We start from the raw sequence: 55,999 nt of genomic DNA on the forward strand, positions 1-55,999 counted from the left end.
GCCTTGCTGGCGTGGAGGAAGTCGAGAGCTTGAGCGATACGCATAAAAAATCCGAAACCAATCAACAGGTTTCGGATTTTCACACATCAGAAGGATCGGTCAATGGATCCTTAACTGATCGGCATTATCCCGTTCGGGAGCTTTTTGGTATCAGGTCGCGCTGGAGATTACTCTTCCAGACTGATCCCGATGTTGGAGACGCCATCCTGAGCGGCAAACACCTTGATCGCCAGGATACGATCGCTATCGCGTTCGTGGGCCACCCGCTTGAGCAGCTCAACCTGGAATTCCAGCTCGGCCTCCATGTACTCGTGTTCGTAGAGCTCCTCTTCGGTCAGGTCTCGCTCTTCCAATAGCTCGATAAAACCGGCAACCGTGCCGACCGAAGCGTGGCTGGCATCAAAGGCCTCTTCACCGATCCGGCAGATCACAGAGCTGTAAGCGCAACCCAGTGCGACGCAAGCATCCAGCGCAGGATAGGCGCCGTAGGATTCAAACTTGCGGGGATCCGGAATATGGGTTTCGAACTCTTCCAGAATGGCCCCCAGATTGACCCGGGATCCCTTGACGGTGAGGTAGGCCCACAGCTGATCCAGCGAGTGCCGGAAGGCGCCTGCATTGCCAAAGCCGGAGGCCTGACAGAACAGGGCATAGTTGGGGTACATGCGCTCTGCCAGCGCCAGGGTGTAGACGGTCTGTTGCCAAGGCTGTAGCTCGGCCAGTCGCTTATAAAACTTGTCACCAAACACTGGAGTCGGATCCTTTGCAAAATGTGGGGCAGATTGTAGCCCACGAGGGGCGCGGCGAAAACGAAAAAGCGCCCTGGTCAGCTATGTTGCGATATGAAGTCAGGTAAGATGGGGCGAGAGCGGCATCTTGTTGCGCCGCAAATTCTGATAAGGAACAAGAGTATGAGCCAACGTACCCTTCTTTTGCTCAGCCAGGATAATGCTCACTACGAACGGCTGCTCAAGGCTGCCAACCTTCCCCATCTGCGTATTCTGCAGGCCAACAATCAGCTCGATGCCGAAAAACTGATTGGTGAGGCTCACATTCTGATGGCAGAGCCAGCCCGCGCCAAACCGCTGCTGCCCAAGGCCAGCAAGCTGAGCTGGTTGCAGTCCACCTACGCCGGAGTCGATGTACTGCTCGATCCCGACAGTCGCCGCGACTATCAGCTCACCAATGTGCGCGGTATCTTCGGCCCGTTGATGAGCGAATATGTTTTTGGCCATCTGCTCAGCCTGATGCGCCAAATGCCCGTTTATCGGGAACAGCAAAAACAACGCCTGTGGCAAAGCCACCCCTATCAGGGACTCAAAGGCCGCACGATGTTAATCCTGGGTACCGGCAGCATTGGCCAGCATATTGCCCACACCGGCAAACATTTTGGCATGAAGGTACTGGGCATCAGCCGTAGCGGCCGGGAGCGTGCCGGTTTTGATCAGGTTTATCAACTGCCTGCGCTCAACAAGATGCTGGCCCAAGCCGATGTCATTGTCAGCGTGCTGCCAGCCACCCGCGATACCCGCCATCTGTTCAATACCGCCCGCTTCGAACACTTCAAACCCGGTGCCATCCTGTTCAACGTCGGTCGTGGCAGCGCAGTTCACTCAGGCGATCTGCTCACCGCCCTGCGTACCGGCAAGCTGGCGATGGCAGTGCTGGATGTGTTTGAGCAAGAGCCCCTACCCGCCGACAGCCCGCTGTGGGGCCAGCCCAACCTCATCGTCACCCCCCACAACAGTGGTTACAGTTTTCCAGAGGATGTCGCCCAGATTTTTATTCGCAATTACATCCGCTTTATCGATGGGCAACCGCTGGATAGCAAAATCGACTTCGACAAAGGTTACTGACCCTGCCGGTTGCTACCCATGTAAAAAGGCCCCGCCAGTCTGGCGGGGCCTTTTTACATCAGGATGGCTTACTCAGCATCAGCCAGCTGCCAGCTCCTTGCGATAACTCTTCACTTTAGCGAGGAACTGACGACGCTCCTTGCCACTCAAGGGCTCAGCCATCGGCAGTTTGGCGGTCATGGCATTGACCGGGCGGTTGTTGATCCGCAGCTCATAGTGCAGGTGCGCACCGGTAGAACGGCCAGTGTTACCGGAGAGGCCAATCTTGTCGCCCATCTTCACCCGTTGCCCCGGCTTGACCAGCAGCTTGCTCAGATGCAGATAGCGGGTCGCCAAGGTACGGCCATGCTTGATAACAACATAGGTACCCGCCAGCGGGTGTCTGGTCGCCTTCTGGACGACACCATCACCGGTAGCCAATACCGGCGTACCCACCGGCAAGGCAAAGTCAGTCCCTTCATGAGGACGAATAGCACCGGTCACCGGATGTTTACGCGCCGGGTTGAAGTTGGAGCTGATCCGGTAACGGCTATGGGTCGGATAACGGCGGAAACCGCGCTCCAGACTGTTGCCCTGAGCATCGTAATAGTTACCGTCTTCCGAGAGCCACGCCGAGGTACTCTGGCCCTGGCTGATCACTTCCACCCCCAACAGCTGGCTATTGCCAGTGCTCTTTCCTTCTACCGTCTCCTGACGCACCAGTACCTTGAACGTGTCACCCTTTTGCAAATCTTTGGCAAAATTCATCCGCCACTGAAACAGGTTGGCAATTTTCTGGATATGGTTGGCCGGAATGCCTGCATTGCGGGCACTGACATAGAAGCTACCGTTGATCACCCCGTTGTAACGCTGCGGTTGCCACTCCACCTTCTCGTTGATCATGGTGGAGCTATACGCCTCGCCCCCACGTTCCATCACCAGGGTCTGCTTGATATTCAGGCGGATCTTCAGTTGCTGCAGGATATTGTCCTGATCAATCAACAGCTCGATATTCTGTCCCGGCTTGAGCCGCGCCAAATGGTTCTTGTTGTCTGCATCCAGCACCTTGTAGAGGGTGGTGGTAGAGAGCCCGAGGTTGTTGAAGATAGCGGTCAGGTTTTCGCCATTACGCACCCGATAATCCTGCCACTGGGGAGTGGCATCGACCGGGATATCGTCATCCGGCGCACTCTGATCCACCAGCTCATGATCGGGGATTTCGTTAAAGTCGGTGTTGTTTTCATTGGTTGCCGTACCGGCGGTATCAATGGGCAACTCAAGACGCAGCGGCCGCTCCAGGATGTCACCTGGCGCTGGCAATAATGCCACTGCCGACAGCGTCATGGCTGTCAGCATCAGCATCGCATAAAAATGTTTGCGGGGAACCGGGGGTTCCCAATTGGTAGCCTGCACTACCAAGGGACGGAGACGTTTCATCCGCTATCCTGTATTTAGATCTAAAGAGTGTGAGTCGCGCGATCTGTTGTGACAAAACCGCATAAAACTGTTCTTTGGACAAAAACAAACACAGATAGTTCATCACAATCTGCATGAACTTCACATTTTATGCATAACCTGTCCTGATGGGCAGAAATGATCGTCTTTTTTAACCATTTTTTCCTATTTTTAAGAACCGGGTCGGATTCGACTCTGAATAGAAACCCAAAATGTTGCGATATCTTTTCCATGGAGTGGATATGACGTTATCAAAACTGTTGAGCCGGATAATTCTCGTACTGTTCTTGATCGGTGCCGTGCTGCTGTTTGCTCTGGAGGCCACGACCATCCGCCAGTCGATCCTCGATCAGATGTCCGCCAACCTGGAGACGGCAATTACCGCGCTGGGGCTGGTCTTGCAGGGCACCTTGCTCAATGACGACAAAGTGCTGGCTGAAACTATCGTCAACGCCATGTTTGATGGCGGTTTCGTCAGCTCGGTCACCCTGATCGACCCCGATGGCCAATTACTGTTTCAGAAAGTATTCCACGCTACCCAGCAGAATGTCCCAAGCTGGCTCCCCTCTGTTATCGGCATGCCCCCCGTCAAGATTGAGCAAGAGTTGACCGATGGTTGGCGCATGCTGGGCACCCTCACTCTGGAAGGACATAGCGGCTACGCCTATCAGCATTTGTGGAATGCCATCAGCCGCACAGGTCTGGCGCTGCTGGCAGGACTCGTCGTGTTTACCCTGATCATCTCCCTGGTTTGCAAACGCCTGCTGCAACCGCTGGAACAGATCAACCTGCAGTTGATCCGGGTCCGCAAACATCAGTTCAACAGCGCCCTGCCAACCCCCTGGCTACAAGACCTCAAAGAGGTGTCGCTCTCCATCAATCAACTAGTATCCGAACGCAAACGGGATCTGTTGCAACAACGGCTCAAAATTACCCAACTGGGAAAACAGCTACCCCCGCCGACTTCACAACCACTGCAAGGGCTGGACCCATTGCCAGAAGGCGGGCAACTACAAACTTTTGCTTCTACCCAGGGGGATATTGCGCTCTATCAGCGTTTTTTACCCGGTCAGACTCTCTCTGCCAACACGGACCTGACGATCATCCAAGCTACATTGCAGCAGTGGCAGCAACTGCACGTAGAGGGTATCTCCCTGCCACTCTCGCTGCTCAATCACCCGCAATGGACCGAGATTGCCCCTTTGCTGACCCAGGGCCGTGGCAAAACGCTAGATTGGCGTTGGGATGTTGTCTCCTTCCCCTCCCACGGCCAGCCTGCATTAGCCGCGCTGCAGGAGCAGGGCTGTGAACTCGCGTTCAGTGCCATTCCCCTGAACGCAGACACGCTTAATCTGCTCGACCCGCTCAATCCCATTTTTATCAGCTGCCAGCTGACCGATGCGCCGCTCTATTGGAACCTGCTCTCCCAGACCATGCATGCCGCCGGTTATACCCTGCTGGCAGAAGCGGGCGAGTGCAACGACAGAGACCTGCTGCGAAACTGGGGTATTGATGGTTATGCCAAGGAGGCTCAAGCATGAAAAAGCTCGCCATGTTATTGCCTCTGCTTTGGCAACCCGGCCTGATGGCCGAATCCATTACGATTGGCACCGGGGGTGAACAGGGTATTTATCACCAGATAACCAAAGAGTTTTGCCGCCTGGCCCATGAGGCCGATGAGCAACTAAAATGCGCACTGCAGGGAACATCAGGTTCAATAGAAAACCTGCAGCGACTTAAGAGCGGCGAGTCTTCCTACGCCATGGTGCAGTCCGATTGGCTGTATCAAGCCAGCAAGGGCTTGGGCCCGTTTGCCACACAGCCACAACCCGAGCTGCGCGCCCTATTTGCTACTCATGCCGAACCATTCACCATAGTGATCCGTGCCGACGGGGATATCACATCACTGGAGCAGCTTAAACTGGTACCTATCGATATGGGGCTGAAGGGATCTGGCACACGCCAGACCGCACTGGCCCTGTTCAATCAACTGGGAGCACAAGAGCAGGATCTCGATTTGAAGAGCATGGCCAATCAATCCGATGCACTTTGCAGCAAACAGATTGACGCGTTTGCGCTGGTGATGGGGCACCCGAACCGGATCGTGCTCGACACCGCCAAACGCTGCGCCGTCCGCTTCCTCCCCATCGAAGGGGCCATCCGGGATCAGTTGCTCAAGGGGGTCAAATACTACCAACGCAGTCAGGTGCCCGCCCGCATCTACCCTGGCAATCTGAAAGCGACCCCCACCTTTGCCATTGCCGCCACCCTGGTGACCAATGCCACCATGCCGGAAGAGTCTGTCTATCGGCTCACCAAGGCCATGCTGACCCAGCAGACCAAGTTCAATGAGCAGACGTACGGTTACGCCAATATGTTTCACCGGGCACGCAATAAAACCGGCCCGGTGCTGAGCATTGAACAGCATCCGGGCGCGGCCAAATATTTCGAGGAGTTGAAAGCGGCAGGCAAGCTATAGCTGACGACGGGGAGAGCGCAGTTGCTCGCTGGAGAAACGAGTCTTCATCGATGTCCACTGCGCTAGCCTATCGGCACTCCCTGCCAGCGTACCTTCCCGGCGCGACTTCATGATCCAGATGCTTTTGGCATCGAAGCTGTATACGGGTATCAGATCGGTACGCTTGCTACCCGGCAGGATCCGGCTGTTGATGTTGTCGAGCACCAGCGGATCAGCCTTGGGTGTGGGGAAGTAGAGCGTCACCATGTGGAACTGGTTGTAGCGCACCGCCTTGACGTAGGCCAGCCGCAGCTTCTTCTCGTCCACCCCCAGCTCCATCAGGGTGTAGTACTTGGAGATGCTGTAATCCTCGCAATCCCCGCCCCGGGCACCGATAAACTCCAGCGGATTGGCCCAATAATCCTCGTCCCCCCACAGCTTGGGATCCTCGCTGTAGGTCAGATTGTTGAAGTAATTGTTCACCAGCTCGACCTTCTGCTGGTCGGTAGTGCCCGCTCTGGGGGTCAACAGGCGAGAGAATGCCTCGGCCCGCTGAATGGCGCGGCCACCATACACCTCCTGCAGCTTGGCCCGCAGATCCGGACTGGCAATGTACTCAGAAAGACGCGATGCCTGCACGCTGGCGCCACATAGAGCCAAAGTGCAGGCCGGGATCAACAACCATTTCATAGCAGACACTCCATGTCAGATGCTGGAGGTCAGTATAGTCCGTCCGGATGAGAGCCTCGGCCAGCGATCAACGGCATTGGGCGAATGCGTCAGCCAGTTGCTGCATGAATTGGGGATAACCATCCGGGCCAAGCGGCACCTGTTCACCTACTTCATCCAGTAGCAACACTTTTGCACCGGTATTACGCGCCACCGATTCGATCACAGCCGGTGAGAATTGCGGCTCGGCATAGATGCAGCTCGCCTGCTTCTCTTCCAGTGCCTTGCGAATATCCACCAGGGTCTTGGCGCCGGGGCGACGCTCCGGGCTCACGGTGAAGTGACCTTTTGAACTCATGCCGTAGTGGCGTTCCCAGTAGCCATACGCCTCGTGGAATACAAAGTACCCCTTCTGGTTCACCGCCTTCATCTGTCCGGCGATCACCTTGTCCTTGGCATCAACCTTGGCATCAAATGCCGCGAGGTTGGCGTCATAGCGAGCCTGATTGGCAGGATCCAGCTTGCCCAATTCGCTTGCGATCGCCTTGGCAATCACCTTGGCCTGCGTCGGGCCAAGCCAGATGTGGGGATCGACCCCTTCGTGATGATGTCCCTCATGCCCATCATCATGATCGTGATCACCGTGCTCGTGAGCGCCATGATCGTGATCATCATGGTTATGGGAGTCGTGACTATCTTGAGTCGCGTAGTTGAATAGTGGCATCCCCTCAACCTGAGTCAGGGTCAGTGCATGGGGATGATTGGCCAGCGGCTTGGCCATGAAGCCTTCCAGCTCGGGACCGACCCACACCACCAGACCAGCACTGTTGATGCTGCGAATATCGGACGGACGCAGGGAAAAATCGTGGGGAGAGGCACCGGTCGGCAGCAATACCTTGGGCTTGCTCACCCCGTCAGTGATCGCCGCTGCGATGAAGCCAAGGGGCTTGATGGTGGTCAGTACCTCCAGGGCACGGACAGGCAAACTCACCGCCAGCAAGGCAGTGAAAAGCGCAATAATTCTCATTGATGAATCTCGTCAGGGGGTGAGTATGTGATAATATAACAGCTGCTTTTTGTTATATTATAACTCTCACTGGCTGTAAACCCCGGAGTTGTCATGAGCCAATTGGTGGAGCTGAAAGAGGTCTCTCTCTCGTTTGATGGGCGCTCTGTGCTCGACAAGGTCTCCTTTACCCTCAATAAAGGCAAAATCACCACCCTGGTCGGCCCCAATGGGGCGGGCAAGAGCACCTTGAGCAAGCTGGTGCTGGGCCTGCTTACGCCGGATTCGGGCAAGATCACCCGCAGCCGCGATCTGCGGGTCGGCTATGTGCCTCAGCGCCTCTATCTGGATCCCACCCTGCCGCTGACAGTGCGTCGCTTCCTGCAACTGGGCAAGAACAGCCGCCTCTCCATCGAGGAGGCGCTGGCCCGGGTGGGCGCAGAGGGATTGCTGGAGAACCGGATGCAAAAACTCTCCGGCGGTGAGATGCAGCGTGTGCTGCTGGCTCGCGCTCTGCTGGTGAAACCCGAGCTGCTGGTGCTGGACGAACCGGTGCAAGGGGTGGATATCACCGGCCAGATCGAGCTCTACGCCCTGATCGGCCAGCTCGCCGCCGAATTCAATTGCGCCGTGCTGATGGTCTCCCACGATTTGCATCTGGTGATGGCCAGCACCCACGAGGTGATCTGCCTGAATCGCCACGTCTGTTGTCATGGCGAGCCGGAAAGCGTGGCCCGCCATCCCGAATTTGCCCGTCTGTTCGGGCGCCCGGAACAGGAGGTGCTGGCGGTCTATACCCATCATCACCACTGCGACGGCGAACACCATCATCATGAACCGCAGGCCCCCGTCATCCGCCTGCCCTCTCGCAACAACGCTCACAGCAAATAGCGCAAGCAACAGGACATTCAAGTGGACAGCTTTCTGTTATACGCCCTCGCGGCCGGCCTCGGCATCGCCCTGCTGGCCGGCCCCCTCGGCAGCTTCGTGGTATGGCGCAAGATGGCCTATTTTGGCGACACCCTCTCCCACGCCTGTCTGTTCGGCATCGCGCTGGGCATACTGCTGCAGGTCGATCTCACCCTGGCGGTGGTGGTCTGCTGCCTCGCCATGGCAATGCTGCTGGTGATCATGAGCCGCAACCAGCAGGTGGCGACCGATACCCTGCTCGGCATTCTGGCCCACAGCGCCCTGTCGCTCGGTCTGGTCACCTTGAGTTTTATGGATAACGTGCGGGTGGATCTGATGGCCTACCTGTTCGGCGACCTGCTCTCGGTGCAACCCATGGATCTGGTCTGGATCTATGGCGGTGGCGCGCTGGTGCTGCTCACCCTGTGGCGGTTGTGGGATCCCCTGCTCTCCATGACCATCTCGGAAGAGCTGGCACGGGTGGAAGGGATCCGGGTCGATGTACTGCGCTGCGTGCTGATGCTGCTGATTGGGCTGGTGATCGCCGTGGCGATGAAGTTTGTCGGGGCGCTGATCATTACCTCCCTGCTGATCATCCCTGCCGCCACCGCCCGCCGCTTCAGCCAGACGCCGGAGCAGATGGCCGGCTTTGCCGCGCTGATCGGCTGTCTCGCCGTGCTCGGCGGGCTGACCCTCTCCTGGTATCAGGACACCCCGGCAGGCCCCTCGGTGGTAGTCTGTGCCACCAGCCTCTTTGTACTGAGCCAGTTCAAAAAAGCCTGATAACCCGAGCCATTACAACGGCATGCTCTGGCGTGTCTCCATCATCAGCCACTGGCGCAACCGGCTGATGGCGGGCTCATGAGCGCGGGATCGCTTGCAGGTAAAGTAGAAGGCATCCCCCGTCTCCAGTTGGTGTACCGGCAAGGCCACCAGCTGGGGATCATCGGGCCGCAGCATGTAGTCATTCACAAATGCCACTCCCTGATCCCAGGCCGCCGCCTCCATCGCCAACAGCACATGGCTGAAGTGGTGCATCCGCGCCTCGTCCGGAATCACCAGCCCGCCCGCCTTGGCCCAGCGCTGCCAATCCTCGCCCCGCGCCTTGTAGATGGACTGCACCGACAGCAACGGCAACTGCCAGATGGCCTCGGGCCACTCCCCACTCACCTGCTGCAACAGGCGGCGACTGCAGACCGGAAAGAGCCGCTCCTGATAGATAAGATCGTGGCAATAACCGCGCCCATGTGGCGACACCGTGATAAAACAGTCCGCTACCCGATCAGAAAGCTCGGGGTCTTCTGCCACCATCTCCAGACTCAAATCCAGCTCGGGATAGAGTTGGCGCAACCCGGCCAACCGCGGGATCAGCCACTTCACCGCGAATGAGCTGTAGACCGCGAGGCGCAGCCGCATCTCGCCGCCACCGCGCAGCTGTTCGCTGCTCTGGGCAATCTGGCTGAGCCCGGCGGCAATTCCCTCGAAGTAACTCTCCCCCTGCGGCGTCAGCGAGAGCAGCCGCCCCTGACGCAGCAGCAAGCGCTCACCCAGAAAATCCTCCAGCAGGCGGATCTGGTGGCTGACCGCACTCTGGCTGACGTTCAATTCAAGGGCGGCGCGGGAAAAACTGAGCAGCCGGGCGACCACCTCAAAATATTGCACGGCACGCAGGGGAGGCAGCTTCATTATCTAAATATCTCATGAGTGGTCATTTTTTATCATTTTACTGGATAACGGCCCTCGCGCTACCCTCCCCTCATCTGAAGTGGGAGGTGGTATGAATGCAGTAGGGATCGGCATCCTTTATCTGGTGCTCGGCAACATGGTGGCGGTCTTTTCCGATGCACTGGTCAAGGTACTGGAGCCGGATCAGCCCGTCTTCCAGTTTGTCTTTTTTCGCCAGCTCTCGGCCGCCATTCTGCTGATGCCCTGGCTGCTCTGGTCATGGCGCCGCAACCCGCCGGTAGCCATCAAGTGGCACCTGCTGCGGGCCCATATCTGGGCGGTTGGCGTCTGTCTGATGGTGGTCGCCCTCACCCGCTTGCCGCTTGCCACCGCCAATGCCTTGTTCTATGCCGCGCCTTTGATGATGGTGCCGCTGGCGGTGTGGATGTCAGGGGAAGCGATCTCCCGCCAAAAGGTACTGACGGCACTGCTCGGCTTTATCGGGGTGCTGATCGTGCTGCGCCCGACCGAAGTGAACTGGGCCGCGCTGGCGGCGCTCGGGGTGGCGCTGTCGATGGCGCTCAACAATCTGCTGATCAAGCGGATCCCGCTCAAACAGCCCATCGCCCAGACCCTGTTTTTCACCAACGTGCTGAGCATGCCCTTCATTCTGGCGCTGGCACTGTGGGAAGGGGGCGACTGGCAGTGGCAGATGTGGTGGCCCGCCTTCGGCTCGTCGGCGCTGATCATGGTCTATGCAGGCCTGTGCGTGGTGGCCTATCGCCAGGCCGAGGCGAGCAAGATCGCTTCGGCGGAGTACACCGGCCTATTGATGGCGGTGGCCATCGGGGTGTGGCTGTTTGACGAGCAGCCGGGCCTGCCGCTGCTGCTGGGGTGCCTCTGCATCATCTTGCCGCTGGTCGCCATGGCCCGCAGCAAACCCAAACCGCTGGCTGAACCGGCTGTTTAAGCGCTCAGGGTCGCTCCAGCAAAGGGGCGACCCTTTGCTGCAGATGGGGGACTATCTCCTGCTCGAACCAGGGATTCTTCCTGAGCCAGAGGGTGTTGCGCGGGGATGGGTGCGGCAACGGCAGCCAGCCGGGGCCATAGTCGGCCCAGCTGCGCACCGTCTCGGTCAGTGATCCCTTGGCCCCATCGCGCAGATAGTAGGCTTGCGAATATTGGCCGATCAGCAGGGTCAGTTCGATGTTGGGCAACAGCATCAGTACCTTGTCGTGCCAGGTGGGCGCGCACTCGGGTCTGGGTGGCAGATCGCCGGATTTTCCCCTGCCGGGATAGCAGAGCCCCATCGGCATGATGGCGATGCGGGATTCGTCGTAGAAGGTGGTTTTATCGACCCCGAGCCACTGCCGCAGCCTGTCACCGGAGGGGTCATCCCACGGGATACCGCTGGCATGAACCCGGGTGCCGGGCGCCTGACCGATGATCAGCAGGCGGGCACTCTCGGCCCCGCGGATCACCGGACGAGGCCCCAGCGGCAGGTGATCCTCGCACAGACGGCAAGCCCTGATTTGCTCAAACAACTTATCGATTCGCTGCATGACGTTGATAGTACCAGCATTTCCCTGTTTTCCCTCTTGTGGAAACAAGACGCGCCCCCTACTATCGCCATGGGTGTTTAATTTAATAAACGGATAATAATGAAAAACTGGCTAGGTACCGGCACCGCAACCCTCTCCTTCATCCTGTGGGGGATGCTGCCGCTCTATTATCAATTCATGCCCGAGGTCAACATGTGGGAGCTGATCTCCCACCGGGTGCTCTGGTCTGTGGTGCTGCTGGGCGCCCTGTTTCTGCTGCTTGGCCACCAAGTGCCGTGGGCACGGTTGCGCAGTGAGCCGCGCCAGCTCGGCCTCATTCTGCTGGCGGGCCCCGTGATGTCCATCAGCTGGTGCATGTTCACCTGGTGCCTCACTACCGGGCAGGTGCTGACCACCAGCCTCGCCTTCTTTATGACCCCGCTGTTCAATATCGTATTCGCCGTCATCTTCCTCAAAGAGCGACTCACCCCGCAAAAGCATCTGGCGGTCGCCCTGGCGCTGGCGGGTCTCGCCTACATGCTCTTCTGCTACGGCCAGCTCCCCTGGTTCTCCCTCATCATGGGGGCCAACTTCGCCTGCTATGGCCTTATCAAGAAGAAGATCCACTACGACACCGGCACCAGCCTCTATCTGGAAGCCATGGTGCAACTGCCCGTCGCGCTGATCATCATCGGCACGCTGGCGTGGCACGGGGAAGGGGCATTCGTGAACGGGGATCTGGCTGACAAGCTGCTGCTGATGGGCAGTGCGCCCGCCACCCTGCTGCCGGTGGGGCTGTTCTGCTACGCAGTGGCGAGAACCCGGATGAGCACTGTGGGACTGCTGCAATATATCGAGCCCAGCCTCGCCTTCCTGCTCGCCATCTACTGGTTTGGCGAAGCCCCAGACCCCATCAAGACGGTCGGCTTTGCCTTCGTCTGGTCGGGTCTGCTGGTGAGCCTGCTACCGTTGCACCGGCTCAAACGCCGTCCTCAGGGCGTACCGCGATAGGACTCCAGCACCTTGTGCCAACGGGGATCCCTGTCCATCTGCTCGGCAATGTTGTTGAGGCGGGTATGGAGATCGGCGCGGGATTTGGGAATCAAAATATGGCGGGTGTAGCTGGATTGGGGAAAGGGCGAGATAAACAGCTTGCCCCGATAGTGGCTTGAGTCGATATAAAAGCCCAGTGCCGAGCCGCTCACCAGGGTCACATCGATGCGCCCGCGTACCAGCAGCTCGAGATTGGTCTTCACCTTTTTGGCATCGTGGCGCACCAGCTTGCCCCGGCTGGCCGCATCGTCGATGCCCTGATAGCGATAGCCCTCCACCCCGCCAAACACCAGCCCATTGAGGGAGTCGGGCCCGCGATAGGTAACCGGATTGTCGATGCTCGAGATCAGCTCGTTGGTGTCGCGCATCACCGGGAAGGTCCAGAGATAACGCTCCCGCTGGGGATCCCCCACCCAGGCGGGATTGACCCAGACCACCAGACCGTTGAAGGCGGGATCCGACATCTCCAGCGCCAACCGGGCACGATTGACTAGCCAAAGCTCGATCCTGGGTTCACCCCCCAGCTTTTCATTGAGATACTTGACCAGCTCACTGCTCAGCCCTGCATCCACGCCGGTATTGAAGGGCGGATGCTGATGGTAATCGTAGAGACGGATCGTCTCCCCCTGAGCCGGGACCGACAACAGTAACCATAACCAGAACCAGACTCTCATCGCACCTCCTTGAGCTGCCTCTGAGTTTGGCACATAGAGAGTTCGAATGAGAGAACCCGCGACCACCACACCAGTGCCGCTACCATCAGAGCCTTCACGCTGGTCTGTCTATATGGTGCGTACCGCCACTGGCCTGCTCTATACCGGGATCAGCACGGATCCACTGCGCCGCCTGCGCCAGCATCAGAGTGGCAAGGGCTCCCGCGCCCTGCGCGGCAAGGGGCCACTGACGCTGGAATGGCAGCAGGAAGTCGGCGAGAAAGGGGCGGCCCTGCGCATCGAATACCGCCTCAAGCAGCAGCCGAAATCCTTCAAGGAGCAGCTGATCCACAGCCCGGAGCTCTGGCAGAACTGGAGCCCACAGTGGTTAGCTGCCCCCGCCAAAACCTGAGCCTGACAGGCAAAAAAAGGCCACTCAATGAGTGGCCGGAAAGGGGAAATCAGGGAGCATCACACAACGTATTGCACAACTACAGGTCAGTTACAGGTAGGTATTGGAACGCTTGCTGCGGTTGCTGATAAGCCAGCAAACCGCCAGCGCCAGCAGCAACCAGGGGGCCAGCTTGATGATCAGAGCAAGCATGCCGCCCAGTGCCCCAAGCAGCACAAACAGGCCGCTCACCAGCAACATGGCTACCAGGGTAAAACCGGTCAGTGCCATGACCAGCAGCACCACCAGCAATATGAAAAATTCCAGCATAACTTGCTCCTTATCAGTACCTTGTCTGCCGACTGGTCAACCCCTCGGTCAATCCAGCCAGCGCTTCAATTCATAACGGGGCGGCATCACCAGCACCGCCAGCAGATAGGCGGCCAGTGCCAGCGGCGGCATCAGGATCAGGGCGAGCAGTGCCACCACCCGCACCGTGACTCTGGAGACCCCCAACCGCTTGGCAATACCGGCACAGACCCCGGTCAACTTGCGATGCACCAGATCCTTGGGCCAGGGGCTCATGGTTACACCTCCGCCTTCTGGCCTTTGAGGCGAGCCAGCTCGCGCTCGATCTCGTCATTGAGCTCCAGCTCGCGGAACTGTGCCTCCAGCGAGGGATTCTGCCCCAGCGTGGCCGCCTCCAGCTGGGCTTCCAGCTGGGCTTCCAGCTGATCGACCCTGCCCTGAAAGCCGTCAAAGCGGGCCATCAGCTCATGCATCCGCTGGTTGTCCACCTGGGCGCGGGCACGAATGCGGCTGTGGGCCGTCTGCTCGCGCAGGGTCAGCAGTTTTTGCTTCTCGCGGGCCTCGGTCAGCTTGGCCGCCAGTCGCTCGCTGTCGGCGGTGAGCTGGGCCAGCACCTCGGCCACCCGGGCCTTGTCCTGCTCCAGCTGCTCACATTTCCTGGCCTCAGCCAACTTTTCGGTGAGAGCGGCACGGGCCAGATCCTCACGCCCTTTCTGGATGGCGAGCTCGGCCTTGGCCGACCACTCCAGGATCTGCGCCTGCAACGCCTGCTGGTGACGCTCCAGCTGTTTCTGTTCGGCAATCACCCGGGCGGCCTGGGTACGCATCTCGACCTGCACCTGTTCCATCTCTTCGATCATCAGGCGCAGCATCTTTTCCGGCTCTTCACTCTTGTCGAGCAGGCTGTGCAGGTTGGCATTAATCACGTCGGTCAGGCGGCTGAATACGCTCATGGTCTGGCTCCTTATTGCTGGGATGGCTATCTCTTCCCATTGCATTACAAGAGCCGTGCCAAGAAAAATTATTGTTGTTTTACATATAGATGGAATTTTACGGGGAAATTCAAGAAGGGTTTATTGGTGAAAATAGCCAACCAAGTGGTAATTTTCACCAACAAAAAAGGGAGCTTGTGGCTCCCTTGTCGATTCATTTTCGATATCTATCAGGCTGCGCGGCTGTGGCCCAGCTTGCTGTCCAGTTCGGCCAGCTTGGCCTCCATCTGGTCTCGACAAATCGTAGAGAGTTCACGGATCCCGGCTGCGCCGTGCTCCTTGCTGCACAGTGGCGGCAACACCTCGACCAGTACCTCGCCGTTGTCCCAACGATTGAGATCGATCTGCCCAAAATAACTGGAGCAGACGATGGGCACCACCGGCACTTCAGCCTGCACCGCGGTATGGAAGGCGCCGACCTTGAACGGCAACAGACCACGCCCCTGAGAACGAGTGCCCTCAGGGAACATCCAGATTGAGGTGCCACGCTCCTTGATGCGGTTCACCACCTGACCAATGGTGCCGATGGCACGGGAGCGGTTGGAGCGGTCGATCAGCACGTTGCCAGAGAGCCAGAAGATGAGGCCGAAGAAGGGCAGCCAGAGCAGGCTCTTCTTGCCCACCGCCACCACTCCGGGCATGACGGCACCAGTCACAGTAAAGATATCGAAATTACTCTGATGGTTGCACACGTATACCGATGGCCCCACCGATTTGGCTTCCTCGGCCACGGTCACCTTGATCCGCACCCCGATCAGCGGGCAGACCGCGTGATACATGCGAGCGAAGACATAGACATTGTTGGGATGGCGCGGACGAACCAGACAGAGCAGCAGGCCGAACAGGAACCAGAAAATGAGCAGCAGACCAAGCAGCAGCACACGGGCAATTTTGAGCATCGAACACCTCGAGTTTTAACTCGGCGCAGTATACTGATCCCCCTTTTAGCGAACAAGCGTTCGCCAAACAGAACCGACCACCCTCTCCGTCGCGCCACCCACTGCGCTGCTCATAAATACGCCGCTGACTTGCCCCATCCGCCATTGGTCGTTAGGATGGCACCCTCTTGATAGACGGGGCGAGTATGATTCAGCGACAACGTGTGGCAAAAAATCTCCTGCTGCTGATCTGCCTGCTGCTGCTCAATTGTGCGGCCCAGCCGCTGGCCCGGCTGGCCCTGCTCGATCACGCCCTCAACTGTCAGGCACTGTCCGTTCAAAGCACGGCGACAGATCAGGGGGATGCCAAACCGGCCAGCCCGCAACCCACCAGCTGCCAGCTCAACGGCAAGTGGCTGAGCGCCGCCACCCTGCTCTGCGTCGAACAACTCTTCTTTGCCGTGGCCGTGCTGATCGCCCTGCTGGTCCCCCTTTGGCGCTACACACCGCCACTGCCCCCACCCAGAGTCATCTCGCCGCCTGAGCGGCGTCTGCACCTCACCCTCTGCGTCTGGCGGGAATGAGTTCGGCTGCGTTCTTTCGTTAGCTATCACTCATTTTTGCGAGACTAAAAAGATGTCGAATCTCTTCAAGGCGGCCCTGCTACTGGGCGGTCTGCTGTGGCAATCCATGGGATTGGCCAGCGACACGGGCTGGCTCACCAGCCCACAGAATGATCACGCCAGGGTACGGCTGCAGGCCGACCGCAGCACGGCAGATCAGACCCGCATCCTGCTCGATGTCGAGCTGGAGTCGGGCTGGAAGACCTACTGGCACAGCCCGGGCGAAGGGGGCATAGCGCCCCAGATCCTGTGGCATGAGCCCATAGCGGCGCTGCAGTGGCACTGGCCGGTGCCGCGCCACTTCGAGGTAGCCGGGCTCAGCACCCAGGGTTATCAGGGGGATGTGACCTTCCCCCTCAGCCTCAGTTATCCGGCAGAGCAGGCGCTCACCGGCACCTTGCGCCTCTCCACCTGCAGCAATGTCTGCATCCTGACCGACTACCCCTTCACCCTGGCGGTGGATGGCGCCGCCCCGGCCAACTTCGACTTTGTCTGGGCGAAGGCGATGAGCACCCTGCCCCAGCCGCTGCCCGCCGAGACCCGGATCGAGCTCGGCTATCAGCACAACCAGCTGCAACTGCGCGCCGAGCGGGCAGAGGGCTGGCAATCACCAGCGCTCTTTATCGATGCGCTGGAAGGAGCCGAATTTGGCAAACCTGCGCTTGAGGTCGAGGGCAACACCCTGATCGCCCGGGTGCCGGTGAGCGACGGCTGGCAGGGGGATGCGCCGGATCTGCGCGGCCAATCCCTCGGCCTGCTGCTCACCAGTGGCGAACAGGCGTGGCAGGGCAAGGGGACGATCGGCGCGCCGCTCGTGCTGCCCGGCCAGAGTCATTCGCTGTTCTGGTTACTGGGGGCGGCGCTGCTCGGCGGCCTGATCCTCAACATGATGCCCTGCGTGCTGCCGGTGCTGGCGCTCAAGCTGGGATCTGTGCTGCAACATCAAGAGCGTGAACAGGGTGCCGTACGCAGGCAGTTCCTCGCTGCCAGCGCCGGGATCATCGCCTCCTTCTGGGTGCTGGCGGCCATGAGCAGCCTGCTGCGCGCCCCCGGCTTCGGAATGAGTGGGGCAGTCGGCTGGGGCATCCAGTTCCAGAGCGCCGGTTTTATCGGCTTTATGGTGCTGGTCACCCTGCTGTTTTGCGCCAACCTGCTGGGGCTGTTCGAGATCCGTCTGCCCAGCGCTCTCAGCACTCGCCTCGCCACCAGCGGCAGCAACGGCCTCGGCGGTCACTTCCTGCAGGGGAGCTTCGCCACTCTGCTGGCGACGCCCTGCTCGGCCCCCTTCCTCGGCACGGCAGTGGCCTTTGCGCTGGCGGCACCGCTCGGCCAGCTCTGGCTGATCTTCACCGCCCTCGGAATTGGCATGAGCCTGCCCTGGCTGCTGGTGGCGGCCCTGCCACGGCTCGCCCTCTGGCTTCCGAAACCGGGGCGCTGGATGAACCATCTGCGCATCCTGCTCGGCCTGATGATGCTGGGCTCCAGCCTCTGGCTCACCAGCCTGCTCGCCAACCATCTCGGCAGCTATGCCACCGGCTGGCTGATGGTTGCCATGGTGCTGGGGCTGATCCTCGCCATCGTCTGGCGTTACGGCATGCGTGGCTTCACGCTGGCGATCGCCCTCGCCGCCCTGATTGGCAGCGCCCTGCTGCTGAGCGGCGCCTTTAGCGCACAGGGCACGGCCAGCGTCGACAAGGTGGTCTGGCAGCCGCTCTCTGAACACGCCATCACAGATGCGCTGGCCCAAAACAAGCGGGTCTTTATTGATGTCACCGCCGACTGGTGCGTCACCTGCAAGGCCAACAAATACAACGTGTTGCTGCGCGATGAGGTGCAACAGGCCCTCTCGGCCCCCGATGTGGTGGCCCTGCGCGGCGACTGGAGCAAACCGAACGACACCATCGCCGCCTTCCTGCGCCAGCGTGGCGCGGCGGCAGTCCCCTTCAACCAGATTTATGGCCCTGAGTTGCCGCAGGGGGTCACGCTGTCGCCCCTGCTCGACAAGGACGAGCTGCTGACCACATTGCACAAGGCTGGCCTGCTTCAGGCTGGCACCACCCGATTTTAAGGAGTACCCATGAAACCGACTCTGAGCGCCCTGACCCTGCTAGCCTCCCTTTCCGCAGCCCTGCTGGCTCCGGCCCTGCACGCCGCCCCCTTCACCCCGGAGCAGGAGGCGCGCATCAAGGAGCTGATCCGCGAGACCCTGATCGCCAACCCCAAGATCCTCGACGAAGCGGCCGAATCCTGGGAGAAGCAGAACGCGGCAGCCCAGGAGGCGCAGCTTGGCAACTTCATCAAGGGCAACAAGGATGTGCTGTTCAACAGCGCCACCAGCCCGCGCCTCGGCGCCAAAAATCCCAAGCTGACGCTGGTGCTGTTTACCGACTACAACTGCCCCTACTGCAAGCAGTTCGATCCCCAGCTGACCAAGCTGCTCAAGGCCTACCCCAACGATCTGGGGCTGGTGATCAAGCTGTTGCCGTTCAAGGGGCAGACCTCCGCCAAGGCGGCCCAATACAGCCTGACCCTGTGGCAGCAGGATCCCGCCCGCTTCCTCGCCCTGCATGACAAGCTGATGAGCAAGCAGGGGATGCTGACCGAGGCAGACATCAACAAGGCGCTGGCAGCCACCGGCAATGTGGCCCTCAAACCGGAAGGCAAGGCGACCGAAGAGCTGCGCAATAGCCTGCGTATCAGCACACTCTTGGGGGTACAGGGCACCCCGGCGACCCTGATCGGCAACCAGCTGGTGCCGGGCGCCATCCCCTATGAGGAGCTGGAGCAGCTGGTGCAGGCCGAACTTGCCAAACAGGGGTAAGGGATGGCCACCCATCCTCAACCCCGCTGGCGACGCTGGGGCAAGGAGGCGCTCTGGCTGCTGCTGATAGCGCTGGTCATCTCGACGCTGCTGGATCTGTGGCGCAGCCCGACCCTGCCAGAGGGGGCGATGAGCGCCCCCGTCACCTTGCAGGATGGCAGCAACACGGATCTCGCCACCCTGAGTCAGGGCAAGCCGCTGCTGGTCTACTACTGGGCCAGCTGGTGCGGTGTCTGCCGTTTCACCACCCCGACCGTGCAGCAGCTCTGGCAAGAGGGTAACAACGTGCTGACGGTGGCGCTGCGCTCCGGCAATTCTGAACAGTTAGGCAAGGGGATGAGCAAGAAGGGGCTCACCTTTGCGACCCACAACGACGAGTCGGGAGCGCTGGCCGCCCAGTGGCAGGTGGGAGTGACCCCGACTTTCCTCGTTATCAAGGATGGCAAGCTGATGAGCAGCACCACCGGCTGGAGCTCGAAATGGGGTTTGCAGCTGCGGCTCTGGTGGGCGTCGCTCTAGCCACGCAGCATCGTTGCCTTCAACAGGGCCATCCCACCGGATGGCCCTTTTTTATGCCGACATTTTTATGCCGACATCAGGCGGGGAGCTGCATCCCGCGTAGCTGTTCCAACAAGGCGACCACCGCCGCCGAGCGCAACGCATCGGGGGCGTAACAGAGCCCCACCCGCCGCTTGAAGGAAGATGCCGCCAGCTCAGCCACCGTACAACCGGGCGGACAGAGTGAACGGGGCAACCAAGCGATCCCCGCCCCGGCGGCCACCATAGTTGCCGCCAGTCGCAACGACCCCGCCCGCCGTGGGTAGAGCGGCGCCTGATTCCCGAGGATGGCGATCAGCCGCAGGTGGGAGTCGTGGCGCGGGCAGGTAACCCAGGGCTCGTCCGCCAGCTCAGCCGGGGTGAGCGTCCCCTTGCCCGCCAGCGGGTGATCCGGCGGCAGCACCAGCACAAACTCCTCCTCCAGCAGGGGGATAAAGAGCTCGTCACCGCAACGCAGGGATTCGCAGCCCAGCCGCACATCGCCACAGCAGCCCTCCTCCAGGGTCAGCAGGATCTCCTCGTGGGCGAGCGCCCCTTGCACCAGCGCCCCCACCACACTATCGCCAAGGTCTGCCTCAATCCCCACCGTCACCTCGAGGCAGGGAGAGGTTTCACGAAACTCGCGGGCGAGGGAGTCGGTGTCGGCAATCAGCCGCTTGGCGCGGGGATAGAGCCGGTGCGCCGCTTCGGTGCCCTCGACCCCGCGCGCCTGCCGAACAAACAGGTTCACCCCCAGCTCATCCTCCAGCGTCTTGATGGTGGTCGAGAGGGTGGGCTGGGTGATGAAGAGGCGGGTGGCCGCTGCCGTGATGTTGCGCTCCTCGAAGACAGCCACAAACGCACGCAGGGTTCGCACATCCATAGAATTCACCTATATCAGACAGTCATAAAAGCCATTTTTCACGGCGACATGGGGGCAATATAGTGGTTCACCTGCCACAAGGCATCCCAATTTTCTATATCAGTGTCTATCAACACAGCCAGGAGCCATCATGCGCCATCTCTCTGTCATCGGCCTCGGGGCCATGGGCTCCGCCCTCGCCACCACTTTGCTCAAGGCGGGCCATCCGGTCACCGTCTGGAATCGCAGCGCCGCCAAGGCCGCCCCGCTGCAAGCGTTGGGTGCGACATTAGCCCCCTCGGTTGGCGCGGCCATCGCTGCAAGCGACATTACCCTGATCTGCGTCGATAACTACGCCGTCAGCCAGCAGTTGCTGGACGAAGCGAGCGACGCCGTAGCGGGCAAGCTGCTGGTGCAGCTCTCCACCGGCAGCCCGCAGGGGGCCAGAGCACTGGAGAGCTGGAGCCACGCTCGCGCCGCCCGTTATCTTGATGGCGCCATCCTCTGCTTCCCGGATCAGATCGGCACCACTGACTCCAGCATCATCTGCTCGGGTGCCAGCACCGCTTTTGCCGAGGCCGAGCCGGTGCTGCGGCTGCTCGCCCCCACCCTCGACCATGTGGCCGAGGCGGTGGGCGCCGCTGCGGCGCAAGATTGTGCCGTCGCAGCCTACTTTGCCGGTGGTCTGCTCGGTGCCCTGCACGGCGCGCTGATCTGCGAGGCGGAAGGACTGCCGGTAGCCAAGGTGTGCGCCCAGTTCAGCGAACTGTCGCCGATCTTGGGGGGCGATGTGGCCCACCTTGGCAAGACGCTGGCGAGCGGCGATTTCGCTCACCCCTACGCCAGCCTGAAAACCTGGAGCGCCGCCATCAGCCGCCTCGCCGGTCATGCCACCGACGCCGGGATCGACAGCCGCTTCCCGCGCTTTGCCGCCGATCTGTTTGAGGAGGGGGTGGCGCAAGGCTTTGGCCAGCAGGAGGTCTCCGCCCTGATCAAGGTGCTGCGGGCGCGCAATGGAGCGGCACAATGAACGAGCTGACCCACCAACCGCAAATTGCGCTGGTCACCGGCGCCGCTGGCGGGATTGGCCGCCAGCTCTGTATCGGGCTGGCCGAGGCGGGCTATCGGGTGATCGCCACCGATCTGGCCCCTCACTCGTTTGACCATCCCGAGATCCACTTTCACCCCCTCGATCTGCGGGACGAGCAGGCCATCGCGCGGCTCTTTGAAGAGGTGCGCACGCAGCATGGCGGCATCCATCTGCTGATCAACAACGGCGCCATCAGCAAGTTCCACACCCGCTTCGAGGATCTGAGTGCAGCGCAGTTCGATCAGGTGATGACGGTCAATGTGCGCGGCGCCATGCTCTGCGCCCGCGCCTTCGTGCAGGCCAATCGCGGCTTGCCCTATGGCCGCATCATCAATATTGCCTCCACCCGCTGGCAGCAGAATGAACCGGGTTGGGATGCCTACGGCGCCTCCAAGGGGGCGCTGGTGGCCCTCACCCAGTCCCTCGCCAACTCGCTGGCCGACCACCCCATCACGGTCAATGCCATCAGTCCTGGCTGGATCCAGGCGGAGGATTACCACACCCTGACCGAGGCGGATCACCGCCAGCACCCGAGCGGCCGGGTCGGTCGCCCTGACGACATCACCCGCGCCTGCCTCTTTCTGGCGGATCCCCAGAACGATTTCATCAACGGCGCCAATCTGGTGGTCGATGGCGGGATGAGCAAGAAGATGATCTACCACACCTCCGCCTCCTTCTGGGAGCAGTAACCACGGCGGCGGCACCGCGGCTGCCGCCCCCATTCCACCTCCCGATTACCCCCTGCCCATTTTTTCATCGCCTACCGATAGATGGCCCTTGTACTGTCGTGGCCGACTGGCAACAATAGCCCTGCAACTGCCCCTCTTCACTCCGCCCCTTAACTCGTCGCTCAATTCATCGCTTTAGGGGGGCGTTTCCGTTAAAATGACGGGTTTTTACCGTGCCTGGGTTTCCAATCCCCACCCTCAGGCACCCGCAGTGTGAATCCTATGATGCCAGTGATGCAGGATCTGCCATGAACAACTACTTTCGGGTACTGGGCGTCAAGTCCAATGCCAACGAAAACGACATCAAAAAAGCCTATCGCCGGCTGTCGAACCAGTACCATCCCGATAAGCTGTTAGGGGTGAGCGAAGAAGAACGAGAACTGGCAGCAAGCAAGCTGCACCAGGTAAAGCAAGCCTATGAAGTGCTGTCAGACCCGCAACGACGGGCCGCTTTTATCAAAGATTTCAACAACGTCATCGTGACCGATCCCGCTGCTGCCATGCAGGATATGTGGGACCAGTTCTACCCCTGATGCACCAGCCAAAAGAGTGACTATGCAAAAAAAATGGGACCAGGCGCGGATTAAAGCGCTGATGAGTGATGCCAGCGAAAACATTGAATCCTATCGGGATCAAGATCAGCCCAAGGCACTTGAGCAGTTCACCGGCAAGATGAAGACCCTGCTGCTGGCCGATATGAGCATGCTGGAGTTCATGCCGGAATACCTGCCGCTGGCCCTCTATGGTCGGGTGCAATTTGCGCCCCAGGCAAGGCAGCAGTGGGTCACCTGGCTCACCAGCGGCGTACAACCCTCATGGGACGAGTTCAAGGTATCGGTGGCGTTCAACAATGCCGACCTGCCGCTGGTCAAGGCTGTTCGCGCCCAGAGCGAAGATCAGCTGATCGAAGCCTGCGCCGTGCTGTTCCAGCTCGACAACCCGCTGCCGCGCGGCGGCCGCCGTGCCGATGACGACTACGAGTTGCGTGACGACGAAGATGAAGACGGGGAAGATGCCGACGCCGACTATAACGGTGATAGTGACGACGACGGCGATCAGGATATGCACGACGAAGTACGTTTCTAATTGGGGCAACGCATGAACAACAGTCTGATAGAAATTACCGCCATCGAGATCAAGGAGCTGGCCGTGATCGAGCCGAAACAGGCCAGCGAAAGGTTCGAACTGATCGCCCAAACCATGTCTGATGACCAGCTGGCAGAAGTGATTGAGCAGATTGATATCGTCACCCTGACCCAGATCAATGGCCAGCATGACATGTCATTCCCGTCGATCATCTGTGAACTGATGACCCCGGAGCGGATCCGCGACATCGTCTGCCAGCAGCCGCTCTACTGGGAAGAGGCGATCAAGAACAACGCCGACGAGCTGCAACAGCATACCTTCGACTTCCTCAACTACCTGATCCGCACCCAGGACAGCGAAGCCAAGCAGACTGAAATTCTGGAGTGCATCGCCGACGATCCGGCCGGTCTTTTCTATCTCTCCATCCCCTTTATCGAGTTCTACCGCGGTGAGCGCATCGACGATGAAGAGGGCTCTCACGACGTGCTGCACGCCGAAGAGGAAGATCTGGAAGAGGCGCTCTCCTACAGCGATCGCCAGCAGAGTGAAAATGCTCACGACTACTCACTCGATGATCCGCGCAGCCTGTTGATGCTGATCCGCGAGCTGACCCCTGAGGTGGAGAAGGCGATCAAGGCACTGCTGCGCAATGAACACTCCAGCTGGGAAGGGATCATCAGCAAGTTCGCCAGCGAGCTGGTGATGCAAGCCAAAGAGAAGAACAAGGTCGAGGACGAGTACGCCGAAGTCGACGACATGTTCAGCTTTCTGGATTAAGGGACCCCGTCATGCAACTGGTTATACGCGATGTCAATCAGGGCCCATTCCTCACGCAGGTACTGCGCTTTGGCCGCGAAAACGAACGCTTGAGCGATCAGCAACTGGCCGCCATCAAGGGCAAGGCCGGACTGATGAGCCTGAAGTTTGCCGACAAGTACTACAACAAGTACAAGATGCACCTGCTGGAGCAGGCCGCCCACGACGTGATCGGGGTAGTGAGCCTGGGCCTGCTGGAGCTCTCCCAGCGCGACACCGCCAAAGCGCTCGCCTTGCTGCAGGCGCCGGAAGGGCCCATCAAGCCGTTCCAGAAGGGCTGGTCGATGCTGATCTCGGTCAGCACCGGCGGCAACAGCCTCTATGGGGAGGTGGATGCCCGTCTGCTGGACAAGATCTCCAGCCCCCCCGATGTGGAGGAGTGGCAAGGGTGGCAGGAGTACGAAAAAGCCCAGGTGGAGCATAACAAGGTCCGGCTGATGAGCCTGATTGATCAGCACTTCTTCGCCTGTGAAAACGACCACCCGACCATGGAAGACAAGCTGGCCGAAGCGCTGCTCTATCGCATTCTGTGCGGCAATGGCAGCGGCGCGGCCCCACTGAAGGTGAAGCAGGATCTCAAGCGCAAACTGGCGCGGGAAATCGTGCTGCAAGAGGAGTGGTACGACACCGACTATCTGGCCACCCAGCTGACCTTGCTGCTGGCGGAGCTGCCAAGCGAGCTGATCGCCGGTCTGCGTCAGGAGCTCAGCAAGGGGTTTGTCGCCAACCTGCTGCACACCCTCGGCTTTGTGCGCCAGTACCAGCTGCTGCAAAAAGAGCACGCCTCGCCGGAGAAGCTCGACAACGTCGAGATGCGCGCTGGTCTGCGCCATCCGCTGCTCGGCTGGCCGCTCTACCACGACTTCTAAGGCGCGTTTCGCCGCCCGTTCAGTCGTTTCCCAACGCCCGGCCTGCCGGGCGTTGTTATATCCGGCGACAAATACATCCCCTCACCCTGCCCCTCTCCCAAGGGGAGAGGGGACAAATACCTGCCAGCTTCAAACCAGCAAGTAGGGTGCAATAAGCGCAGCGCATTGCACCTGTAGCATTTGCCCCTATCGCATTGCACCGACAACGCTGGCGGTACAATTCACCTTGTTTATTGCCCCTACGGCTACCGCCCCTCTCCTCCAATATTTATTCACGCAACTCACCAAGGTGAATAAATAGCCAACTCACTTACTGTCATACCGTAGCGACTAGGCAGGGTAAAAATCGGATATGGATCGCGCAACCGAGCCAACCATAGCGCCAGATGGCCAACAAGATCACATATAACCCGTAACTACCGAGCAGGTAACAAGGCGATAGCGACAGCAGGAAGCGCATAAAAAGGCGAAATAGATCAATAAAAAGCAATTAATCGCGCCTGATTAAATTTAAGATCTGGCAATTTAATCGCGCTGAACGCTAAATGACAAACCTGTCTTTAAAGCAGTATGGAAGCGCCAAAGGCTAGCCGGTCACTGACTGGCACACTCTCAGGATGAGTTGTGATTTTCTCTTCTCACAGGAGACAAACCGTGAGCGCTTCAGCACCACACCCTCATCACGCCGCCATCCCACCCGGCTCTGGCGCCCTGTTCTTTATCCAGACCTTCGCCACCCTGGGTTTTGCCGTGCTCTACTCCACCCTGGTGCTCTACGCCACCAAACGACTCGGCTTTAGCGAATCCCAGGCCAACGCCATGATGGGGATCTTCGGAGCCTTCAACTACGGCCTGCACCTGTTTGGCGGCTACCTCGGCGGACGTTACCTCAGCAACCGCAACCTGTTCGTGATGGGGATGGTCTTGCAGGTGATCGGCTGCTACCTCATCGCCGAGATGGGGATCACCGGCCTCTACTGGGGGCTCGCCATGTTCCTCACCGGCAGCGGCCTCAACGTCACCTGCCTCAACATGATGCTGACCCAGCGCTTCGCCCCGGACGATCACCGCCGCGAGAGCGCCTTCTTGTGGAACTACGCCGGGATGAATCTGGGCTTCTTTATGGGCTTCTCGGTGGCGGGCTACTTCCAGCTCACCGAGGATTACCGCACCCTGTTCCTGTTCGCCACCCTCGGCAACGTGCTGGCTATCATCGCCACCCTGTTCTTCTGGCCCATTCTGGCGGATATCAACACCCCGCTGCGCCATATCAAGGGACGCGGCTTCTACCTGCGGATGCTCGGTGGCCTCGCCATTCTGGCGTTGCTGGTGCCCGCCCTGCGCCTGCTGCTGACCCACGCCAGCTTTAGCGGCAGCTTCGTGCTGATGCTGGGGGCCGTGGTGCTGGTACTGCTCTGCGTGATGACCGCCCGCCACCCGGATGCCGCCGAGCGCAGCCGCATGGTGGCCTATCTGATCCTCGCCCTCGGCTCGCTGATCTTCTGGTCGCTCTACCAGCTGGCCCCCATGGGGCTGATGCTCTTCTCCGAGCACAACATCAACCTCAACGTGTTCGGGCTGCGGGTCGCCCCCCAGTGGATCCAGAACATCAACACCAGCGTCATCGTCATCGGCGGCCCGCTGATGGCACTGCTGTTCAAGCGGCTGCGCGAGCAGGGCTGGAACATCGACATCCCCTCCCAGTTTGCCGCCTCCCTGTTCTGCATGGGACTGGGGATGCTGGTGCTGCCGATCGGCATCCATCTGGCGGGCGCCGACGGGCTGGTCGCCTTCAAGTGGATCGCCATCAGCTATGTGTTGCAGAGTCTGGGTGAGCTGCTGATCTCCCCCATCGGCTACGCCATGATTGGCAAGCTGGCCCCCGCCAGCCTGCAAGGCTTGATGATGGGCTGCTGGATGATGGTGACCGGCGTTGCCTCGGTGCTGGCGGGGTATGTCTCCGGCGCCATGCCGCAAAATATCGGCAGCACCCCGGTCGCCACCAACCCGGGTTACAGCTCGGTATTCAATATGCTGGGCTGGGGCTCGCTGGCAGGGGGCGTGGTATTGCTACTGCTGGTGCCCCGCCTGCGCCAGTTGATTGCCGCCAAAATTGCCCCGCCACCGGCAGGGGCTGCCATCCCCGTCTGATGGGGTTCGGGCCAGCCATTTTATTGGCACCTGCCAGCGTGAACGGTTGAATCAGCAACGCGGCTGATAATGCAAAGGGCCCCGCAATCATGGATGGCGGGGCCCTCTATTTTTGCGGGATTGATGGCCCGCGTCCGGTTGGCAAATCCCTGTTCAGGCTGCGCTAATCAGCGCAAATCGCCTTATCCAGCAAGGCAATCCGGTTACCTTCAGAGTCCTGAAACTCGGCCACCTTGATGGCTTCACCCACCAGAGTCACGGGATAAAGCAACTTGGCGCCTGCCAACAGCGCATCCGCCATCACCTGCTCAATATTGTTCACCGTCAGATAAATCCGCGTGCCATCCAGACTCGGAACATAACTCTCCCCTCTGGCCAAGGCACCAGAACAGCCTTTCGCGCCATCAATAAACGGGAATAGCGCCATTTCATTGCCATCGATCTGCGCTCGTTCGAACTCGATTTCAAAAACGGCAGCGTAGAAGGCGATTGCTCGCTGCATATCCGTTACCGGAATCTCAAAATGCATCCCAATATTTACCATCGAACCCCTTCCTTGTTAGTTAGCGATAGCGCCATGCAGGCGAAATCATGCTCCCATTATTGCCATGAAGCCATCCATCAGATCCACGCAAACGGGTCAAAAGACCAGATGGTGCGCTGAGAAGCGCAAGCTCGCAGGGACAAGTACATGCCAACCTTTAGCCGTAGCTGTCACGCCATTCCAAAATCGCTGCGATCTGGGCTCCCTTCTCCCACTTTTTGCCATAAACAAGACCTCGCGGGGTCAATCACGGTGCAATTCACCTTGTTCATTGCACCCTACGGTTACCTCCCCTCACCCTAGCCCTCTCCCAAAGGGAGAGGGGACAAGTATCTGCCAACCTCGGGCCGTGGTGGTCATGCCATTACCCGGCGGTAATTCCAGTGCCCCCTTCTCCTACTCTTTGCCATAAACAAGGGGAGAAAGGTCGGGGATGAGGAGATCAAGCCATCACAGCGGAAGCCATCGACAAGCAGCAGCGCGTCAAATAACACAGAGGCAAGTAGGGTCGATTAGCGAAGCGTAATCGGCCGCACCGGTTATCCGGTCGCGAGCAAGTAAAAGAGAAAGGACGTAGGGTGCAATAAGCGAAGCGCATTACACCGGCAACCTCGCGGGGTCAATCACGGTGCAATTCACCTTGTTCATTGCACCCTACGGTTACCTCCCCTCACCCTAGCCCTCTCCCAACGGGAGAGGGAACAAGTACCTGCCAACCTTTGGCCGTAGCTGTCACTCCATTTAAAAATTGCCGCAATCTGGTCTCCCTTCTCCCCTCGCGGGAGAAGGGTCGGGGATGAGGGGGCCGCAAAATAAAATCACCGACCACATTGAGGCAATAGGTTTTCGCGATCGTCTGATTACACTTCGCTAATCAGGTCTACGTCCATAATTCACCCTTGCATACGGTAAACATAGACCCAGATCACGACAAATAACTATTTAAGTCTGATAATGTCACTCTACATACATTTATCAATAAAGCACTATAAGGATAAGATAATGAAGCTTTCTGCCTTGCTTATTTCGAACTTTAAAGGGATTAGTGAAGAGATAAAAATTCTTATTGATAATATAGTTGTGCTCGTTGGTCCAAATAATAGCTGTAAGTCAACAATTCTTGATGCTTATGAGGCTTATGTATCAATGGGAAGTTCACTCACTCTAGATTTTTTCCACTGTCGTGATGCTACACGACCAATCATAATTACTGGTATATTCAATGACGTTACTCAAGATGATTTAGATACTCTAGGTCAAGAATGGTATATAGAAAACGATCCTGAATTTGGTAACTGTGCGAAGTTCCAGATTAGATGGGAAACACCAGATGAAAATGGAGTGAAATTCAGCTTTAGTAATAAGACCAATGACTGGAAAAAAGGTGGTGCCGGTGGTTGGAATACTTTGCTTCAAAGCAGACTACCAATACCTATTCGATTAAACCCTAATGATGACTACGATGCCCTTGAAAAGGTAGTTAAAGATTTAGCATCGAAAAATGCAGCCAAGCAGCTAAAAGATGACAAGAGCAAAGTTGCAGGTATTATTTCCGAAATCGAAAAACTAGCAAAAGAAGTAGACAAAGAAATATCAGGAAGTATTGGACAGCTAAGCCTGAAAATTGAAACCGAACTAAATAAACTTTTCCACGGGGCAACAGTAACCTTTGAAACAGGCGTAGGTAAATTTAAGGCTGAGGAGGCGATCAAGGATGGCAGCAAGTTTTTCATTAGAACAAGCAATCATCCAGCATCACTAGAACATCAAGGAACAGGAATAAAGAGAGCCTTTCTTTGGTCAGCTATAAATGCTCTTTGTAGTGAAGGCATGTATAAAAAAGGAACAAAAATAGTACAAAATGAGGTTCCAAAAGTATTATTAATTGATGAGCCAGAAATAAACCTACATCCATCTATAATTAGGGCGGCTAGAAAAGCTATTTATGCATTGGCCGACATGGCGGGGTGGCAAGTCATCTGTACTACACACTCCCCTGTATTTATTGACTTGACGCAGAATCATACAACCTTAATAAAGGTATCTAACACTCAAAAAGGTGTTTTTTATTTTCAAACAGATAAAGCCAAATTTAATAAAGATGAACGAGACAATTTAAAAATGTTGAATCGCTGCTGTCCAACAGTTAATGAGTTCTTTTTCTATGAAAACTCCATACTTGTTGAAGGTGATACAGAATATTTGGCCTATCAATACATTATAGAAAAAAGTGGGTTAGAGAGTAATTACTGCGTCATAAACTGTAGAGGGAAAGCCAATATCCCCACATTTATTAAAATCTTCAATCAATTTAATGCAAATGCTATAGCTGTACATGACCTAGATACCAAGCTGAGAAAAGACAATATAGCCAATGCCATGTGGACAATCAATTTAAACATTCGAACATTGGCCGACTCAACGAATGGCAGAGTGAAAACTGTTGTGCATAACCCTGACTTCGAGGGCTTTTACTTAAACGAATCCCCATCAAAAGATAAACCATATAACTTATTTACCCATCTTACATCTGATGACTTTGAAACAGATGAAAAATATAAAAAACTAAGAGAGTCCCTTACTGACATAATTAGTGGAACTCATGAAGGATTATATACAACTCATGCAGAGCTAGATGCTATGGCATAATACCCTTAAAATCCAGATAACTAACCACTCATAAAAAATATAATTTTCATCTAATAAGAAGGGCGCTTTCGCGCCCTTCTATATTCATTACCCTTCCTGACTTTCCTCCGCGACCGGTTCGGCACCGGCGGCGGGTTCAATCTCAATACGATCGACCCGCTGCAAACCGCGGGGCAGCTTGGCGCCACGGCGGCCGCGCTCGCCGCGGTAGTAGTCGAGATCAGATGGCTTAAGAGTGAGCTTGCGCTTGCCGGCAAACAGGGTGACATATTGCCCCTGCGGGATAATGGCGGCCATCACCATAAACTCTTCCCGCGCCTTCACACGAGCCGACGGTATGCTGATCAACTTGTTGCCCTTGCCCTTGCCGAGTACCGGCAGGGTGTTGAGCGGGAACAGCAGCATGCGACCTTCATTGGAGATGGCCATGCAGAGATCGGTCTCTGGCGAGCCAATCTTCTGGGGTGCCATCACCTGACCCCCTTCCGGCACTGTGAGCAGCGCCTTGCCGTTCTTGTTCTTGCCGATGAGGTCGTCATAGGTGCAGACAAAGCCGTAACCGGCATCGCTCGCGATCAGATACGGTTCACCCTCATTGCCCATCACCAGATGGCGCATCTCTTCCCCTGCCCCCAGCGCAAAGCGGCCGGTGAGCGGTTCGCCCTGACTACGGGCAGATGGCAAGGTGTGGGATTCGAGGGCGTAGGTTCGACCCAAAGTAGAGAGAAACACCGCCTGCTGGTTGCTGCGACCACAGGCGTGGGCCAGATAGTTATCCCCCGCCTTGTAGGAGAGGCCCGCCACATCGACATCGTGGCCCTTGGCGGCGCGCACCCAGCCCGCGCCCGAGAGGATCACGGTGACCGGTTCGCTCGGCACCAACTCTTTCTCGGTCAGCGCCACGGCGGTGGCACGCTCCACCAGCGGGGTGCGGCGATCGTCGCCGTACTTCTCGGCATCCGCCAGCAGCTCTTTCTTGAGCAGGGTATTGAGGCGGCGCTCGGAGCCCAGGATCAGTTGCAGTTTGTCCCGTTCAATCGCCAGTTCATCCTGCTCGGCGCGCAGTTTGAACTCTTCGAGCTTGGCCAGATGGCGCAGTTTGATCTCGAGGATCGCTTCGGCCTGGGTCTCGCTGATATTGAAGCGCTCCACCATCACCTTGCCCGGCTCATCCTCGGTACGGATGATTTCGATCACCTCGTCGATATTGAGGTAGGCCACCAGCAAGCCTTCGAGGATGTGCAGGCGCGCCAGCACCTTGTCGAGGCGATACTGCAGACGGCGCCGCACGGTCTCGCGACGGAAGATGATCCACTCGGAGAGGATCATCTTGAGGGTCTTCACCTGCGGCCGGTTGTCGAGGCCGAGGATGTTGAGGTTAACCCGGTAGTTCTTCTCCAGATCCGTGGTGGCGAACAGGTGGGCCATCAGCCCCTCCACATCCACCCGGTTGGAGCGGGGGATGATCACCAGACGGGTCGGGTTTTCGTGGTCCGATTCATCGCGCAGATCACTGACCATTGGCAGCTTTTTGGCCACCATCTGGGCGGCGATCTGCTCCATGATCTTGGCGCCGGAGGCCTGATGGGGCAGCGCCGTGATGACGATGTCGCCATCCTCCTCGCTCCAGACCGCCCGCTGCTTGATGGAGCCCTTGCCGGTCTCGTAGATTTTACGAATATCGCCCTGGGGGGTGATGATCTCGGCATTGGTCGGGTAGTCCGGCCCCTTGATGTGCGCCATCAGCGCATCCAGCCCCGCATCGGGGTTGTCGAGCAGTTCGGCACAGGCGTAGGCCACTTCCCGCGCGTTGTGGGGCGGAATATCGGTCGCCATGCCCACCGCGATGCCGGTAATGCCGTTGAGCAGGATATGGGGCAGGCGGGCGGGCAGCACCACCGGCTCTTTCATGGTGCCGTCAAAGTTCGGCGTCCACTCCACAGTGCCCTGACCCAGCTCGGAGAGCAGCAACTCGGAGAAGCGCGACAGCCGCGCCTCGGTATAACGCATGGCGGCGAAGGATTTGGGATCGTCCGGCGCACCCCAGTTGCCCTGACCGTCCACCAGCGGGTAGCGGTAAGAGAATGGCTGAGCCATCAGCACCATGGCTTCATAACAGGCGCTGTCGCCGTGAGGGTGGTATTTACCCAGCACGTCACCCACGGTACGGGCGGACTTCTTGTGCTTGGAGAGGGCCGACAGGCCCAGCTCGCTCATGGCGTAGATGATGCGCCGCTGCACCGGTTTGAGACCATCGCCTATATGCGGCAAGGCCCGATCCATGATGACGTACATGGAGTAGTTCAAGTAAGCCTGTTCGGTAAAGGTGCGCATTGGCTGGCGCTCGACCCCGTCCAGACTGAGCTCGATAGCATCACTCATATGTTTTTCTCTTGCTATGGTGCGCCCTCACAGGACGCGCCTGAAATGCAGGTCGGCAGGTGGCCGACTGTTTGAAAGCAGGGACGATAGCGTCACCCCTCCCCCTCATCCCCAGCCCTTCTCCCGCGAGGGGAGAAGGGGGCAGAACGGCGTTCTGCGGATAAAGGGCGGATAACCTGCCAGCCACAGCTCCCCTGAACGGGGAGCGGATAGCCGTGGTTGCGGCCATCGGGTAACCACCTGCGCTAAATGATGGCAAGGTTACCCTTCTCTTCCAGCCACTCACGGCGATCGCTGGAGCGTTTTTTGGCCAGCAGCATGTCCATCAGTTGCAGGGTCTCTTCCCCTTGCTCATCCATGGTGAGCTGCACCAGACGGCGGGTGTTGGGATCCATGGTGGTTTCCCGCAGCTGTTTCGGGTTCATCTCACCCAGACCCTTGAATCGGGTCACCATCACCTTGCCTTTCTTCTTCTCGGCCTCGACCCGCTGCAGCACGCCGTTCTTCTCGTCCTCGTCGAGGGCGTAGTAGACCTCTTTACCGATATCGATCCGGTAGAGCGGCGGCATGGCGACATAGACGTGGCCCTTGTTGACCAGGGTGCGGAAGTGCCTCACAAACAGGGCGCAGAGCAGGGTGGCGATGTGCAGACCGTCCGAGTCCGCATCCGCGAGGATGCACACCTTGCCGTAGCGCAGGCCGCTGAGATCTTCGGAGTCGGGATCGAGCCCGATGGCCACCGAGATATCATGTACCTCTTGGGAGGCGAGCACCTGACCGGCCTCCACTTCCCAGGTGTTCAGGATCTTGCCGCGCAGGGGCATGATGGCCTGAAACTCGCGATCCCGCGCCTGCTTGGCACTGCCGCCCGCGGAGTCACCCTCCACCAGGAACAGTTCGCCCTGCATGGGGTCGGCACAGTTACAGTCGGTCAGTTTGCCGGGCAGCGCCGGGCCCTGGGTAATCTTCTTGCGCACCACTGTCTTTGCGGCGCGCAGTCGGCGCTGGGCGCTGCTGATGCAGATCTCGGCGATCTGCTCCGCCAGCTCGGTGTTGCTGTTGAGGTAGAGGCTGAAAGCATCCTTCACCACGCCGGAGACAAAGGCAGAACTCTGGCGCGACGAGAGCCGCTCCTTGGTCTGACCGGCGAACTGCGGATCCTGCATCTTGACGGAGAGGATGTAGGCGCAGCGATCCCAGATATCTTCCGGGGTCAGCTTGACCCCGCGCGGCAGCAGGTTGCGGAACTCGCAGAACTCGCGCATGGCGTCGAGCAGGCCCTGACGCAGACCGTTGACGTGAGTACCACCCTGGGCGGTGGGGATCAGGTTGACATAGGATTCGGCGAGGCATTCCCCCCCTTCCGGCAGCCAGCAGAGCGCCCAGTCCACGGCGGACTGTTCGGTGCTGAAGGCGCCGATAAAGGGCTGCTCCGGCAGGCAGGTGAACTGCTTGACCGCATCGACCAGATAATCCTTGAGTCCATCTTCGTAGCACCACTCCAGCTTGATGCCGGTGTTCTTGTCGAGGAACTTGATGGTGAGGCCGGGGCAGAGTACCGCTTTCGCTTTCAGCAGGTGCTCCAGCTTGGTGACCGAGAAGCGGGGCGAGTCAAAGTAGCTCGCCTGCGGCCAGAAGCGCACCCGGGTACCGGTGTTGCGGCGCCCGCAAGTGCCGGTGATGGTCAGCTCCTGCACCTTGTCGCCACGCTCAAAGGCGATGTCATAGACCTGACCGTCGCGACGCACCGTCACCTCGACCCGATCGGAAAGGGCGTTCACCACAGAGATGCCCACCCCGTGCAGACCGCCGGAGAACTGATAGTTCTTGTTGGAGAATTTGCCGCCCGCGTGCAGCTTGCAGAGGATCAGCTCCACACCGCACACCCCTTCCTCCGGGTGGATATCGACCGGCATGCCACGGCCGTCATCGATCACCTCGAGGGACTGGTCTTCAAACAGGGTCACCTCCAGGGTACGAGCATGACCCGCCAGCGCCTCGTCGACGCTGTTGTCGATGACCTCCTGACCGAGGTGATTGGGCCGGGTGGTGTCGGTATACATGCCGGGGCGACGGCGCACCGGTTCAAGGCCATTGAGGACCTCAATGGCATCCGCATTGTATTGAGTAGACATGGAGGGCCTTGCGAATTGACGTTTGGAGGGAATCTTAACTGCTAGGCGGGGGCAGAACAAACTCCCCGCGCCGAAAGCTTGATCTGGAGAGGGACAGCGCGAGGCTGCCCCGCATTGCTACAACCCGAGAAAGCGGATGATCTGGGCGGGATAGCGCTCGAACGCCACAAAGGCGTGGTTGCCACCGCACTCCAGCGACAGGCGAGCGAAGCGATACTCTTCCAGCGCCTTGCGATAGTCGAGCACCTCATCTTCTTGCTGTTGCAGGATCCAGAGCCGCTCTGGTGCCGAGACAGGCACTGCCAACCCCCGCAGCTCATCGATGTGCGCTGGCAGCAGCTGGTACTGCTCGTTGGTATAGGGGTTGGTCTGGGGGCCAATATAGTCACACAGTAACTCATGCGGGCGTACTGCCGGATTGATCAGCGCCGCGCGGCAACCGTATTGCTCGCTCACCCGGGTCGCCATAAAGCCGCCGAGGGAGCTACCCACGGCACCGAGCTTGAACCCGCGATCATAACGGGTCGCAAGATCAGCGAGGGTCTGCTCGATGGCCGCCCAAGCCGCCGCTGGGGTATTGGGCTGGGCCGGGATGATCACCTCGATGTCAGGCCGGTTGGCTGCCACCCAGGCGGCCATCTGCTGCGCCTTGGCGGAGCCCGGAGAGGAGTTGAAACCATGCAGATAAAGGAGAACCGACTTCATGCAACCCTCCTCAATAACCGGTGGCATTGGGGTCGGGCACAAACTGCCCCACCGGCAGACGCCACACCTCGCTGGCCACCCGCCCATCCGGATAGAGGGTGAGATAGCGCCAACCGGGGCCCGACTCGTCCAGCGCAAAGCCATCGCAGAGGGGCTTGAACTGGATGCAGGTGGAGGGGCTGGCAATCAGCCGCACCCCGTGGTGCACCTCGTCAAACTCCTGATGGACGTGGCCGAACAGGATGGTTTTTTGCTGCGGGTGACGGGCCAGCACGGCAAACAGGTCATCGGCATTCTTGAGATTGTGCTGATCCAACCAGGCGCAGCCAACCGGCACCGCCTGATGGTGCAGGGTGATAAGGGCGTGGCGATCGGGATATTGGCGCAGCGCGCGGTCGAGGGCCGCCAACTGGTGATCACCTAGCACGCCGTGGGGTTTGCCGCGCACCTGGGTATCGAGCAGGATCACCTGCCAGTGATCCCCCACCAGCTGCTTGGCTTCGCTGATCCCGGCGGCATGGAGGTATTCGGTCATCAGCGGGCTGTCGTCGTGGTTGCCGGGCAACCAGTAGATAGGGCGGCTAAGGGGCGCCATCATGGAGGCAAAACGCTGATAGGATTCCGGACTGTGATCCTGCGACAGATCGCCGGTAGCCAGGATCACGTCATAAGGATGCGGGTTGGCTTGCACCTGTTCCAGCACGGCGGCCAGACTCTCTGCGGTGCGCACAGCCAATAGCCGTCCCTCTTGACTGGCAAAGAGGTGGGTATCGGTAATTTGCAACAGGCGCAGACTACCGTCCTGCGCCTGGGGGAGATCTGTTTCCAAAATCACGCTTCTTGTTATTTGTTCAACTGGAGATATTGATCGGGCTGGTACCATGTCTGAGACAAAATTTTAGCCATTCGGCCAGAAACAGATTTACCTGCTCCTTTTCATCCCGCTGGTGCATCTTTTTATTGGGATAATCATAACTTGGTTGCAAGCGGGAAATCTGTTGCGCTGCACACACTTCCGCCATCCGCACGTCATGATACAAACGAATCTCGATTTGAGCCTGCAGGTATTCGGGCAATTCGGGATTGTGCTGGCTCAGGATCACCTGACTGGTGAAACGGCTCTCACCACTGATGGTGAGCTCAAATTGCAAATCGTTACCGACCCGATAGCGGCGCACCGCGCCCACCACCCCTTCCGGGGGCAGCAACTTCATCAAGGCCATGTAATTGACCTCGCAAGTACGTTGCAAGGCCATCAAATCTGGCACATGACGCTTGCGCTGTTGCAGGGTCAGCGCCATCTTAGCGATCTGCCAGCCAGCGGGCGCGTAGCTCGCCGTGGTTAAGGGCCAGCCACTGCAGGGCAATGACCGAGGCGGCGTTGTCGATGCGCCCCTCTTTGAGCCAGGCATAGGCCTGCTCGCGACTTACCACATGCACCCGGATATCCTCCCCCTCGTCCGCCAGACCGTGCAGCCCCTCGGCCTTGCTGGCATCCACCTCGCCCACATAGACCTCGATCCGCTCGGTGCTGCCGCCCGGGCTCACCAGATAGCTGATGGCGTGCTCACAGCGCGCAACCTCGATCCCCGCCTCTTCCACCGCTTCCCGGCGCACCACCTCTTCAGCGACTTCGCCTGGGTCTATGATGCCGGCTACCAGCTCCAGCAGCCAGGGGGTCGGGCAGGTCTCCATGGCGCCGATCCGGAACTGCTCCACCAGCACGATCTGATCGCGTACCGGATCATAAGGCAGCAGCGCCGCAGCATGGCCGCGCTCGAACAGCTCGCGCACAATGGGCTCATTCCAGCCACCGGCAAATAACCTGTGCTGGAGCCGATAGACGTTCACCTTGAAGAAGCCGTTATATCCAGCTGATTTTTCGATGATTTTTACATCATCGGTGGCGTAGTGACGATCTTGTGGCAAGGGTTGCTGCGACATCCGGGACTCCCGTCAGCTTGACTTGTATCAGTTTGACCATAAAATCCGAGAAACATGAATGAACGTTCATTCACTCGGTATGCCATGGCAATGAGGGGTGGATTTTAGCAGCCACAGACCATTTGGCTAGGCGCGTGGGGAGAAAACTGCGTCCGGTTCTTGACGTTCCCGTCACCGGACCGGAGACTCTTAGCATTAAATTTTGCTTATAGTAGAGTGATTAAGCTGCAATCAAGCTTGGTCGGTGACAATATTTGCTTCTCCAGCAACCAGTTTGGGTTACTACATAAGGTTAAAACGATCTATGAAAAGAACACTTTTGTCAGTCATGGTGTTGCTGGGCGTCAGTGCCGGTGCCCATGCCGAAAACCTGCTCGACATCTACCAGCAAGCCCAGATCAAAGACCCGCAGTTGCTGCAGTCCAAAGCCGTTCGCGATAAAGCCTTCGAGCAGATCAATGAATCCCGTGCAGCCCTGCTGCCCCAGATCAATCTGGGTGCTGACCTGAAGTACCTGCAAAACAAAAACGATACCCAGACCAACAACAGAGCCTCCGGTTCACTTTCACTGGATCAATCCATCTATCGTCGCAGTGACTGGGTCAATCTGGATATCTCCGAGAAGAGTGCAACCCAGAATGACGTAGCCTACAACCTCGAGATCCAGAGCCTGATGCTGCGTACTGCCCAGGCCTATTTCAACGTGCTCAAGGCGATGGATACCCTGGAATTCGTCCGTGCCAACAAGGTTGCGGTAGAGCGTCAGCTGGAGCAAACCCAGCAGCGTTTCGAAGTGGGCCTGACCGCCATCACCGATGTGCATGAAGCGGAAGCCTCCCGTGACCAGGCGCTGGCTGACGAGATCAATGCCGAGAACACTCTGGATAACAGCTACGAAGCTCTGCGCGAGCTGACCGGTGTTGATCACCGCAATCTGGACGTGCTGAACACAGATCGTTTCAGCCCGCAGAAGACCGCCTTCGGCTCCGACAAGTGGCTGGAGCTGGCGCTGGACAAGAACCTGCAACTGCACAGTGCCCGCATCAGCAAGGACATTGCCAAGGAGCAGATCGATCTGGCCAAGACCGGGCATGAGCCGACCCTGGATCTGGGTGCCGGACTGCAGACCAGCAATACCGATTACAAGCTGGATAGCATTCCGGGCGGCAATGACAATCAGGCCAATATCGGTCTGACCTTCAAGCTGCCCATCTACAGCGGTGGCGCCACCAGCTCCAAGGTGAAGCAGGCTCAATACAACTACGTGGCGGCCAGCGAACTGCTGGAGAAAAACTTCCGCTCGGTGCAGAGCACAGTGCGCTCCTCCTACAACAACGTGAACGCCAGCATCGGCTCGGTGCGCGCCTACAGCCAGTCTGTGGTCTCCGCAGACAGCGCCCTGAAGGCGACCGAAGCCGGTTACGAAGTGGGTACCCGTACCATCGTCGACGTACTGGACTCAACCAAAAAGCTATATAGCGCCAAGCAGAAGCTCTCCGAAGCCCGTTACAACTACATCCTCAATATCCTGAGCCTGAAACAGGCTGCCGGTATTCTGGAAGCGCAGGATCTGGTGGAAGTAAACCAGGGTCTGATGCCTGCCACGGCAAAAGCCAAAGGCTGATAGCCGCTATCGGACATGAAAAAGGCGACCGCAAGGTCGCCTTTTTGTTATCCGTATTTCTGCCAGCTTGCTACCGCCGATAATGAGCCCCGCCAGATTGCGGGGCCAGCGGCGCGTTAGCCGCGCTCGCGGATCGTCTTGATGATGTCGGTGGTGGAGCAGCCATCCTCGAAGTTGAGAACGCGCACCTCGCCGCCATTGGCGGTCACTTCGGCGTAACCGGCGATATCTTCCGGCTTGTAGTCGCCGCCCTTGACCAGCAGATCCGGCAGGATCTCGGCGATCAGGCGCTGCGGCGTATCTTCACCAAACGGCACTACCCAATCCACCGCGCCCAGCGCAGCCAGCACCGCCATGCGGCGCTCGGTCGGGTTGACCGGGCGACCCGGCCCTTTCAGACGGCGAACCGACTCGTCGGTATTGACCGCCACGATCAGGCGATCCCCCAGCTTGCCGGCGTTGGCCAGATAGGAGACATGGCCGGCGTGCAGGATGTCGAAGCAACCGTTGGTCATCACCACCTTCTCGCCACGCAGACGGGCGGCACGAACCGCCACTTTTAGCTGGGCTTCGGACATGACGCCAAAGCCGGTCTCCTGCTCGGTATAGAGGGCGTTGGCCAGCTCGACCGGGCTCACGGTAGAGGTACCCAGCTTGCCGACCACAATACCGGCAGCGGTATTGGCCAGCGCACAGGCTTCGTCCAGGCTCTTGCCTGCCGCCAGTGAGGTGGCGAGGGTCGAAATGACGGTATCACCGGCACCGGTCACATCATAAACCTCGTGGGCCTGAGCTGGCAGATGCAGCTCTGGCTGACCTTCGCGGATCAGGGTCATGCCGTTCTCGGAACGGGTGACCAGCAGGGCATCCAGCTCGAAACGCTTGACCAGATCCAGCCCCTTGGCGACCAGCTCCTCTTCGCTCTTCACCTTGCCTACCACAGCCTCGAACTCGGACATGTTGGGGGTCAGCAGGGTGGCACCGCGATACTTCTCGAAGTCGGTCCCCTTGGGGTCGACCAGCACCGGAATACCCGCGGCTCGGGCGCGCTGGATCATGCCGGGCACATCGTTGAGAGCACCCTTGCCATAGTCGGAAAGGATCATCACGTCGCTATTCGGCAGCGCCTGCTCGACCTTGCTCATCAGCAGGGTGGCATCGACGGAGTGGAAGGGCTCTTCAAAGTCCAGACGCAGCAGCTGCTGGTTGCGGGACAGCACCCGCAGCTTGGTGATGGTCGGGAAGTCGGCCAGACGAACGAAGTCACAGGCCACCTTGACGCCAGCCATCTGACCGGCCAGGGCATCGGCCGCTTCATCCTGACCGGTCAGGCCAAGCAGCACGGCATGAGCGCCAAGGGCGGCGGAGTTGAGGGCCACGTTGGCTGCGCCACCGGGACGCTCCTCAATGTGTTCAACCTTGACCACGGGCACCGGCGCCTCGGGGGAGATCCGACCGGTAGGGCCATGCCAGTAACGGTCCAACATGACATCGCCAACGACCAGAACGCGGGCTTTTTCAAAATCGGGCAGGGTGATCTTCATCTGTATCGACTCTCAAAACCTGAAAAATCAGCGGGCGATTTTATCACACTCTTTTATCCGGTGTAGAAAAAGCCGACTGCAGTTGCCGCCGCTGTCACGCTAACCGGACGCGGGTTACCCCTCTGACCAGCACACAGCCATTCGCCCCCGCCCCCCCTTTTCGGCTAGAATCCCCCGATTGTGTTTGCGAACAAGAGATTAGCCATGGCCCATGACAACGCTCCCCGCCTGGAGCCCCGCCTGTTTCATCCCCGTTACTGGGCCAGCTGGTTCGGCCTCGGCCTGCTCTGGCTGCTGACCCTGCTGCCGTGGCGTAGCCAGATGTGGCTGGGCCGTCAGCTCGGTCGTCTCGCCGCCAGGATATTGAAGTCCCGAGTCAAGATTGCCCGTCGCAATCTGGAGCTGGCGATGCCCGAGCTGACCCGGGATGAGCGGGAGAAACTGCTCAAGGCCAACTTCGAGAGCGTGGGCTGCGCCGTGTTCGAGGTGGGAATCGCCTGGTTCTGGCCAGACTGGCGGATGCGCAACCTGATGAAGGTGGAAGGGGAAGAGCACGTCATCGCCGCCATGGAAAAAGGTCAAGGCATGCTGCTGCTCTCCTGCCACTTCCTGACCCTGGAGCTCAACGCCCGCTGTTTCGGTCTGGTACGCCCCGGGGTGGGGGTCTATCGCCCCAACACCAATCCGGTGCTGGAGTATGCCCAGTACCATGGTCGCTGCGCCTCCAACAAATATCTGGTGGACCGGATGGATGTGAAGGGAATGATCAAGGCGCTGCGCAACGGTGACGCCCTCTGGTACGCGCCGGATCACGACTATGGCTCCCACGCCAGCGTGTTCGTGCCCTACTTCGCGGTGGAGCAGGCGGCCACCATCACCGGCACCGCCACTCTGGCGCGGGTGAAAAACACAGTCACCCTACCCTGCTACAACATCCGCACCCGCGAGGGTTACACCCTGCATATCGGGGCGCCCCTCGCCGACTACCCGAGCGGGGATGACATGGTCGATGCCGCCCGCGCCAACCGTGAGATTGAAGCCGCCGTGCGCAAGGCGCCGGAGCAGTACATGTGGCTCCATCGCCGCTTCAAGACCCGCCCCTCCCCCGAGGATGCCGGTTTCTACTAAGCCGCAGCCCCCGACAGGGGATAGCTCGTAAAAACTGACAAACCGCCTGCTGGCGGTTTGTTTTTTCCCGCTGTCAGCCCTGTGCGGCAAGCAAGATCCCCGAACGTCAGCCGCTCGATAACATCCTGCATGTTGGCGCCCATTCCCATCGGCCAGCAGCAAAAGAGACCTCATCACCAACCGTAAAAACTGAAAGCGGGTTACAAATTTATTGATTCATTGGTAAGCAATGGAGTATTTCGATAGATCCATCGTCACTACCCACTGATGAGTAATTGAGTGATTTGTCCCATTCGAATACAAAAATTGAATTTGTGACGAGAATCACTATTGAACAAGAGGGCCACAAAACAACCTTAGTGATTTGAGTCACAAAAAATGACCGTGCAAAACAGAAAAGATCGAAATGTAGCCGAATTACAGCATGGGAATGTGATGCGGGTCACTGGTTATGGAGGGGGTATCGCTGGGTATCTGAGAGCTGGATCACAAGACACCCCGTTTTCAGCCTAATTTGATCGCAAGCTGGTAGATTGAAGTTGCTTAGACGACCGGGATGGCGGTTCGGCAAAACCGGCCATCCCGACTACCACTTTTAATCAAACAGGCTTAAAACGGGGTCCCGACATGTTATCACCGGATACCAAAGTCAAGATACAGAATTTTGGACGCTTCCTGTCCAATATGGTCATGCCCAACATAGGCGCCTTTATCGCCTGGGGCTTTATTACCGCCCTCTTCATCCCCACAGGCTGGCTGCCCAATGAAACCTTGGCCAAGCTGGTCGGCCCCATGATCACCTACCTGCTGCCGCTGCTGATTGGCTACACCGGCGGCAAACTGATGGGCGGTGAGCGTGGCGGCGTGGTCGGTGCCATCACCACCATGGGTGTCATCGTGGGAACCGATATACCCATGTTCATGGGAGCCATGATGGTCGGCCCGCTCGGTGGCTGGGCTATCAAGCGCTTCGACAAGGCGATGGACGGTCGCGTCAAGAGCGGCTTCGAGATGCTGGTCAACAACTTCTCCGCCGGCCTTATCGGCATGCTGCTGGCGATCCTCGCCTTCTTCGTGATTGGCCCCTTCGTCAAGGTGCTCTCCGGCCTGCTTGCCGGTGGCGTCGGCTTCCTGGTGGAAAACCACATGCTGCCGCTCACCTCCATCTTCGTCGAACCGGCCAAGATCCTGTTCCTCAACAACGCCATCAACCACGGCATCTTCTCGCCGCTGGGGATCCAGCAGGCGACCGAGCACGGCAGCTCCATCTTCTTCCTGATTGAAGCGAACCCGGGCCCAGGCATGGGTGTGCTGCTGGCTTACATGGTGTTCGGCCGTGGTGCGGCCAAGCAGTCCGCGGCTGGCGCCTCCATCATTCACTTCTTCGGCGGCATCCACGAGATCTACTTCCCGTATGTGCTGATGAACCCGCGCCTCATTCTGGCGGTGATCGCCGGTGGCATGACCGGGGTCTTTACCCTGACCCTGTTCAACGCCGGTCTGGTCTCCCCTGCCTCACCGGGTTCCATCTTCGCCGTGTTGTTGATGACGCCGAAAGCCTCCCTGATCGGAGTCGCCCTCTCCATCATCAGCGCCACTCTGGTCTCCTTCCTGGTCGCCGCCGTGTTCGTTCGCGCCCAGCAGCCGGAAGCCGACGAGGCCGATGCCCTCGGTGAAGCCACTCGCAAGATGAAAGCCATGAAGGGCGGCAAGCCCGAAACCGCAGCGGCCAAGAAGTCGGGCGGCGAACTGATGGCGGTGCGCAATATCGTGGTGGCCTGCGATGCAGGGATGGGTTCCAGCGCCATGGGTGCCGGCATGCTGCGCAAGCGGGTGCAGGCTGCCGGGCTCGATATCAGCGTCACCAACCGCGCCATCGATCAGCTCGACGATCAGGTGGACTGGGTCATCACCCACAAGGATCTGACCGAGCGGGCCCGTCGCCATGCGCCGAATGCCCACCATATCTCGCTGACCAACTTCCTCGACAACGGCCTCTATCAGGAGCTGGTACAGAGCCTGAGCCAGGCCGCCAACGATGATGTCGCCAACCCGCAACTGCTGGTGGCAGCCAACGACGACAGCTACGAGCCGCAAGCGGCCGAAGTCTTTACCCTGAGCCGTCATGACGTGCATCTGGGATTGAAAGCCGACAACAAGGAGGCCGCCATCCTGACCGCAGGCCGACTGCTGGCAGAGCGCGGCTACGTGGCACCCGACTACGTCAACGCCATGCTGGAGCGCGAGCAGCTGGTCTCCACCTACCTCGGCGAATCTATCGCCGTGCCCCACGGCACCATCGCCGCCAAGAAGTTCGTGAAGCGTACCGGCATCGTCATCTGCCAGTACCCGGCCGGAGTCGCCTTTGGTGAAGCGGCGGACGAGGTAGCGCGACTGGTGATCGGCATCGCCGCCCGCAACGACGAACACATACAGGTGATAACCCGCCTGACCAATGCACTGGATGAACCCGGTCTCATCGACCGACTGGCCAGCACCACAGATCCCCAAGCCTTCCTGGATCTACTGGGTGCCGAACAGGCTGCGTAATCATCTTTCATCGTCTTTGGTTCAAGAGGTTAATATCATGAAAACATTGCATTTTGGTGCTGGTAATATCGGTCGCGGCTTTATCGGCAAACTGCTGGCTGATGCCAGCCATCAGGTCACTTTCGCCGACGTCAACGACACTCTTATCGATCAGCTCAACCACCGTCAGGAGTACAAGGTCCATGTGGTGGGGGCGGATCAGAAGCTGGACGTGGTGCGCAACGTGGCAGCGGTGAGCTCCGCCGGTCACGAGGTGATCGCCCGTATCATCACCGCCGATCTGGTCACCACCGCCGTCGGCCCCAACATTCTGGACAAGATTGCCAACACCCTGGCCAAGGGGCTGCAGGCCCGCTTCGATGCTGGCAACCTGACACCGCTGAACGTCATCGCCTGTGAAAACATGGTGCGCGGCACCAGCCACCTCAAGCAGGAGGTACTCAAGTACCTGCCAGTCGCGTATCATGCCACGCTCGAAACCTGCATCGGCTTCGTCGACTCGGCGGTGGATCGCATCGTGCCGCCCGCCGCGGCCGCCAACGATGATCCGCTGGAAGTGACGGTAGAGAGCTTCAGCGAGTGGATCGTCGACCAGACCCAGTTCAAGGGGGAGCTGCCCCAGGTGGCGGGCATGGAGCCCACCGACAACCTGATGGCCTTCGTCGAGCGCAAGCTGTTCACCCTCAACACCGGCCACATCGTCACCGCCTACCTCGGTAAGCTGCGGGGCTACCACACAGTGCGCGAGGCAATCGAAGATCCAGTGATCCGCAGCAAGGTGCGTCGCGCCATGGAGGAGAGCGGTGCCGTGCTGGTGAAACGCTACGGCTTCGACCCGCGCCTGCACGCCGCCTACATCGAGAAGATCCTCTCCCGCTTCGCCAACCCCTATCTGGTGGACGAGATTGACCGGGTCGGTCGTCAGCCGCTGCGCAAACTGGCGGCGGGGGATCGGCTGGTGAAGCCTCTGCTCGGCACCCTGGAATACGGCCTGCCCAACGAGCAGTTGCAGGAGGGGATCGCCGCAGCGCTGCACTATCGCAATGCCGATGACCCGCAGGCAGTGGAGCTGCAAGCCCTGCTGGCGGAGCTGGGCCCGGCCAAAGCGCTGGCCCGCGTCACCGGGCTGGATGAAGAGAGCGAGGTGGTTCGCGCCATCGTCGCCCGTTACGAAACCCTGTAATGACCCTGCTTGCGGCGCATTCTGCCAGCCCTGATAGCGCGCCAAGCGCTTGAATGGCAAGGGAATGTGCCCCATATGATAAAAACCGGGAGAGAGGCCCACTCTCTCCCTGTCAGCTGGACCTTATACACCTATGACCACACACCAGGAAGATGAAGTACTGGAACGACTAAACGAGCAGGATGGCCCCCGCGGCTTCTTTCTCGAAGCCGTGACCATCCTGGAAGAAGCGGTCGACTCCCTGATGCGACGCGCCTTTCGTCAGGAGGAGTATGCCGTCAAATACGCCATCGAACCCCTGCTCAACCAGAGTGGCCCCCTCGGCCAGCTGGAGGTGCGCCTCAAGCTGATCTTCGCCCTCGGCCTCATCTCCCTCGAGCGCTATCAGGATATCGAAGCCTATATCAAGATCCGCGACTTTCTGGTGCGCGACCCCAAGGATTACCGCTTCAGCGACAAGCCGATCCGTGATCTGCTCGACCGCCTGCACGGGGTCAATCAGGGCGGCATGATGAAGCTGGAGCCCCCCGCCAGCGAAGAGGATTGGGCCTTCTACCAGATGCAGCTCAACCGGCTCGATCAGATGGTGCGCTCCGCACTGGTATTGGCGCTGGCCGACTGTGTCGGCGAGCTCCACAAGGAGAGCCCCATCTAATCCGGCCCCAAGACCACCCCATCACCACGGTTGGCGTCTGGCTGGCGCCCTTCACACCACCGCCAGCCACCATGACGCTGACTGTCGCACATCTCCCCATCCCAGCCCCGACGCCCGCTCCTTCCGGTGTCAATCTGACCAACTTAGCCACTACACTAGCTCCATACTCACTGCCTGAATCGAGGTCTGCATGATTGCCCTCTCCCTGGCCGGGATCGCCCTGGTCTCCGTGCTGGCCCAATGGCTCGCTTGGTCGCTGCGGGTACCCGCCATCCTGTTTCTGCTGCTCACCGGCCTGACCCTGGGTCCGGTCAGCGGCCTGCTCGACCCCGATGCCCTGCTCGGCGATCTGCTGTTTCCGCTGGTCTCCCTGTCGGTGGCCATCATCCTGTTTGAGGGGGCGCTGACCCTCCATCTGGCCGAACTCAAGGGGATCGGCAAGGTGGTGCGCAACCTCTGCTCCACCGGCATGCTGGCCAGTTTCGCCGTCATCGGCAGCGCCGGTTACTTCCTGCTGGGGCTGGACTGGCGGGTCGCCACCATGCTCGGCGCTGTGCTGGTGGTGACGGGCCCCACTGTGATTGCCCCCATGCTCAACGTGATCCGCCCCACCCGGGAGGTGGACAGGATCCTGCGCTGGGAGGGAATCGTCATCGACCCCATCGGCGCCCTGTTTGCGGTGCTGGTGTTCGAGGCAGTGCGCCTCGGCAGTCAGGGGGATCTCATCAGCCACACCCTGCTGGCACTGGCCAAAACGGTGGGGGTCGGCTCCTTCATCGGGGTGGCGGCTGGCTGGCTAACTACCCTACTCATTCGCAAGGACTGGCTGCCGGTCAGCCTACACAAGTTCGGGGTGCTGGCGCTGGTGCTGGTCACCTTCAGCCTCTCCAACTGGCTCAGCCACGAATCGGGCCTGCTGGCGGTGACCGTGTTCGGCATCTGGCTCGCCAATCAGGAGGGGCTGGATCTGGAGGAGGTGCTGGCGTTCAAGGAAGATCTCGCGGTCATCCTTATCTCCAGCCTGTTTATCCTGCTGGCGGCCCGCCTTGATCTGGCCCAGCTCTGGCAGCTCGGCCCCATGGTGCTGGCGCTGCTCTGCGTGGTGCAGTTCGTGGCGCGCCCGCTCTGCATTCTGGTCTCGACCTGGGGCTCGGATCTCTCCTGGCGGGCTCGCGCCCTGCTGAGCTGGATTGCACCGCGCGGCATCGTTGCGGCAGCGGTCAGCGCCTCGTTCGCCATCAGCCTGCATCAGGCAGAGATCCCCGATGCTGACAAGCTGGTACCGCTGGTATTTGCGGTGATCATCTCCACCGTGGTGTTGCAGAGCCTCACCTCGGCCCCGCTGGCCAGCCTGCTCAAGATGCGCCAGAGCGCCCCCAACACCTGGCTCATCATCGGCGCCAACTCGGTGGCGCGGGCCATCGGCAAGGCGCTGGCGGATCAGGGGGTGCAGGTGCAGCTCTGCGATCCCGCCTGGGAGTTCTGCAAACAGGCGCGGATGAGCAACCTGCCCTGCTACTTCGGTAACCCCCAGTCGGAGCATGCCGAGCTGCACCTGCCGCTCACCAGCATCAGTACCGTGCTGGCACTCTCCCCCAACCGCCACAACAACGCGCTCGGGGTACTGCACTTTGCCCACCTCTACGGCGAGGAGCAGGTCTACTCCCTGCGCTCCAGCGAACAGCACGGCAAGGCCAACCGGGAGAGCGCCACCTTCCGCGCCCGCCAGAACCTGTTTGGCCCCGAGATCAACTATGCCAAGCTGAGCGGTCTGCTAAGCCGGGGTGGCCAGATCAAGGCGACCCGCCTGAGCGAGGCGTTCGACTGGGCCCAGTATCAGGTTGCCAATCCTGGCGCCATCCCGCTGTTCGTCATGGATGGCAAAGGCAAGCCCAACATCGTCACCGGCCCCGTCACCCCGCAGGCGGGTGAGCTGCTGATCGCCCTGCAACCGCCCAGAGAGCAGGGCGCCGAATGAGCGAGGCCACCCACAATCCGCTGATCGCCCCGCTGCTGGCCCTGCTGCAACAGGCGGCGGGCAGCTACAAGGTGCACGAGCTGATGGCCGACCTGCGCCAGCAGGGGGCTATTCCCCGGCTGGCCGACGATGAGCAGTTGCAGCTATTTCGGGTCAACTTTCTGATCATGAACGCCCTCTACCAGCTGCAGGCCGAGCTCTGCCAAGAGGGGTGGTGGCTGGTGATCAGCACCCTGGATATCCGGCTCGAACCGCTGGCCGGGAATCAGGAGGTCAACCACGGCTTTGCCGTTGGCGAAAATCTGCGTAGCTACTATCTCGACTGGCAGGTGTTCTGGCAGACGGATCGGGCAGAGGTAGAAACCCTGCTCAACCACTTCTGGCGCGCCTGTGACGGGGAGGGGCACAAAGAGGAAGCGCTGGCGCTGTTCCAGCTGGATCAAGGGGCGAGCCAGGAGGCGATCCGCCGCCGCTGGCGGGAGCTGGCGTTGCAGCACCACCCGGACCGGGGTGGCGATGCCGAGCGCTTTATTCGCATCCGCTGGGCCTGGGAGTATCTGCGGGGATGATCCCGTTGCTGCCCCTCTGTGGCCGGCATAGACTGAAAGTGGATATTCCCCAAAGGAAAGGAGAGCATCATGACAGTCAGTGAACTTCGTAAGCTCTATCAACAACAGCTCCTCATGGAAGCTGAACTTATCCATGACATCGCGGTTCCCGGCTGGCTCATCGAGTTCAGAGGCAAGGATGGCACCCTCTATGAAATGACCGATACCCTTGGTTGCCCGGTCAGTTTCGGCACGGTCGAGCAGGCTCGCGACCACGTCCATCTGGTGGCCGACTGCCCAATCCAGGTGGAACACCTCTATCGCTTCTTCGAACGCTAGCGCAGCACCAGCCAGACACCGCACAGCAAAAAGGCTCCGAGGAGCCTTTTTCTATTCCGGTTGCTTTCTATTCCGGTTGCAGCAGTTCCGCCACCTTGCCCTCCAGCTTCCTGACCGGTTTTTGCAGGATCAGGTTGGCCGGATAGGTGACCAGATCGCCGTTGTCATCCCGCACCCGCAAGTAGAACAAGCCGATCTCGGTGATCACGCCGGTGACCGAATCATCCTTGTCGAGGATGCGGATCCGGTCGCCAATCCGGTAGGGAAAAGCGAAGAAGATGGTGATGCTGGCGGTGATGTTGGAGAGGATCGACCACTGGGCCACCATGGCGACCCCCAGCACTGCGAAGAAGGAGGAGGCGAGCACCACCAGTCGGGAGAAATCGAGCCCCCACACCCCGGCCAGCACCAGCAAGGTGGCGCAGCCGAGCAGGAAGTGGAACACATGGGCCACGTAGAGCACCCGGTTCTCGCTCACCTGCCTGCTCTGGCCGAGCGCCAGCAGGCTCTTGTGAATAAGCCGCCGGATCAGGGTATGCCCCAGCAACAGCAGCAGGGTCAGGCCAATTGATTGCCACATGGGTTATACCTCCTTACCACCAGCGTCGATGCTTGAGCCAGACTGCCAGCCCGCTTGCCAGCGCCACCAAGGATCCGCAGAAGACCCAGAAGGCGGTCGGGCTCTCGGCCCCGGGCATACCGCCGAGGTTGATGCCAAACAGGCCGGTCAGGAAACTGGCAGGCAAAAACAGCAGCGCCATCACCGACATCTGGTAGGCGCGGCGGTTGGTCGCCTCTGCCATCAGATTGTTGATTTCGTCTGCCAGTACCGCGGTACGGGCCACCCCGGCATCGAGGTCGTCCAGCCAGCGTCGCAACCGGTCGGCGATATCGAGCAGCCGGCGGCGGTCATCCTCGTCCAGCCAGCTGATCTTCTCATTGGCCAGCCGCGCCACCAGATCCCGCTGGGGAGAGAGGTAGCGACGGATCATGATGAGCTGCTTGCGGATCAGCGCCAAGCGGCCATTGGCGGGCATGTCGCGCATCAGCACCATCTCCTCCAGATCGAGGATCTTGTCATGCAGCTCTTCAACAAACTCCCCCGCCCGGTCGGTCAGGGCATCGCAGATCTCCACCAGCCAGTCAGCCGGGGTATCAGCGCCGCCACCCAGCTTGAGCTGGTTGAACACATCCTGCTCGGAGAGCAGCGGACGACGACGGCTGCTGATGATGAGATCCGGGGTGATGAAGATGCGCAGCGCCACCATCTCTTCGGGCCTGTGATCCTTGTTGTGGTTGATGCCACGCAGGATCAGCAGCACAGTCTCCCCCATCCGCACCAGCTTGGGACGATTGCTCTGGCCGAGCAGCGACTCTTTGGCAGCCTCGCCCAGCAGCGGGGTTTGCAACAACCAGCGCGCCGAATCGGGATGGCCGTAATCCAGATGCAGCCAAGCCGGACGATCCCCCGGAATGTCGCTTCCCGCCGTCAGCGGCGCCATGCCACCCTTGCCATCCAGGGTCAGGGCATAAATTACTTCACCGGGCACCCGATCCATGTCGTCTCCTTCTGATTCTCGCCAACGGCCCCCAGCTTACACGAAAGGCGGGGCCGACTCAGCCCCACGGCGGACAGCGGTCGCCTGTGTTACTATGCCTGCTTTCGTATTCCCCCGTTTTAACCACAGGAAACCATGCCATGCCCATCTGGGTTGATGCCGATGCCTGCCCTATTCCGGTCAAGGAGATCCTCTACCGCGCCGCCCACCGCGCCCAGGTCGTCACCACGCTAGTGGCCAATCAGGGATTGCGGGTGCCCCCCTCCCCCTTTATCAAAACCCAGCAGGTGGAGAAGGGTTTCGATGTGGCAGATCATGTCATCGCCCAGCAGGTTCAGCCCGGCGATCTGGTGATCACCGGCGATATCCCCCTCGCCTCCTGGGTGATCGACGCCGGTGGCGAGGCGCTCAATCCCCGCGGCGAAATCTACACCCGCGAGACCATCAAGGCGCGGCTCGGGATGCGCAACTTCATGGAGGAGCTGCGTTCGGCCGGCGTGCAAACTGGCGGCCCCGCCCCCTTCAACTCTGCCGACAAGCAATGCTTCGCCAATGCCCTCGACAAGTGGCTGGTCAAAGGCAAGTTGTAAAGAGACCCTAAAGGCGCCCTTGCTGGGTGCTTTTTCACCGTAACATCCTGATTTTTAAAATAACAGCTGACCAACGCCAGCGGCCTGATAAGATGCGCCGCCCTTTCTCCACACAGTAATCATCATGACCGCCCAAGGGCACCTGCTCTTCTCTGTTACCTGCGCCCTGCTCGCCCACAAACTACAGCTCACCCCGGCCCTGGCCAATGCCAGCCTGTGGCAGACCATTCCTGCCGCCTTGGCCAGCGCCCTGCTGCCCGACCTCGATCATCCCAAATCGGTGCTGGGACAACGACTGCCGTGGATCTCGAAACCCCTGTCGCGACTGTGCGGCCATCGCGGCTTCACCCACAGTCTGCTAGCGGTAGCCATCGCCATCTGGGGACTAAACCAGAGCTTGCCTGCCGGATCTGTGCCTGTCGGGGTCAAAGATGCGCTTATCGTCGGCTACCTCAGTCATCTGCTGGGGGACTGGCTCACCCCGGCGGGCATTCCGCTGCTGTGGCCTATCAAGCGTCGCTTCCGGCTGCCGGGCTGGCCGCTCAAAAGCGGTGGCCCTCTGGAAACCGGCTTTTGCACCCTCACCCTGCTGGTTGCTGGCTGGTGGTGCGGCTGGTTGATATAACGCAGAGACAAAAAAGGCCCCGAACCTGAGTCCGGGGCCTGTCAGTGGTGATGCCACTAGAGGATTAGATCATGATGCCGGCGATAACTGCAGAGAGCAGACTGACCAGCGTAGAGCCGTAGACCAGCTTCAGACCGAAGCGGGAAACCATGTTGCCCTTCTCTTCGTTCAGCGCTTTTACCGCACCGGCGATGATGCCGATGGAGCTGAAGTTGGCGAACGACACCATGAAGATGGAGAGGATGCCGACGGTACGCGGCGAGAGCTCGGCCGCAACCTTGCCCAGATCCATCATGGCCACGAACTCGTTGGTTACCAGCTTGGTCGCCATAATAGAGCCCGCTTGCAGCGCTTCACCACTCGGGATACCCAGGATCCAGGCGATTGGGTAGAAGAGGTAGCCCATCACGAACTGGAAGTTGACGCCAAACGCCATCTCGAACAGGTAGTTCACCAGCGCAATCAACGCGATAAAGCCCACCAGCATGGCCCCCACGATAACCGCAACGGTGAAACCGGCCATGATGTACTCGCCCAGCATCTCGAAGAAGTTCTCTTTCTTCGGCGTGTGGTGTTCGTCACCCTCGGTGATGGCTTTCAGGTCGGTCACCGAGTTATCCGGCTCGTACGGGTTGATCAGTGACAGCACGATGAAGGTACTGAACATGTTGAGCACCAGTGCGGCGACCACATAGCGTGGCTCGATCAGCTGCATGTAGGCACCGACGATGGACATGGAAACGGTGGACATGGCCGTCGCTGCCAGGGTGTACATCTGCTTCTCGTTCAGGTGCGGCAGGGTGTTCTTGAGGGCGATGAAGTTCTCGGACTGGCCGACGATCATCGAGCTGATGGCATTGAAGGACTCCAGCTTGCCCATGCCGTTGATCTTGGCCAGCACTGTACCTATGCCACGAATGACGATAGGCAGCAGACGGATGTACTGCAGAATGCCGATCAGCACCGAGATGAAGACGATGGGCATCAGCACCATCAGGAAGAAGGAGAAGGCCCCTTCGTTGACCAGACCACCGAACACGAAGTCGGTACCCTGTTTGGCAAACTCCATCAACTTGGTGAAGCCAGCCGCGAAGCCCCCCACCACCGCCAGACCCACTTCGGAGTTCAGCATGAACCAGGCCAGCGCCAGTTCGACCACCAGCAGTTGGCCAATATAACGCAGCTTGATCTGTTTCCAGTTGTGGCGGTTAGCCAGCAGCGAAAGAGCGAGGACCATGACCAGTCCGAGCACAAAGTGAACGTATTCCATACCTGTAGCACCTGAGTAAATTGTAATTTTTGACCGGCGCCATCATAGACATTTGCACATTTAAAAATCAGATAGCCATCACAATCCCGCTCAATAATATGCATGCAGGATAATACAAACGTTTTTAAATTAATTACGCAATGAACTGATATTAATCACACAACATAGATAACATAAATCCTTTTAAAACATCATGTTGGGCAATGTAGACGCCGTTTTCATGTTTTTGAAAATATTCGAGCAGCATTTTCGCAACATTCCCTGTGGCGTAACGACTGCTCGTAGAATATTTTTCAGTGATTATATTGAAATACCGAAAATGGAAAACGTTTATCCGCGATAAATAATTAGATGAGTGTTTGAAAAATAGTCCTTATCGCATTGTCAGTTATTGCCAGCGATCTGTTTGGCAACAAATGAACCCTACCTGCGCGCCCCTATGGTCAACCGTTCAAATTTCCGCCACATCCACTGCCACATTCTGGTATGATGCGCGGCCTTAGCGCTCGTGCGCATCCCCGTTTTCTTCGAAATAGAGTCTTTTTGTGAACAACAGCGAATTTAGCAGCCTCAATCTCTCCCCCGCCCTGCAAGAGAACCTCATCAGCCTGGGTTATCTGCAGATGACACCGATCCAGGCCCAGAGTCTGCCCCTGGTGCTCGATGGCAAAGACCTGATCGCCAAGGCTAAAACCGGTAGCGGCAAGACCGCCGCCTTCGGCCTTGGCCTGCTGGCACAGCTCAACGTCCATCGTCTCGAAGTGCAGGCGCTGGTGCTCTGTCCGACCCGCGAACTGGCGGATCAGGTGGCGCAGGAGATCCGTCGGCTGGCCCGCGCCCTGCCCAACGTCAAGCTGGTGACCCTGTGCGGCGGCACCCAGACTGCACCCCAATCGGCCACGCTGGGCTTTGGCGCCCACATCGCTGTCGGTACCCCGGGCCGCATCCTCAAGCATCTGGAGCAAGGCACCCTGGAGTTGTCTGGCCTTAAAACCCTGGTGCTGGACGAAGCCGACCGGATGCTGGACATGGGCTTTGGCGAAGAGATCAACCGGGTCATCAGCTATGCTCCCCAGCAGCGCCAGACTCTGCTGTTCTCCGCCACCTACCCGGAAGGGATCGCCCAGATGAGCCGCGGTGTGCAGCGCAATCCGGTCGAGGTGAGTGTCGAGTCTCTCCATGAGGGGAGCGCCATCGAACAGAAGCTCTATGAAGTGCCATTTGGCGAGCGCCTCGACGCCCTCACCTGGTTGCTGAGCCACTATCAGCCAGCCTCCTGCGTGGTGTTCTGCAACACCAAACGCGCCTGTAACGACGTGGCTGACCATCTGGCCGCCAAGGGTTTCTCGGCGCTGGCACTGAACGGCGATCTGGAACAGCGCGAGCGGGATCAGGTGCTGGTGCGCTTTGCCAACGGCAGTGCCACCATTCTGGTGGCCACCGACGTGGCAGCCCGCGGCCTCGACATCAAAGAGCTGGGCGCCGTCATCAACTACGAGCTGACCTATGACCCGGAGATCCATGTCCATCGCATCGGTCGTACCGGCCGTGCTGGCCAGCAGGGTCTGGCCCTGAGCCTCTATCAGCCGAACGAAGCCCAGCGCGTCAACTTTATCGAAGAGTACCAGCAGGCCCCGATGCCGCAGGGCGACCTCGCGCTGATTGGCCGTGACATCAAGCCGATTGCGCCACAGATGGTGACCCTCTCCATCGATGCGGGCCGCAAAACCAAGGTGCGAGCCGGAGATATTCTGGGCGCCCTGACTGGCGAAGGCGGCATTGCCGGCGCCGATGTCGGCAAGATCCAGATCTCCGAGCAGTACTCCTACGTCGCGGTAAAATGCAGTGTGGCGAGTGCCGCCCTCAAGCGGCTGCAAGAAGGCAAAATCAAGGGGCGCACCTACCGCGCCCGCAAACTGGGCTAAACCTGAAGATGGGTAGCCTGGCTGCCCGACTCACGGTTGACCACAATACGGGCGCCTTTGCAGGCGCCTGTTTTTTATCAAAAATGTGCTATTTCATGGCATGGACAACATAGATGAACCAACAAACCCCAGTCGAGGTCAGCTGCCAGAACTGCGAAGCCTGCTGCTGTCGCCTTGAAGTGATGCTGTTTACTGATACCGGCGTACCGGATCGCTACGTCGATGATATCGAAGGCCAGGTGCCGGTGATGCACCGGCTGGAAGATGGCTGGTGTGCCGCCCTCGATCGCAACACTATGATGTGCCGCATCTACGAGGTGCGGCCGCTGATCTGCCGTGAATTCGAAATGGGCGAGCCCGACTGTGTGGATGAACGAGACAAGTGGTTTATCACGCTGGCCTGACCAAGGCGCTCGATCGCACTCCCCGCAATGATGTACCGCATCTACGAGGTGCGACCGCTGATCTGCCGTGAATTCGAAATGGGTGAGCCCGACTGCGTTGACGAACGGGACAAGTGGTTTATCACGCTGGCGTGACCCGGGCGCTCGATCGCACACCCCGCCATGATGTGCCGCATCTACGAGGTGCGACCGCTGATCTGCCGCGAATTTGAAATGGGTGAGCCCGACTGCGTTGACGAGCGGGACAAGTGGTTTATCAGCTTGGCGTAAGCCCTGCCACTGTGATATCGCAGGGATCGGGGGTGAGCTGCTGCTCCAGCC

General features: G+C 59.2%; 56 protein-coding genes and 2 pseudogenes (1 of these 58 cut by a window edge). 34 read left to right on the top strand and 24 right to left on the bottom strand.

What is annotated here, in order from left to right; all coding sequences use genetic code 11:
• Positions 1-167: 167 nt before the first annotated feature.
• On the bottom strand, positions 168-749 hold the full coding sequence (locus BN4575_RS16440) for a YjaG family protein (RefSeq protein ID WP_042019424.1): 582 nt from the start codon (positions 747-749) through the stop codon (positions 168-170).
• A 162-nt stretch (positions 750-911) separates the two neighbouring features.
• Here BN4575_RS16440 and BN4575_RS16445 point away from each other — a divergent pair, with 162 nt between their 5' ends.
• Complete coding sequence (locus BN4575_RS16445) at positions 912-1,856, top strand: D-2-hydroxyacid dehydrogenase (RefSeq protein ID WP_068979001.1); 945 nt, start codon at positions 912-914, stop codon at positions 1,854-1,856.
• A gap of 78 nt (positions 1,857-1,934) precedes the next feature.
• Here the strand turns inward: BN4575_RS16445 and mepM are convergent, their stop codons facing one another.
• On the bottom strand, positions 1,935-3,272 hold the full coding sequence (gene mepM, locus BN4575_RS16450; protein ID WP_068979002.1) for a murein DD-endopeptidase MepM: 1,338 nt from the start codon (positions 3,270-3,272) through the stop codon (positions 1,935-1,937).
• Between the two features lie 260 nt (positions 3,273-3,532).
• On the opposite strand from mepM, the gene BN4575_RS16455 reads away from it, so the two are divergent.
• Together BN4575_RS16455 and BN4575_RS16460 are read left to right on the top strand one after the other, a co-directional pair.
• Positions 3,533-4,831, top strand: coding sequence for a LapD/MoxY N-terminal periplasmic domain-containing protein (locus BN4575_RS16455; protein ID WP_068979003.1), 1,299 nt, complete (start codon positions 3,533-3,535; stop codon positions 4,829-4,831).
• Positions 4,828-5,769, top strand: a complete 942-nt coding sequence (locus tag BN4575_RS16460; protein WP_068979004.1) for a TAXI family TRAP transporter solute-binding subunit — start codon at positions 4,828-4,830, stop codon at positions 5,767-5,769. The genes BN4575_RS16455 and BN4575_RS16460 overlap by 4 nt, the downstream gene beginning before the upstream one ends.
• On the opposite strand, the gene BN4575_RS16465 is transcribed toward BN4575_RS16460, so the two are convergent.
• Positions 5,764-6,438 carry a transglutaminase-like cysteine peptidase gene (locus tag BN4575_RS16465; RefSeq protein WP_068979005.1) on the bottom strand — a complete coding sequence of 225 codons (675 nt, stop codon included), beginning with the start codon at positions 6,436-6,438 and terminating at the stop codon, positions 5,764-5,766. The two genes, BN4575_RS16460 and BN4575_RS16465, sit on opposite strands and share 6 nt — an antisense overlap.
• Before the next feature lie 67 nt (positions 6,439-6,505).
• The gene (gene znuA, locus BN4575_RS16470; RefSeq protein WP_068979006.1) at positions 6,506-7,444 is read right to left on the bottom strand and encodes a zinc ABC transporter substrate-binding protein ZnuA; all 939 of its coding nucleotides are present in this window, start codon (positions 7,442-7,444) and stop codon (positions 6,506-6,508) included.
• 93 nt (positions 7,445-7,537) lie between these two features.
• Here znuA and znuC point away from each other — a divergent pair, with 93 nt between their 5' ends.
• Entirely contained in the window at positions 7,538-8,314 is a 777-nt protein-coding gene (znuC, locus tag BN4575_RS16475) for a zinc ABC transporter ATP-binding protein ZnuC (protein WP_005354861.1), read from the top strand.
• A gap of 21 nt (positions 8,315-8,335) precedes the next feature.
• Positions 8,336-9,115, top strand: a complete 780-nt coding sequence (gene znuB, locus BN4575_RS16480; RefSeq protein WP_068979007.1) for a zinc ABC transporter permease subunit ZnuB — start codon at positions 8,336-8,338, stop codon at positions 9,113-9,115.
• 12 nt (positions 9,116-9,127) lie between these two features.
• On the opposite strand, the gene BN4575_RS16485 is transcribed toward znuB, so the two are convergent.
• Entirely contained in the window at positions 9,128-10,018 is an 891-nt protein-coding gene (locus tag BN4575_RS16485; protein ID WP_068979008.1) for a LysR substrate-binding domain-containing protein, read from the bottom strand.
• Positions 10,019-10,109: 91 nt separating this feature from the next.
• Between BN4575_RS16485 and BN4575_RS16490 the strand changes: the two genes are divergently transcribed.
• Positions 10,110-10,967 carry a DMT family transporter gene (locus tag BN4575_RS16490; RefSeq protein ID WP_068979009.1) on the top strand — a complete coding sequence of 286 codons (858 nt, stop codon included), beginning with the start codon at positions 10,110-10,112 and terminating at the stop codon, positions 10,965-10,967.
• Between the two features lie 4 nt (positions 10,968-10,971).
• Here the strand turns inward: BN4575_RS16490 and BN4575_RS16495 are convergent, their stop codons facing one another.
• Positions 10,972-11,559, bottom strand: coding sequence for a uracil-DNA glycosylase family protein (locus BN4575_RS16495; RefSeq protein ID WP_068979010.1), 588 nt, complete (start codon positions 11,557-11,559; stop codon positions 10,972-10,974).
• Between the two features lie 99 nt (positions 11,560-11,658).
• Between BN4575_RS16495 and rarD the strand changes: the two genes are divergently transcribed.
• A complete protein-coding gene (gene rarD, locus BN4575_RS16500) occupies positions 11,659-12,549 on the top strand; it encodes an EamA family transporter RarD (RefSeq protein ID WP_068979011.1) in 891 nt (296 codons plus the stop codon).
• Here rarD and BN4575_RS16505 read toward each other — a convergent pair.
• Complete coding sequence (locus tag BN4575_RS16505) at positions 12,531-13,265, bottom strand: substrate-binding periplasmic protein (RefSeq protein WP_068979012.1); 735 nt, start codon at positions 13,263-13,265, stop codon at positions 12,531-12,533. The genes rarD and BN4575_RS16505 overlap by 19 nt on opposite strands.
• A 46-nt stretch (positions 13,266-13,311) precedes the next feature.
• Here BN4575_RS16505 and BN4575_RS16510 point away from each other — a divergent pair, with 46 nt between their 5' ends.
• Positions 13,312-13,656 (top strand): GIY-YIG nuclease family protein, encoded by a 345-nt coding sequence (locus BN4575_RS16510; RefSeq protein ID WP_068979013.1) that lies wholly within the window; start codon positions 13,312-13,314, stop codon positions 13,654-13,656.
• Between the two features lie 90 nt (positions 13,657-13,746).
• On the opposite strand, the gene pspG is transcribed toward BN4575_RS16510, so the two are convergent.
• From pspG to BN4575_RS16530, 4 genes are all read right to left on the bottom strand, one after another.
• Complete coding sequence (pspG, locus tag BN4575_RS16515; RefSeq protein WP_068979014.1) at positions 13,747-13,965, bottom strand: envelope stress response protein PspG; 219 nt, start codon at positions 13,963-13,965, stop codon at positions 13,747-13,749.
• Positions 13,966-14,013: 48 nt separating this feature from the next.
• Positions 14,014-14,220: a PspC domain-containing protein gene (locus BN4575_RS16520; protein WP_068979015.1), complete on the bottom strand. Its 207-nt coding sequence runs from the start codon at positions 14,218-14,220 to the stop codon at positions 14,014-14,016.
• Positions 14,221-14,222: 2 nt separating this feature from the next.
• Positions 14,223-14,897 (bottom strand): phage shock protein PspA, encoded by a 675-nt coding sequence (gene pspA / locus BN4575_RS16525; RefSeq protein WP_068979016.1) that lies wholly within the window; start codon positions 14,895-14,897, stop codon positions 14,223-14,225.
• Positions 14,898-15,106: 209 nt separating this feature from the next.
• A complete protein-coding gene (locus BN4575_RS16530) occupies positions 15,107-15,835 on the bottom strand; it encodes a 1-acylglycerol-3-phosphate O-acyltransferase (RefSeq protein ID WP_068979017.1) in 729 nt (242 codons plus the stop codon).
• Positions 15,836-16,020: 185 nt separating this feature from the next.
• Here BN4575_RS16530 and BN4575_RS16535 point away from each other — a divergent pair, with 185 nt between their 5' ends.
• Genes BN4575_RS16535 through BN4575_RS16550 form a run of 4 tightly spaced genes read left to right on the top strand, consistent with a single transcriptional unit; the run spans position 16,021 to position 19,777 of the window.
• Entirely contained in the window at positions 16,021-16,398 is a 378-nt protein-coding gene (locus BN4575_RS16535; RefSeq protein WP_068979018.1) for a hypothetical protein, read from the top strand.
• A 52-nt stretch (positions 16,399-16,450) separates the two neighbouring features.
• Positions 16,451-18,505 carry a protein-disulfide reductase DsbD family protein gene (locus BN4575_RS16540; RefSeq protein WP_068979019.1) on the top strand — a complete coding sequence of 685 codons (2,055 nt, stop codon included), beginning with the start codon at positions 16,451-16,453 and terminating at the stop codon, positions 18,503-18,505.
• Between the two features lie 9 nt (positions 18,506-18,514).
• Positions 18,515-19,258 carry a DsbA family protein gene (locus tag BN4575_RS16545; RefSeq protein ID WP_068979020.1) on the top strand — a complete coding sequence of 248 codons (744 nt, stop codon included), beginning with the start codon at positions 18,515-18,517 and terminating at the stop codon, positions 19,256-19,258.
• 3 nt (positions 19,259-19,261) lie between these two features.
• Complete coding sequence (locus BN4575_RS16550) at positions 19,262-19,777, top strand: protein disulfide oxidoreductase (protein ID WP_068979021.1); 516 nt, start codon at positions 19,262-19,264, stop codon at positions 19,775-19,777.
• A 76-nt stretch (positions 19,778-19,853) separates the two neighbouring features.
• Here BN4575_RS16550 and BN4575_RS16555 read toward each other — a convergent pair whose 3' ends face one another.
• Positions 19,854-20,678 carry a LysR family transcriptional regulator gene (locus BN4575_RS16555; protein WP_068979022.1) on the bottom strand — a complete coding sequence of 275 codons (825 nt, stop codon included), beginning with the start codon at positions 20,676-20,678 and terminating at the stop codon, positions 19,854-19,856.
• A gap of 130 nt (positions 20,679-20,808) precedes the next feature.
• Here BN4575_RS16555 and BN4575_RS16560 point away from each other — a divergent pair, with 130 nt between their 5' ends.
• From BN4575_RS16560 to BN4575_RS16590, 7 genes are all read left to right on the top strand, one after another.
• Entirely contained in the window at positions 20,809-21,687 is an 879-nt protein-coding gene (locus tag BN4575_RS16560; RefSeq protein ID WP_068979023.1) for an NAD(P)-dependent oxidoreductase, read from the top strand.
• The gene (locus BN4575_RS16565; RefSeq protein WP_068979024.1) at positions 21,684-22,436 is read left to right on the top strand and encodes an SDR family NAD(P)-dependent oxidoreductase; all 753 of its coding nucleotides are present in this window, start codon (positions 21,684-21,686) and stop codon (positions 22,434-22,436) included. The genes BN4575_RS16560 and BN4575_RS16565 overlap by 4 nt, the downstream gene beginning before the upstream one ends.
• A 287-nt stretch (positions 22,437-22,723) precedes the next feature.
• Positions 22,724-23,008 (top strand): cold adaptation protein ActJcold adaptation protein ActJ, encoded by a 285-nt coding sequence (locus BN4575_RS16570; protein WP_068979025.1) that lies wholly within the window; start codon positions 22,724-22,726, stop codon positions 23,006-23,008.
• 22 nt (positions 23,009-23,030) lie between these two features.
• Positions 23,031-23,561 carry a cold adaptation protein AtcA gene (locus BN4575_RS16575; RefSeq protein ID WP_068979026.1) on the top strand — a complete coding sequence of 177 codons (531 nt, stop codon included), beginning with the start codon at positions 23,031-23,033 and terminating at the stop codon, positions 23,559-23,561.
• 12 nt (positions 23,562-23,573) lie between these two features.
• Positions 23,574-24,338 (top strand): cold adaptation protein AtcB, encoded by a 765-nt coding sequence (locus tag BN4575_RS16580; protein WP_068979076.1) that lies wholly within the window; start codon positions 23,574-23,576, stop codon positions 24,336-24,338.
• 11 nt (positions 24,339-24,349) lie between these two features.
• A complete protein-coding gene (locus BN4575_RS16585) occupies positions 24,350-25,246 on the top strand; it encodes a cold adaptation protein AtcC (protein ID WP_068979027.1) in 897 nt (298 codons plus the stop codon).
• Positions 25,247-25,900: 654 nt separating this feature from the next.
• Positions 25,901-27,397, top strand: coding sequence for a peptide MFS transporter (locus tag BN4575_RS16590; protein ID WP_068979028.1), 1,497 nt, complete (start codon positions 25,901-25,903; stop codon positions 27,395-27,397).
• A gap of 163 nt (positions 27,398-27,560) precedes the next feature.
• On the opposite strand, the gene BN4575_RS16595 is transcribed toward BN4575_RS16590, so the two are convergent.
• Positions 27,561-27,941, bottom strand: coding sequence for a VOC family protein (locus BN4575_RS16595; RefSeq protein ID WP_068979029.1), 381 nt, complete (start codon positions 27,939-27,941; stop codon positions 27,561-27,563).
• A gap of 1,002 nt (positions 27,942-28,943) precedes the next feature.
• On the opposite strand from BN4575_RS16595, the gene BN4575_RS16600 reads away from it, so the two are divergent.
• Complete coding sequence (locus BN4575_RS16600; RefSeq protein ID WP_068979030.1) at positions 28,944-30,590, top strand: ATP-dependent nuclease; 1,647 nt, start codon at positions 28,944-28,946, stop codon at positions 30,588-30,590.
• 87 nt (positions 30,591-30,677) lie between these two features.
• On the opposite strand, the gene parC is transcribed toward BN4575_RS16600, so the two are convergent.
• The 6 genes from parC to nudF all read right to left on the bottom strand — a co-directional run bounded on the left by parC (position 30,678) and on the right by nudF (position 37,756).
• The gene (parC, locus tag BN4575_RS16605; protein ID WP_068979031.1) at positions 30,678-32,972 is read right to left on the bottom strand and encodes a DNA topoisomerase IV subunit A; all 2,295 of its coding nucleotides are present in this window, start codon (positions 32,970-32,972) and stop codon (positions 30,678-30,680) included.
• A 245-nt stretch (positions 32,973-33,217) separates the two neighbouring features.
• The gene (gene parE / locus BN4575_RS16610) at positions 33,218-35,107 is read right to left on the bottom strand and encodes a DNA topoisomerase IV subunit B (RefSeq protein ID WP_068979032.1); all 1,890 of its coding nucleotides are present in this window, start codon (positions 35,105-35,107) and stop codon (positions 33,218-33,220) included.
• Between the two features lie 117 nt (positions 35,108-35,224).
• Positions 35,225-35,812: a YqiA/YcfP family alpha/beta fold hydrolase gene (locus BN4575_RS16615; protein WP_068979033.1), complete on the bottom strand. Its 588-nt coding sequence runs from the start codon at positions 35,810-35,812 to the stop codon at positions 35,225-35,227.
• A gap of 10 nt (positions 35,813-35,822) precedes the next feature.
• Complete coding sequence (gene cpdA, locus BN4575_RS16620; RefSeq protein WP_042023056.1) at positions 35,823-36,641, bottom strand: 3',5'-cyclic-AMP phosphodiesterase; 819 nt, start codon at positions 36,639-36,641, stop codon at positions 35,823-35,825.
• Positions 36,642-36,663: 22 nt separating this feature from the next.
• Entirely contained in the window at positions 36,664-37,113 is a 450-nt protein-coding gene (locus BN4575_RS16625; RefSeq protein ID WP_068979034.1) for a DUF1249 domain-containing protein, read from the bottom strand.
• Between the two features lies 1 nt (position 37,114).
• Positions 37,115-37,756: an ADP-ribose diphosphatase gene (gene nudF, locus BN4575_RS16630; RefSeq protein WP_068979035.1), complete on the bottom strand. Its 642-nt coding sequence runs from the start codon at positions 37,754-37,756 to the stop codon at positions 37,115-37,117.
• A 304-nt stretch (positions 37,757-38,060) separates the two neighbouring features.
• Between nudF and tolC the strand changes: the two genes are divergently transcribed.
• Positions 38,061-39,380 (top strand): outer membrane channel protein TolC, encoded by a 1,320-nt coding sequence (tolC, locus tag BN4575_RS16635; RefSeq protein WP_068979036.1) that lies wholly within the window; start codon positions 38,061-38,063, stop codon positions 39,378-39,380.
• 116 nt (positions 39,381-39,496) lie between these two features.
• Here the strand turns inward: tolC and hldE are convergent, their stop codons facing one another.
• Positions 39,497-40,924 (bottom strand): bifunctional D-glycero-beta-D-manno-heptose-7-phosphate kinase/D-glycero-beta-D-manno-heptose 1-phosphate adenylyltransferase HldE, encoded by a 1,428-nt coding sequence (gene hldE, locus BN4575_RS16640; protein ID WP_005335903.1) that lies wholly within the window; start codon positions 40,922-40,924, stop codon positions 39,497-39,499.
• Between the two features lie 204 nt (positions 40,925-41,128).
• Between hldE and lpxL the strand changes: the two genes are divergently transcribed.
• The 7 genes from lpxL to BN4575_RS16675 all read left to right on the top strand — a co-directional run bounded on the left by lpxL (position 41,129) and on the right by BN4575_RS16675 (position 49,305).
• Positions 41,129-42,052, top strand: a complete 924-nt coding sequence (lpxL, locus tag BN4575_RS16645) for an LpxL/LpxP family Kdo(2)-lipid IV(A) lauroyl/palmitoleoyl acyltransferase (RefSeq protein WP_068979037.1) — start codon at positions 41,129-41,131, stop codon at positions 42,050-42,052.
• 627 nt (positions 42,053-42,679) lie between these two features.
• Positions 42,680-44,602 (top strand): PTS mannitol transporter subunit IICBA, encoded by a 1,923-nt coding sequence (locus BN4575_RS16650; RefSeq protein ID WP_068979038.1) that lies wholly within the window; start codon positions 42,680-42,682, stop codon positions 44,600-44,602.
• Positions 44,603-44,639: 37 nt separating this feature from the next.
• Positions 44,640-45,785, top strand: coding sequence for a mannitol-1-phosphate 5-dehydrogenase (locus BN4575_RS16655; RefSeq protein ID WP_068979039.1), 1,146 nt, complete (start codon positions 44,640-44,642; stop codon positions 45,783-45,785).
• 133 nt (positions 45,786-45,918) lie between these two features.
• Positions 45,919-46,440, top strand: coding sequence for an MltR family transcriptional regulator (locus tag BN4575_RS16660; RefSeq protein ID WP_005335907.1), 522 nt, complete (start codon positions 45,919-45,921; stop codon positions 46,438-46,440).
• A 190-nt stretch (positions 46,441-46,630) separates the two neighbouring features.
• The gene (locus BN4575_RS16665) at positions 46,631-48,418 is read left to right on the top strand and encodes a cation:proton antiporter (RefSeq protein WP_068979040.1); all 1,788 of its coding nucleotides are present in this window, start codon (positions 46,631-46,633) and stop codon (positions 48,416-48,418) included.
• Positions 48,415-48,987, top strand: a complete 573-nt coding sequence (locus BN4575_RS16670; protein ID WP_068979041.1) for a DNA-J related domain-containing protein — start codon at positions 48,415-48,417, stop codon at positions 48,985-48,987. The genes BN4575_RS16665 and BN4575_RS16670 overlap by 4 nt, the downstream gene beginning before the upstream one ends.
• 69 nt (positions 48,988-49,056) lie before the next feature.
• A complete protein-coding gene (locus tag BN4575_RS16675) occupies positions 49,057-49,305 on the top strand; it encodes a hypothetical protein (protein WP_068979042.1) in 249 nt (82 codons plus the stop codon).
• A 67-nt stretch (positions 49,306-49,372) separates the two neighbouring features.
• Here BN4575_RS16675 and BN4575_RS16680 read toward each other — a convergent pair whose 3' ends face one another.
• Positions 49,373-49,885: a mechanosensitive ion channel domain-containing protein gene (locus BN4575_RS16680; protein ID WP_068979043.1), complete on the bottom strand. Its 513-nt coding sequence runs from the start codon at positions 49,883-49,885 to the stop codon at positions 49,373-49,375.
• A 13-nt stretch (positions 49,886-49,898) separates the two neighbouring features.
• Complete coding sequence (gene zntB, locus BN4575_RS16685; protein WP_068979044.1) at positions 49,899-50,864, bottom strand: zinc transporter ZntB; 966 nt, start codon at positions 50,862-50,864, stop codon at positions 49,899-49,901.
• Positions 50,865-51,004: 140 nt separating this feature from the next.
• Between zntB and BN4575_RS16690 the strand changes: the two genes are divergently transcribed.
• Together BN4575_RS16690 and BN4575_RS16695 are read left to right on the top strand one after the other, a co-directional pair.
• A complete protein-coding gene (locus tag BN4575_RS16690) occupies positions 51,005-51,454 on the top strand; it encodes a YaiI/YqxD family protein (protein ID WP_068979045.1) in 450 nt (149 codons plus the stop codon).
• Positions 51,455-51,578: 124 nt separating this feature from the next.
• Positions 51,579-52,079, top strand: coding sequence for a metal-dependent hydrolase (locus tag BN4575_RS16695; RefSeq protein WP_068979046.1), 501 nt, complete (start codon positions 51,579-51,581; stop codon positions 52,077-52,079).
• 64 nt (positions 52,080-52,143) lie between these two features.
• Here BN4575_RS16695 and BN4575_RS16700 read toward each other — a convergent pair whose 3' ends face one another.
• Complete coding sequence (locus BN4575_RS16700; RefSeq protein WP_042023072.1) at positions 52,144-53,349, bottom strand: NupC/NupG family nucleoside CNT transporter; 1,206 nt, start codon at positions 53,347-53,349, stop codon at positions 52,144-52,146.
• 545 nt (positions 53,350-53,894) lie between these two features.
• On the opposite strand from BN4575_RS16700, the gene dbpA reads away from it, so the two are divergent.
• From dbpA to BN4575_RS22475, 4 genes and pseudogenes are all read left to right on the top strand, one after another.
• The gene (dbpA, locus tag BN4575_RS16705; RefSeq protein WP_042023073.1) at positions 53,895-55,274 is read left to right on the top strand and encodes an ATP-dependent RNA helicase DbpA; all 1,380 of its coding nucleotides are present in this window, start codon (positions 53,895-53,897) and stop codon (positions 55,272-55,274) included.
• 113 nt (positions 55,275-55,387) lie between these two features.
• Positions 55,388-55,678: a YkgJ family cysteine cluster protein gene (locus tag BN4575_RS16710; RefSeq protein WP_042023074.1), complete on the top strand. Its 291-nt coding sequence runs from the start codon at positions 55,388-55,390 to the stop codon at positions 55,676-55,678.
• 27 nt (positions 55,679-55,705) lie between these two features.
• Positions 55,706-55,813, top strand: a pseudogene (locus BN4575_RS22470) (YkgJ family cysteine cluster protein); the annotation flags it as partial.
• Between the two features lie 27 nt (positions 55,814-55,840).
• A pseudogene (locus BN4575_RS22475) lies at positions 55,841-55,948 on the top strand (YkgJ family cysteine cluster protein); the annotation flags it as partial.
• Here the strand turns inward: BN4575_RS22475 and BN4575_RS16715 are convergent.
• A protein-coding gene (locus BN4575_RS16715; RefSeq protein ID WP_068979047.1) for a hypothetical protein crosses the window boundary here: on the bottom strand, positions 55,935-55,999 show its 3' end. 358 nt of this gene lie beyond the right edge of the window; only the last 65 of its 423 coding nucleotides appear in the window; its start codon lies beyond the right edge, outside the window; it ends in the stop codon at positions 55,935-55,937. The pseudogene BN4575_RS22475 and the gene BN4575_RS16715 overlap by 14 nt on opposite strands.

The organism is Aeromonas sp. EERV15 (genome assembly GCF_900079845.1).
In the GTDB taxonomy this organism is placed as follows: domain Bacteria; phylum Pseudomonadota; class Gammaproteobacteria; order Enterobacterales; family Aeromonadaceae; genus Aeromonas; species Aeromonas sobria.

Bases quoted from the DNA above. Each gene is read 5' to 3' on its own strand.
- BN4575_RS16560 (WP_068979023.1), top strand. From the start codon at position 20,809: ATGCGCCATCTCTCTGTCATCGGCCTCGGGGCCATGGGCTCCGCCCTC.
- BN4575_RS16580 (WP_068979076.1), top strand. From the start codon at position 23,574: ATGAACAACAGTCTGATAGAAATTACCGCCATCGAGATCAAGGAGCTG.
- BN4575_RS16650 (WP_068979038.1), top strand. From the start codon at position 42,680: ATGTTATCACCGGATACCAAAGTCAAGATACAGAATTTTGGACGCTTC.
- nudF (WP_068979035.1), bottom strand. From the start codon at position 37,756: ATGTCGCAGCAACCCTTGCCACAAGATCGTCACTACGCCACCGATGAT.
- BN4575_RS16625 (WP_068979034.1), bottom strand. From the start codon at position 37,113: ATGGCGCTGACCCTGCAACAGCGCAAGCGTCATGTGCCAGATTTGATG.
- BN4575_RS16540 (WP_068979019.1), top strand. From the start codon at position 16,451: ATGTCGAATCTCTTCAAGGCGGCCCTGCTACTGGGCGGTCTGCTGTGG.
- BN4575_RS16510 (WP_068979013.1), top strand. From the start codon at position 13,312: ATGAGAGAACCCGCGACCACCACACCAGTGCCGCTACCATCAGAGCCT.
- BN4575_RS16555 (WP_068979022.1), bottom strand. From the start codon at position 20,678: ATGGATGTGCGAACCCTGCGTGCGTTTGTGGCTGTCTTCGAGGAGCGC.
- BN4575_RS16565 (WP_068979024.1), top strand. From the start codon at position 21,684: ATGAACGAGCTGACCCACCAACCGCAAATTGCGCTGGTCACCGGCGCC.
- BN4575_RS16445 (WP_068979001.1), top strand. From the start codon at position 912: ATGAGCCAACGTACCCTTCTTTTGCTCAGCCAGGATAATGCTCACTAC.
- BN4575_RS16545 (WP_068979020.1), top strand. From the start codon at position 18,515: ATGAAACCGACTCTGAGCGCCCTGACCCTGCTAGCCTCCCTTTCCGCA.
- znuA (WP_068979006.1), bottom strand. From the start codon at position 7,444: ATGAGAATTATTGCGCTTTTCACTGCCTTGCTGGCGGTGAGTTTGCCT.
- BN4575_RS16710 (WP_042023074.1), top strand. From the start codon at position 55,388: ATGAACCAACAAACCCCAGTCGAGGTCAGCTGCCAGAACTGCGAAGCC.
- BN4575_RS16520 (WP_068979015.1), bottom strand. From the start codon at position 14,220: ATGAGCCCCTGGCCCAAGGATCTGGTGCATCGCAAGTTGACCGGGGTC.
- BN4575_RS16660 (WP_005335907.1), top strand. From the start codon at position 45,919: ATGACCACACACCAGGAAGATGAAGTACTGGAACGACTAAACGAGCAG.
- BN4575_RS16665 (WP_068979040.1), top strand. From the start codon at position 46,631: ATGATTGCCCTCTCCCTGGCCGGGATCGCCCTGGTCTCCGTGCTGGCC.
- pspA (WP_068979016.1), bottom strand. From the start codon at position 14,897: ATGAGCGTATTCAGCCGCCTGACCGACGTGATTAATGCCAACCTGCAC.
- BN4575_RS16505 (WP_068979012.1), bottom strand. From the start codon at position 13,265: ATGAGAGTCTGGTTCTGGTTATGGTTACTGTTGTCGGTCCCGGCTCAG.
- mepM (WP_068979002.1), bottom strand. From the start codon at position 3,272: ATGAAACGTCTCCGTCCCTTGGTAGTGCAGGCTACCAATTGGGAACCC.
- pspG (WP_068979014.1), bottom strand. From the start codon at position 13,965: ATGCTGGAATTTTTCATATTGCTGGTGGTGCTGCTGGTCATGGCACTG.
- BN4575_RS16460 (WP_068979004.1), top strand. From the start codon at position 4,828: ATGAAAAAGCTCGCCATGTTATTGCCTCTGCTTTGGCAACCCGGCCTG.
- BN4575_RS16615 (WP_068979033.1), bottom strand. From the start codon at position 35,812: ATGAAGTCGGTTCTCCTTTATCTGCATGGTTTCAACTCCTCTCCGGGC.
- znuC (WP_005354861.1), top strand. From the start codon at position 7,538: ATGAGCCAATTGGTGGAGCTGAAAGAGGTCTCTCTCTCGTTTGATGGG.
- BN4575_RS16700 (WP_042023072.1), bottom strand. From the start codon at position 53,349: ATGGAATACGTTCACTTTGTGCTCGGACTGGTCATGGTCCTCGCTCTT.
- tolC (WP_068979036.1), top strand. From the start codon at position 38,061: ATGAAAAGAACACTTTTGTCAGTCATGGTGTTGCTGGGCGTCAGTGCC.
- lpxL (WP_068979037.1), top strand. From the start codon at position 41,129: ATGGCCCATGACAACGCTCCCCGCCTGGAGCCCCGCCTGTTTCATCCC.
- BN4575_RS16495 (WP_068979010.1), bottom strand. From the start codon at position 11,559: ATGCAGCGAATCGATAAGTTGTTTGAGCAAATCAGGGCTTGCCGTCTG.
- BN4575_RS16655 (WP_068979039.1), top strand. From the start codon at position 44,640: ATGAAAACATTGCATTTTGGTGCTGGTAATATCGGTCGCGGCTTTATC.
- BN4575_RS16690 (WP_068979045.1), top strand. From the start codon at position 51,005: ATGCCCATCTGGGTTGATGCCGATGCCTGCCCTATTCCGGTCAAGGAG.
- zntB (WP_068979044.1), bottom strand. From the start codon at position 50,864: ATGGATCGGGTGCCCGGTGAAGTAATTTATGCCCTGACCCTGGATGGC.
- BN4575_RS16595 (WP_068979029.1), bottom strand. From the start codon at position 27,941: ATGGTAAATATTGGGATGCATTTTGAGATTCCGGTAACGGATATGCAG.
- rarD (WP_068979011.1), top strand. From the start codon at position 11,659: ATGAAAAACTGGCTAGGTACCGGCACCGCAACCCTCTCCTTCATCCTG.
- BN4575_RS16675 (WP_068979042.1), top strand. From the start codon at position 49,057: ATGACAGTCAGTGAACTTCGTAAGCTCTATCAACAACAGCTCCTCATG.
- BN4575_RS16490 (WP_068979009.1), top strand. From the start codon at position 10,110: ATGAATGCAGTAGGGATCGGCATCCTTTATCTGGTGCTCGGCAACATG.
- BN4575_RS16695 (WP_068979046.1), top strand. From the start codon at position 51,579: ATGACCGCCCAAGGGCACCTGCTCTTCTCTGTTACCTGCGCCCTGCTC.
- BN4575_RS16455 (WP_068979003.1), top strand. From the start codon at position 3,533: ATGACGTTATCAAAACTGTTGAGCCGGATAATTCTCGTACTGTTCTTG.
- BN4575_RS16600 (WP_068979030.1), top strand. From the start codon at position 28,944: ATGAAGCTTTCTGCCTTGCTTATTTCGAACTTTAAAGGGATTAGTGAA.
- BN4575_RS16570 (WP_068979025.1), top strand. From the start codon at position 22,724: ATGAACAACTACTTTCGGGTACTGGGCGTCAAGTCCAATGCCAACGAA.
- hldE (WP_005335903.1), bottom strand. From the start codon at position 40,924: ATGAAGATCACCCTGCCCGATTTTGAAAAAGCCCGCGTTCTGGTCGTT.
- parE (WP_068979032.1), bottom strand. From the start codon at position 35,107: ATGTCTACTCAATACAATGCGGATGCCATTGAGGTCCTCAATGGCCTT.
- BN4575_RS16535 (WP_068979018.1), top strand. From the start codon at position 16,021: ATGATTCAGCGACAACGTGTGGCAAAAAATCTCCTGCTGCTGATCTGC.
- BN4575_RS16550 (WP_068979021.1), top strand. From the start codon at position 19,262: ATGGCCACCCATCCTCAACCCCGCTGGCGACGCTGGGGCAAGGAGGCG.
- BN4575_RS16680 (WP_068979043.1), bottom strand. From the start codon at position 49,885: ATGTGGCAATCAATTGGCCTGACCCTGCTGCTGTTGCTGGGGCATACC.
- BN4575_RS16485 (WP_068979008.1), bottom strand. From the start codon at position 10,018: ATGAAGCTGCCTCCCCTGCGTGCCGTGCAATATTTTGAGGTGGTCGCC.
- BN4575_RS16575 (WP_068979026.1), top strand. From the start codon at position 23,031: ATGCAAAAAAAATGGGACCAGGCGCGGATTAAAGCGCTGATGAGTGAT.
- BN4575_RS16465 (WP_068979005.1), bottom strand. From the start codon at position 6,438: ATGAAATGGTTGTTGATCCCGGCCTGCACTTTGGCTCTATGTGGCGCC.
- BN4575_RS16670 (WP_068979041.1), top strand. From the start codon at position 48,415: ATGAGCGAGGCCACCCACAATCCGCTGATCGCCCCGCTGCTGGCCCTG.
- parC (WP_068979031.1), bottom strand. From the start codon at position 32,972: ATGAGTGATGCTATCGAGCTCAGTCTGGACGGGGTCGAGCGCCAGCCA.
- BN4575_RS16530 (WP_068979017.1), bottom strand. From the start codon at position 15,835: ATGCTCAAAATTGCCCGTGTGCTGCTGCTTGGTCTGCTGCTCATTTTC.
- BN4575_RS16585 (WP_068979027.1), top strand. From the start codon at position 24,350: ATGCAACTGGTTATACGCGATGTCAATCAGGGCCCATTCCTCACGCAG.